This is a genomic window from Bacteroidota bacterium (assembly GCA_039821555.1).
Lineage (GTDB): Bacteria > Bacteroidota > Rhodothermia > Rhodothermales > Rubricoccaceae > JBCBEX01.
Window position 1 is genome coordinate 1 of record JBCBNX010000021.1, and the last position, 56019, is coordinate 56019.

The 56019-nt window shown below is 67.0% G+C and carries 46 protein-coding genes, 1 tRNA gene and 2 pseudogenes; 22 read left to right on the top strand and 27 right to left on the bottom strand.

Translation table 11 applies throughout. The annotated features are described in order from the left end of the window. The 10 genes from AAFU51_16385 to rpoC all read left to right on the top strand — a co-directional run. On the top strand, positions 1-78 hold a 78-nt coding region (locus AAFU51_16385), incomplete at its 5' end, for a hypothetical protein (GenBank protein ID MEO1572838.1). Positions 79-169: 91 nt separating this feature from the next. Continuing rightward, positions 170-242, top strand: a tRNA-Trp gene (locus AAFU51_16390). A 75-nt stretch (positions 243-317) separates the two neighbouring features. Continuing rightward, complete coding sequence (gene secE / locus AAFU51_16395) at positions 318-524, top strand: preprotein translocase subunit SecE (GenBank protein ID MEO1572839.1); 207 nt, start codon at positions 318-320, stop codon at positions 522-524. Between the two features lie 44 nt (positions 525-568). Further along, entirely contained in the window at positions 569-1120 is a 552-nt protein-coding gene (gene nusG, locus AAFU51_16400; protein MEO1572840.1) for a transcription termination/antitermination protein NusG, read from the top strand. A 228-nt stretch (positions 1121-1348) separates the two neighbouring features. Next, positions 1349-1783, top strand: a complete 435-nt coding sequence (gene rplK, locus AAFU51_16405) for a 50S ribosomal protein L11 (protein ID MEO1572841.1) — start codon at positions 1349-1351, stop codon at positions 1781-1783. A 105-nt stretch (positions 1784-1888) separates the two neighbouring features. Further along, on the top strand, positions 1889-2596 hold the full coding sequence (gene rplA, locus AAFU51_16410; GenBank protein MEO1572842.1) for a 50S ribosomal protein L1: 708 nt from the start codon (positions 1889-1891) through the stop codon (positions 2594-2596). A gap of 28 nt (positions 2597-2624) precedes the next feature. Beyond that, positions 2625-3155: a 50S ribosomal protein L10 gene (gene rplJ, locus AAFU51_16415; GenBank protein ID MEO1572843.1), complete on the top strand. Its 531-nt coding sequence runs from the start codon at positions 2625-2627 to the stop codon at positions 3153-3155. A 180-nt stretch (positions 3156-3335) separates the two neighbouring features. Continuing rightward, complete coding sequence (rplL, locus tag AAFU51_16420; protein ID MEO1572844.1) at positions 3336-3713, top strand: 50S ribosomal protein L7/L12; 378 nt, start codon at positions 3336-3338, stop codon at positions 3711-3713. A 409-nt stretch (positions 3714-4122) separates the two neighbouring features. Beyond that, positions 4123-7953: a DNA-directed RNA polymerase subunit beta gene (gene rpoB, locus AAFU51_16425; GenBank protein ID MEO1572845.1), complete on the top strand. Its 3831-nt coding sequence runs from the start codon at positions 4123-4125 to the stop codon at positions 7951-7953. 94 nt (positions 7954-8047) lie between these two features. Next, positions 8048-12409, top strand: coding sequence for a DNA-directed RNA polymerase subunit beta' (rpoC, locus tag AAFU51_16430; protein MEO1572846.1), 4362 nt, complete (start codon positions 8048-8050; stop codon positions 12407-12409). A 95-nt stretch (positions 12410-12504) separates the two neighbouring features. Here rpoC and AAFU51_16435 read toward each other — a convergent pair whose 3' ends face one another. The 13 genes and pseudogenes from AAFU51_16435 to AAFU51_16495 all read right to left on the bottom strand — a co-directional run bounded on the left by AAFU51_16435 (position 12505) and on the right by AAFU51_16495 (position 25383). After that, positions 12505-14289: a M28 family peptidase gene (locus AAFU51_16435; GenBank protein ID MEO1572847.1), complete on the bottom strand. Its 1785-nt coding sequence runs from the start codon at positions 14287-14289 to the stop codon at positions 12505-12507. A gap of 183 nt (positions 14290-14472) precedes the next feature. After that, the gene (locus AAFU51_16440) at positions 14473-15414 is read right to left on the bottom strand and encodes a DUF58 domain-containing protein (protein MEO1572848.1); all 942 of its coding nucleotides are present in this window, start codon (positions 15412-15414) and stop codon (positions 14473-14475) included. Between the two features lie 116 nt (positions 15415-15530). Continuing rightward, on the bottom strand, positions 15531-15713 hold the full coding sequence (locus AAFU51_16445) for a hypothetical protein (protein MEO1572849.1): 183 nt from the start codon (positions 15711-15713) through the stop codon (positions 15531-15533). Between the two features lie 472 nt (positions 15714-16185). Further along, positions 16186-17595 (bottom strand): fasciclin domain-containing protein, encoded by a 1410-nt coding sequence (locus tag AAFU51_16450; protein ID MEO1572850.1) that lies wholly within the window; start codon positions 17593-17595, stop codon positions 16186-16188. A gap of 229 nt (positions 17596-17824) precedes the next feature. After that, positions 17825-19015: a thiolase family protein gene (locus AAFU51_16455; GenBank protein ID MEO1572851.1), complete on the bottom strand. Its 1191-nt coding sequence runs from the start codon at positions 19013-19015 to the stop codon at positions 17825-17827. A gap of 115 nt (positions 19016-19130) precedes the next feature. Further along, positions 19131-19571 carry a hypothetical protein gene (locus tag AAFU51_16460; GenBank protein ID MEO1572852.1) on the bottom strand — a complete coding sequence of 147 codons (441 nt, stop codon included), beginning with the start codon at positions 19569-19571 and terminating at the stop codon, positions 19131-19133. Between the two features lie 121 nt (positions 19572-19692). Further along, entirely contained in the window at positions 19693-20406 is a 714-nt protein-coding gene (locus tag AAFU51_16465; protein ID MEO1572853.1) for an SDR family oxidoreductase, read from the bottom strand. A gap of 133 nt (positions 20407-20539) precedes the next feature. Continuing rightward, complete coding sequence (phaC, locus tag AAFU51_16470) at positions 20540-21613, bottom strand: class III poly(R)-hydroxyalkanoic acid synthase subunit PhaC (protein MEO1572854.1); 1074 nt, start codon at positions 21611-21613, stop codon at positions 20540-20542. Between the two features lie 168 nt (positions 21614-21781). After that, a pseudogene (locus tag AAFU51_16475) lies at positions 21782-21982 on the bottom strand (helix-hairpin-helix domain-containing protein). Between the two features lie 96 nt (positions 21983-22078). Next, positions 22079-23152: pseudogene (locus AAFU51_16480) on the bottom strand (poly(R)-hydroxyalkanoic acid synthase subunit PhaE). 56 nt (positions 23153-23208) lie between these two features. Beyond that, the gene (locus AAFU51_16485) at positions 23209-23682 is read right to left on the bottom strand and encodes a hypothetical protein (GenBank protein ID MEO1572855.1); all 474 of its coding nucleotides are present in this window, start codon (positions 23680-23682) and stop codon (positions 23209-23211) included. A gap of 305 nt (positions 23683-23987) precedes the next feature. Beyond that, positions 23988-24755 (bottom strand): 3-oxoacyl-ACP reductase FabG, encoded by a 768-nt coding sequence (gene fabG, locus AAFU51_16490; protein ID MEO1572856.1) that lies wholly within the window; start codon positions 24753-24755, stop codon positions 23988-23990. Positions 24756-24807: 52 nt separating this feature from the next. Next, positions 24808-25383 carry a winged helix DNA-binding protein gene (locus tag AAFU51_16495; protein ID MEO1572857.1) on the bottom strand — a complete coding sequence of 192 codons (576 nt, stop codon included), beginning with the start codon at positions 25381-25383 and terminating at the stop codon, positions 24808-24810. Between the two features lie 219 nt (positions 25384-25602). Here AAFU51_16495 and AAFU51_16500 point away from each other — a divergent pair, with 219 nt between their 5' ends. Then, positions 25603-28839, top strand: a complete 3237-nt coding sequence (locus AAFU51_16500) for a two-component regulator propeller domain-containing protein (protein MEO1572858.1) — start codon at positions 25603-25605, stop codon at positions 28837-28839. Positions 28840-28879: 40 nt separating this feature from the next. Here the strand turns inward: AAFU51_16500 and AAFU51_16505 are convergent, their stop codons facing one another. Together AAFU51_16505 and AAFU51_16510 are read right to left on the bottom strand one after the other, a co-directional pair. Then, positions 28880-29113, bottom strand: coding sequence for a hypothetical protein (locus AAFU51_16505; protein MEO1572859.1), 234 nt, complete (start codon positions 29111-29113; stop codon positions 28880-28882). 195 nt (positions 29114-29308) lie between these two features. After that, positions 29309-29449, bottom strand: a complete 141-nt coding sequence (locus tag AAFU51_16510; protein MEO1572860.1) for a hypothetical protein — start codon at positions 29447-29449, stop codon at positions 29309-29311. Positions 29450-29551: 102 nt separating this feature from the next. Here AAFU51_16510 and AAFU51_16515 point away from each other — a divergent pair, with 102 nt between their 5' ends. The 3 genes from AAFU51_16515 (at position 29552) to AAFU51_16525 (ending at position 34032) form a co-directional block, all read left to right on the top strand. Further along, positions 29552-30205, top strand: a complete 654-nt coding sequence (locus tag AAFU51_16515; GenBank protein MEO1572861.1) for a response regulator transcription factor — start codon at positions 29552-29554, stop codon at positions 30203-30205. Positions 30206-30662: 457 nt separating this feature from the next. Next, positions 30663-32195 carry a bifunctional metallophosphatase/5'-nucleotidase gene (locus AAFU51_16520; protein ID MEO1572862.1) on the top strand — a complete coding sequence of 511 codons (1533 nt, stop codon included), beginning with the start codon at positions 30663-30665 and terminating at the stop codon, positions 32193-32195. A 154-nt stretch (positions 32196-32349) separates the two neighbouring features. Further along, on the top strand, positions 32350-34032 hold the full coding sequence (locus AAFU51_16525) for a formate--tetrahydrofolate ligase (GenBank protein ID MEO1572863.1): 1683 nt from the start codon (positions 32350-32352) through the stop codon (positions 34030-34032). A 44-nt stretch (positions 34033-34076) separates the two neighbouring features. Here AAFU51_16525 and AAFU51_16530 read toward each other — a convergent pair whose 3' ends face one another. From AAFU51_16530 to AAFU51_16570, 9 genes are all read right to left on the bottom strand, one after another. Further along, positions 34077-34916 (bottom strand): DUF2262 domain-containing protein, encoded by an 840-nt coding sequence (locus AAFU51_16530; GenBank protein ID MEO1572864.1) that lies wholly within the window; start codon positions 34914-34916, stop codon positions 34077-34079. A 49-nt stretch (positions 34917-34965) separates the two neighbouring features. Beyond that, positions 34966-35724 carry a hypothetical protein gene (locus AAFU51_16535; GenBank protein ID MEO1572865.1) on the bottom strand — a complete coding sequence of 253 codons (759 nt, stop codon included), beginning with the start codon at positions 35722-35724 and terminating at the stop codon, positions 34966-34968. Between the two features lie 183 nt (positions 35725-35907). Beyond that, positions 35908-37374 carry a TolC family protein gene (locus AAFU51_16540; protein ID MEO1572866.1) on the bottom strand — a complete coding sequence of 489 codons (1467 nt, stop codon included), beginning with the start codon at positions 37372-37374 and terminating at the stop codon, positions 35908-35910. Between the two features lie 38 nt (positions 37375-37412). Beyond that, complete coding sequence (locus tag AAFU51_16545; GenBank protein ID MEO1572867.1) at positions 37413-38702, bottom strand: HlyD family efflux transporter periplasmic adaptor subunit; 1290 nt, start codon at positions 38700-38702, stop codon at positions 37413-37415. Positions 38703-38713: 11 nt separating this feature from the next. Beyond that, positions 38714-41017 (bottom strand): ATP-binding cassette domain-containing protein, encoded by a 2304-nt coding sequence (locus AAFU51_16550; protein MEO1572868.1) that lies wholly within the window; start codon positions 41015-41017, stop codon positions 38714-38716. Between the two features lie 237 nt (positions 41018-41254). Then, positions 41255-42313: a hypothetical protein gene (locus AAFU51_16555; protein ID MEO1572869.1), complete on the bottom strand. Its 1059-nt coding sequence runs from the start codon at positions 42311-42313 to the stop codon at positions 41255-41257. Next, positions 42306-42737, bottom strand: coding sequence for a thioesterase family protein (locus AAFU51_16560; GenBank protein MEO1572870.1), 432 nt, complete (start codon positions 42735-42737; stop codon positions 42306-42308). The genes AAFU51_16555 and AAFU51_16560 overlap by 8 nt, the downstream gene beginning before the upstream one ends. Positions 42738-42813: 76 nt before the next feature. After that, on the bottom strand, positions 42814-43608 hold the full coding sequence (locus AAFU51_16565; protein MEO1572871.1) for a tetratricopeptide repeat protein: 795 nt from the start codon (positions 43606-43608) through the stop codon (positions 42814-42816). A 73-nt stretch (positions 43609-43681) separates the two neighbouring features. After that, a complete protein-coding gene (locus AAFU51_16570; protein ID MEO1572872.1) occupies positions 43682-44347 on the bottom strand; it encodes a hypothetical protein in 666 nt (221 codons plus the stop codon). Between the two features lie 106 nt (positions 44348-44453). Here AAFU51_16570 and AAFU51_16575 point away from each other — a divergent pair, with 106 nt between their 5' ends. The 3 genes from AAFU51_16575 to AAFU51_16585 all read left to right on the top strand — a co-directional run bounded on the left by AAFU51_16575 (position 44454) and on the right by AAFU51_16585 (position 48335). Beyond that, the gene (locus AAFU51_16575; protein MEO1572873.1) at positions 44454-45611 is read left to right on the top strand and encodes an AraC family transcriptional regulator; all 1158 of its coding nucleotides are present in this window, start codon (positions 44454-44456) and stop codon (positions 45609-45611) included. Between the two features lie 93 nt (positions 45612-45704). Then, positions 45705-46397: a hypothetical protein gene (locus AAFU51_16580; protein ID MEO1572874.1), complete on the top strand. Its 693-nt coding sequence runs from the start codon at positions 45705-45707 to the stop codon at positions 46395-46397. Positions 46398-46529: 132 nt separating this feature from the next. Then, entirely contained in the window at positions 46530-48335 is a 1806-nt protein-coding gene (locus AAFU51_16585; protein MEO1572875.1) for a S41 family peptidase, read from the top strand. Between the two features lie 15 nt (positions 48336-48350). Here the strand turns inward: AAFU51_16585 and AAFU51_16590 are convergent, their stop codons facing one another. Together AAFU51_16590 and AAFU51_16595 are read right to left on the bottom strand one after the other, a co-directional pair. Then, positions 48351-50594, bottom strand: coding sequence for a TonB-dependent receptor (locus AAFU51_16590; GenBank protein MEO1572876.1), 2244 nt, complete (start codon positions 50592-50594; stop codon positions 48351-48353). Between the two features lie 157 nt (positions 50595-50751). Beyond that, a complete protein-coding gene (locus AAFU51_16595) occupies positions 50752-51249 on the bottom strand; it encodes a thioredoxin family protein (GenBank protein MEO1572877.1) in 498 nt (165 codons plus the stop codon). A gap of 87 nt (positions 51250-51336) precedes the next feature. Between AAFU51_16595 and AAFU51_16600 the strand changes: the two genes are divergently transcribed. From AAFU51_16600 to AAFU51_16610, 3 genes are read left to right on the top strand one after another with little or no spacing between them, the layout of a single operon-like run. After that, positions 51337-52008 carry a metal-dependent transcriptional regulator gene (locus AAFU51_16600; protein ID MEO1572878.1) on the top strand — a complete coding sequence of 224 codons (672 nt, stop codon included), beginning with the start codon at positions 51337-51339 and terminating at the stop codon, positions 52006-52008. Between the two features lie 32 nt (positions 52009-52040). After that, complete coding sequence (locus AAFU51_16605) at positions 52041-52997, top strand: zinc ABC transporter substrate-binding protein (protein MEO1572879.1); 957 nt, start codon at positions 52041-52043, stop codon at positions 52995-52997. Then, on the top strand, positions 52994-53779 hold the full coding sequence (locus AAFU51_16610) for a metal ABC transporter ATP-binding protein (protein ID MEO1572880.1): 786 nt from the start codon (positions 52994-52996) through the stop codon (positions 53777-53779). The genes AAFU51_16605 and AAFU51_16610 overlap by 4 nt, the downstream gene beginning before the upstream one ends. A gap of 172 nt (positions 53780-53951) precedes the next feature. Here AAFU51_16610 and AAFU51_16615 read toward each other — a convergent pair whose 3' ends face one another. Continuing rightward, entirely contained in the window at positions 53952-54209 is a 258-nt protein-coding gene (locus AAFU51_16615) for a GIY-YIG nuclease family protein (protein ID MEO1572881.1), read from the bottom strand. A gap of 239 nt (positions 54210-54448) precedes the next feature. Here AAFU51_16615 and AAFU51_16620 point away from each other — a divergent pair, with 239 nt between their 5' ends. Then, a complete protein-coding gene (locus tag AAFU51_16620; protein MEO1572882.1) occupies positions 54449-54736 on the top strand; it encodes a hypothetical protein in 288 nt (95 codons plus the stop codon). A 27-nt stretch (positions 54737-54763) separates the two neighbouring features. Next, entirely contained in the window at positions 54764-55891 is a 1128-nt protein-coding gene (locus AAFU51_16625; GenBank protein ID MEO1572883.1) for a metal ABC transporter permease, read from the top strand. Positions 55892-56019 lie beyond the last annotated feature (128 nt).

The window sequence follows — 56019 nt, forward strand, 5'->3', positions numbered from 1 at the left end:
GAGGAGGGGTTGCGGTTTGCGATCCGCGAGGGTGGCCGGACGGTGGGTGCGGGCGTCGTCGCCAAAATCCTCGACTAGAAAAGACAGTTGAAGGTGACATGTGCAAGGTTGAAGGTTTTAGCAACGCTGAACAACCTTCCACTTTGAACCTTCCACCTTCAACCTGTACACGGGCGTAGCTCAATTGGCAGAGCAGCGGTCTCCAAAACCGCAGGTTGCAGGTTCGAGTCCTGCCGCCCGTGCTTCCCACCCTCTACAGGGTGCTTCCTTCGGGGCCGTTCATCGGCCCTCTTTCGTGAACGGCCTACGACGAACCGATGGCGACCCAGACTCCTGAGAAAAAAACTGGCTACCTCACCGAGGTCCGCAAGGAGATGCGCAAGGTCTCCTGGCCAACCCGCCAGCAGGTGATCAGCAACACCGTACTCACGCTCGTATCGTCGCTGGCGCTGGCGCTCTTCACGTTCGGCTTCGATCAGGTGATCAGCCGGGTCCTGAAGGTCATCTACGCCCTCGGCGGCTGAACCCAGCCCCGTCGTCCTCCTCCACCCGCAACCCCGCCACCGCGATGGGCAGCCCGATCCGCAAGTGGTACGTCCTCCGCACCTTCTCCGGTCACGAGAAGAAGGTCAAGGAGTACCTCGAGAGCGAAGTCGAACGGCTTGGCTACGAAGACAAGCTCACCGACATCCTCATCCCGACTGAAACCGTCTTCGAGATGCGCGGCGGCAAGAAGCGCACACGTGAGAAGACGTTCTTCCCGGGCTACATGCTCATCAACGCGATCGTGGACCCCTACGTGAAGGAGGTCATCAGCGGCGCGCCGAGCACCATCGGCTTCCTCTCGACCGGCACCGACGGCGAGCCCACGCCGCTCCGCCCCGACGAAGTCAACCGCATCCTCGGCCGTATGGACGACGCTCGCGAGCAGGGCGAAGTCCCCGAGATGCCGTTCAAGGAAGGCGACCCGATCAAGGTGGTGGACGGCCCGTTCAACAACTTCACCGGCGTCGTCGAGGAGGTGCTGCCGGACAAGATGAAGGTCCGCGTCATGGTCTCCATCTTCGGCCGCAAGACGCCCCTCGAACTCGACTACCTCCAGGTGGAGCACGAGCAGTAAGAAGAGTGTGACCGCACGTACCGCCGCACCGCAAAACCGCCGCACTCTGCCAAGAGGCGATGAAGCGGGAACGCCCTTCGCCCTAGTACGTGCTCCCCGGCTCCGACGCGTATTTCTTTTCTAGAACCAACCCTACGGCGGGAGCAGCGATAGCCGACCATAGTCACGGCTGAACACGGGTCGTGACCGAACACGGCTTCCCTCGCTGCGCCAGTACCGCAGACGCGCATGGCTAAGAAAATCGACGGCTACATCAAGCTCCAGATCAAAGCCGGGCAGGCCAGCCCTGCTCCGCCTATCGGTCCCGCGCTGGGCCAGAAAGGCGTCAACATCATGGAGTTTTGCAAGCAGTTCAACGCAAAGACCCAGGACCGCATGGGCCTCGTGCTCCCGGTCGTGATCACGGTCTTTGCCGACAAGAGCTTCACCTTCATCATCAAGAGCCCCCCGGCGGCCGTTCTGCTGAAGCAGGCGGCGAAGATCCAGAAGGGGGCGGGCGACCCGCTGCGCGAGCGCGCTGGCAAGGTTACCTGGGACCAGTGCAAGGAGATCGCCCAGACCAAGATGGAGGACCTCAATGCGACCGACATCGACGCCGCCGCCCGCATGATCGCAGGCACCGCGCGCTCGATGGGCATCCGCGTCGAAGGCGTCCCGGCCTAGTGCCGACTCTGAACTCGAAGGATCGGGGACGTCGCGTCCCTGTGCTTTCTACCACAGCGGGAGCCGAGCCATCCTCGGCGCTTGCACCGCACAACCCTGAACGCAATGGCTAAGAAAGGCAAGCGCTACCGCCAGGCGCAGGAGCTGATCGCCGACGCCGGTGGCAGCATCTCGATCGCGGACGCCGCAGGCATCGTCAAGCAGATGGCCCGCGCCAAGTTCGACGAGTCCGTCGACATGGACATCCGTCTCGGCGTCGACCCGCGGCACGCCGAGCAGATGGTCCGCGGCTCGGTCGCGCTCCCCCATGGCACCGGCAAGACCGTCCGCGTGCTCGTGCTCACGCAGAACCAGCAGGCGGAAGCCCAGGAAGCAGGCGCTGACATGGTCGGCCTCGACGACTACGTCGAGAAGATCCAGAACGAAGGCTTCCTCGACTTCGACGTGCTCATCGCGAGCCCCGACGTGATGCCCAAGATCGGGCGCCTCGGTCGCGTGCTCGGGCCTCGCGGCCTCATGCCGAACCCCAAGAGCGGCACCGTCACGACCAACATCGCCGAGGCCGTCCAGGCTGTGAAGGCGGGTCGCATCGATTTCCGCGTCGACAAGTTTGGCAACGTGCACACGGCCATCGGCAAGGCGTCGTTCTCGGCCGAGCAGATTCAGGACAACGCCTCGGCGTTCCTGAAGGAGATCCTCCGCCTGCGCCCCGCCGCCGCCAAGGGTACCTATGTCAAGAGCATCACGCTCTCGACTACCATGGGCCCTGCCATCCCCGTCGACCGCAACGTCGCTGTCAGCGACGCGCGCTAACCCGCTCACCGTCTAACCGAACAGAATCATGGCTCTGACGAAACAGCAGAAGCAGGAGGCGGTCGCGGCGATTGCCGAACAACTCGGCGAAGTCAACACGGTCTACCTCACCGACCACGCCGGCCTTACCGTCGACGAAGTCAACCAGCTCCGCGCCTCGTTCCGCGAGGCGGGCGTCACCTACAAGGTGCTCAAGAACACGCTCGTCCGTCGCGCAATGGAGGACGCCGACGTCGACTACTCGGGCCTCTACGACGCTCTTCACGGCCCCACCGCCGTCGCCTTCACGACCGATCCCGCCAGCCCGGCGAAGGTGATCAAAAAGTTCCTCGACGGCAAGGAGAAGGAACTCCCGCGCTTCAAGGCCGCCTACGTCGACGGTGCCTTCTTCGCCGAAGGCCAGCTCGACACGCTCGCGGCGCTGAAGTCGAAGGACGAACTCATCGCCGACATCATCGGGCTACTCATGGCGCCGATCAACAACGTGGCCAGCGCACTCAACGCGCAGGGCGCGGGGCTGGCAAGCGTCATCCAGCAGATCTCCGAAAAGGAAGGCTAAACCGACTCGGCGCGACAGGGATCCGGAGAGTCCGCGCAAGCGCTCCCTGCCTCGCCCAGCGTCGTCCAGCGACGCACCACGACTCTCCACTTTGCATCCCCTTAATGGGCGGCGCAGCAGGCTCGGCAGATCGACTGCCGCACGGCCGCGCACAGACCGCCGCAGGAACCACACACTACCATGGCAGACGTAAAGGAACTGGCCGAATCCCTGGTCAACCTCACCATCAAAGAAGCGAACGAGCTCCTCGGCGTCCTCAAGGACGAATACGGCATCGAGCCTGCGGCTGCGGCTGCGGTTGTGGCTGGCCCGGCCGGCGACGGCGCGGCCGCTGAAGCCGAAGAGAAAACCGAGTTCGACGTGATGCTCAACAGCTTCGGCGGCAACAAGATCGCGGTCATCAAGGTCGTCCGCGCGGCGACGGGCCTCGGCCTCAAGGAAGCTAAGGACCTCGTCGAGAGCGCCCCGAGCGCGATCAAGGAAGCTGCGTCCAAGGACGAAGCCGAAGAGCTCAAGAGCAAGCTCGAAGAAGCCGGCGCCGACGTCGAGCTCAAGTGAGCTTGCGGTGGCCCTACGGGGCTGCCGATCTGACCGGAGCCGCATCGGCGGCGGGTACGCCCCGCGCTTGCCCGCCGTTGTATCGGCCCCGTGTTGCCGACCGACCGAACGGACGCCCAGTGTCCTGCCGGGGGTCGGCTTTCGCGGCTTTAACAGGCCGCACCTGTGGCTCTCACCGGGCCACTCTCCGCCCCGGCTTTTTTCGGGGCAAGGTCGGTGCTTCTAGGCACGGTCCTTTCGGCGCGAGGCGTAGCGCTCAAGTGGAACCCGCTGGGTGCCCTTGTGTTACACACCGCTGCCCAAAACATCGCACCCTCTCACGTCTCTACCCACGGGGTTTACGTTGAGCACTCAGAGCGTAGCCAAGTCCACGACCAACGGAACTGCAAACGGCGTGGCGACGGGCAACGTGGTGCCGGGCGAGGTCACCCGCATCTCGTTCTCCAGCATCGCGCCCGTCCTGGACTACCCAGACTTCCTGGACGTCCAACTCAAGTCCTTCGAGGAATTCCTGCAGGCGAACCTCGCGCCCGAAGAGCGCGACCCGTCGAGCGGCCTCGAATCGGTCTTCCACGAGCACTTCCCGATCACCGACACCCGCGAGCGCTACACGCTCGAGTTCCTGCACTACGAACTCGACGCGCCCAAGCACTCCATAGAGGAATGCCTCGCGCAAGGCCTCACCTTCGCCATCCCGCTCAAGGCCAAGCTGCGCCTGTCGAGCAAGGAAGACGAGGACGAGGATGAGCCCGAAGAGGCCATCCAGCAGGATGTCTACCTCGGCAACCTGCCGATGATGACCGAGAAGGGCACGTTCGTCGTGAACGGTGCCGAGCGCGTCGTCGTGAGCCAGCTGCACCGCTCGCCGGGCGTGTTTTTCGGCCAGAAGGTGCACCCGAATGGCACGATGCTCTACTCGGCGCGTGTGATCCCCTTCCGCGGCTCGTGGATCGAGTTCTCGACCGACGTGTCCGGCGTGATGTGGGCCTACATCGACCGCAAGAAGAAGCTGCCGGTCACCACGCTGCTCCGCGCGCTGGGCAACTCGACCAATGACGAGATCGTCAGCATGTTCGATCTCGCCGAGCGCTACGAGGTCGGCAAGAAGACTGCTTTCGTCAAGAGCGCCGTGGGCCGCGTGCTCGCCGTTGGCGTGACCGTCGAGCGCGTTGAGGAGATTGTGGACGAGGACACCGGCGAGGTGATCGAGACGCTGCGCGAGCGCGAGGTCGTCCTCCCGACCGACCACGAGCTCACCGAAGACGACTTCGGCATGCTCTCCGAGGCCAACGTCGAGCTGATCTTCCTCAAGAAGGAGGACGAGGACGAAGAGAACGCCCTCGACCGCACGAGCCTTCTCAACACGATCAAGAAGGACCCGACGCACTCGCAAGACGAGGCGCTGGAGTACCTCTACCAGACGCTGCGCGGCACCGAAGCACCGGACGTGGACACGGCGCGAAACATGCTGGAGCGCCTCTTTTTCTCGGAGAAACGCTACGACCTTGGCGACGTCGGCCGCTACCGCATCAACCAGCGCCTCGACCTCCCGCGTGACCGCGACGACCTCACGCTCACGCGCGACGACATCAACGCGATCATCCGTGAGCTCATCCAGCTCCAGAACGGGCGCTCGAACGTGGACGACATCGACCACCTCGGCAACCGCCGTGTGCGCACCGTCGGCGAGCAACTCCAGGCGCAGTTCTCGCTCGGCCTCGCCCGCATGGCGCGGACGATCAAGGAGCGCATGAATCTCCGCGACGCCGACAAGTTCACCCCGCAGGACCTCGTCAACGCGCGCACCGTGTCGAGCGTGATCAACACGTTCTTCGGCACGAACCAGCTGTCGCAGTTCATGGACCAGACAAACCCGCTGGCCGAACTGACGCATAAGCGCCGTATGTCGGCCCTCGGGCCGGGCGGTCTCACCCGCGAGCGCGCGGGCTTCGAGGTCCGCGACGTGCACTACACGCACTACGGTCGCCTCTGCCCGATCGAGACGCCGGAAGGCCCGAACATCGGCCTCATCTCGTCGCTCTGCGTGCACGGCGTCGTCAACCCGTTTGGCTTCATCGAGACGCCCTACCGCGTGGTGAAGGACGGCGTGGTGACGAAGGAGATCGAGTATCTCTCTGCTGAGGCCGAGGACCGCGCGATCATCGCCCAGGCCAACGCGCCACTCAACGACGACGGCACGTTCGAGAACGACCTCGTGCGCTGCCGCCAGTCGGGCGACTTCCCGATGATGGATCCGTCCGACATCGACTACATGGACATCGCGCCGAACCAGATCATCTCGCCCGCGGCGAGCATGATTCCGTTCCTGGAGCACGACGACGCCAACCGCGCCCTGATGGGCTCGAACATGCAGCGCCAAGCGGTACCGCTCCTGCGTCCGCAGGCCCCGATCGTGGGGACCGGCCTCGAAGGCCGCGCCGCCCGCGACAGCCGCGCCATCGTGGTCGCCGAGGCTGCTGGTGTGATCGAGTACGTCGACGCCAACCGCATCGTCGTGCGCTACGATGAGTCGAGCGAGCAGTCCGGCCTCGCCTTCGAGGAGCCGGTGCGCGTCTACGACCTCATCAAGTTCCGCCGCACCAACCAGGACACGGCGGTCAACCAGAAGCCGCTCGTCACCGTCGGCCAGCGCGTCAAGAAGGGCGACCTCCTTGCCGACGGCTGCTCGACCGACAAGGGCGAACTCGCGCTCGGCAAGAACGTGCTCGTCGCGTTTATGCCGTGGAAGGGCTACAACTTCGAGGACGCCATCGTCATCTCGGAGCGCGTTGTCTCGGAGGACGTCTACACCTCGGTCCACATCGAAGAGTTCACCCACGAAGTCCGGGACACCAAGCGTGGCGAGGAAGAACTCACGCGCGAGATCCCGAACGTCTCCGAGGAAGCCACGCGCGACCTCGACGAGCGCGGCATCGTCCGCATCGGCGCGGAGATCCACCCCGGCGACATCATCGTCGGCAAGATCACGCCGAAGGGCGAGACGGACCCGACGCCGGAAGAGAAGCTCCTCCGCGCGATCTTCGGCGACAAGGCTGGGGACGTGAAAGATGCCTCGCTGAAGGCCAAGCCAGGCATGAAGGGCGTCGTCATCGACACGCAGCTCTTCAGCCGCCGCAAGACTGACCCGATCACGAAGAAGGCCGAAGAGCGCCGCCTCACCGAGATCGACGCCGCGCTCGGCCGCGAGCTGTCGAGCCTCCGCGACTCGTTCTACGAGCGCTTCTTCAACATCGCGCAGGGCCAGGCGTCGGAAGGCGTCGAGCTCCGCGACGGCACCATCGTCGTGTCGGAGGGGGGCAAGATTACGAAGGCCTCGTTCAAGAACATCGAGCCCGCCGACCTCAAGATCCGGCAGGCGTTCACCCAGGACGAGGGCAAGAACGGACAGCTGCACACGCTGCTGTCCAACTACCAGCGCCGCTACGCCGAGATCGACGGCCAGGCCAAGCAGGAGAAGTACCGCATCCAGATGGGCGACGAACTGCCCCCTGGCATCGTGCAACTCGCGAAGGTCTACGTCGCTAAGAAGCGCAAGCTGCAGGTCGGCGACAAGATGGCTGGCCGCCACGGCAACAAGGGCGTCGTCGCGAAAGTCGTCCCGCAGGAAGACATGCCGTTCCTTGAGGACGGGACGCCGGTCGACATCTGCCTCAACCCGCTGGGCGTGCCCTCGCGCATGAACCTCGGCCAGATCTTCGAGACGCTCCTCGGCTGGGCAGGCTGGAAGCTGGGCGAGACCTATGGCACGATGCCGTTCGACGGCGCCAAGATGGAGGACATCACGGCGAAGATGAACGAGGCTGGCCTTCCCGAGGACGGCCGCATCCAGCTCTACGACGGGCAGACGGGCGAAGCCTTCGACCAGAAGACGACGGTCGGGCAGATCTACATGCTCAAGCTGTCGCACCTCGTCGACGACAAGCTCCACGCGCGCTCGATCGGGCCGTACTCGCTCATCACGCAGCAGCCGCTCGGCGGCAAGGCTCAGTTCGGCGGCCAGCGCTTCGGCGAGATGGAGGTGTGGGCGCTCTACGCCTACGGCGCCTCCAACGTGCTCCGCGAAGTCCTCACGGTCAAGTCGGACGACGTGCAGGGTCGCTCGAAGACCTACGAGGCCATCGTCAAGGGCGAGCCGCTCCCCGAGCCGAGCGTCCCCGAGAGCTTCAACGTCCTCGTGCGCGAGATGCAGGGCCTCGGCCTCGAAGTCAAGATCGATTGATGATTTGCGATGGCTGATTTTCGATTGGGTGCTCGCAGGAGACGCAGTCGCTAATCATAAATCGTAAATCCAAAATCAAAAATCCCCAATACCTATGGCCTACGGCACCCCCGACGTCGTCGAGAAGAAGCAGTACAACTCGATCACCGTCTCCCTCGCCTCGCCCGAGTCGATCCTGGAGCGGTCCTTCGGCGAGGTTCTCAAGCCGGAGACGATCAACTACCGGAGCTTCAAGCCGGAGAAGGACGGCCTTTTCTGCGAGAAGATCTTCGGGCCCGTCAAGGACTACGAGTGCCACTGCGGCAAGTACAAGCGCATCCGCTACAAGGGCATCATCTGCGACCGCTGCGGCGTCGAGGTGACCCAGAAGAAGGTGCGCCGCGAGCGCTTTGGGCACATCACGCTCTCGGTCCCGGTGGTCCACATCTGGTACTTCAAGAGCCTCCCGAACAAGATTGCCTCGCTCCTCGGCATCAAGTCGAAGGACCTCGAGAAGATCATCTACTACGAGCAGTACGTCGTCGTGCAGCCCGGTGCCGCTGGCGGCCTGGGCATCGAGGAGCGTCAACTGCTCACGGAGGATGAGTATTTCGACATCCTCTACCAGATCCCGGAGGACAACAACCGCCTCCCGGACGACGACCCTGAGAAGTTCATCGCCATGATCGGCGGCGAGTCCATCGAGGAGCTGCTCAAGCGCCTCGACCTTGACTCGCTGACGCAGGAGCTGCGCTTCCAGGCCAAGACCGAGACGAGCCAGGCCCGCAAGGCCGAAGCGCTCAAGCGCCTCGGCATCGTGGAAGGTTTCCGCGAGGCCAACAGTCGCATGGAGAATCGCCCCGAGTGGATGGTGATGCGCGTGATCCCGGTGATCCCGCCGGAGCTGCGCCCGCTTGTCCCGCTCGAAGGGGGGCGCTTCGCCACGTCGGACCTCAACGACCTCTACCGCCGCGTCATCATCCGCAACAACCGCCTCAAGCGCCTGATCGACATCAAGGCGCCTGAAGTCATTTTGCGGAACGAGAAGCGCATGCTCCAGGAGGCCGTCGATAGCCTCTTCGACAACAGCCGCAAGGCTAACGCTGTCCGCTCGGACTCGAACCGTGCGCTGAAGTCGCTCTCCGACATGCTCAAGGGCAAGCAGGGGCGCTTCCGCCAGAACTTGCTCGGCAAGCGCGTCGACTACTCGGGCCGTTCGGTGATCGTCGTCGGTCCTGAGCTCAAGATCCACGAGTGCGGCCTGCCGAAGGAGATGGCCGTCGAGCTCTTCAAGCCGTTCATCATCCGCAAGCTCATCGAGCGCGGCATCGTCAAAACCGTCAAGAGCGCCAAGAAGGTCGTCGATCGCCGCACCGCCGATGTGTTCGACATCCTAGAGAAGGTGATCCAGGGCCACCCGGTCCTGCTCAACCGCGCACCGACGCTCCACCGCCTCGGCATCCAGGCGTTCCAGCCGGTCCTCATCGAGGGCAAGGCGATCCGCCTCCACCCGCTCGCCTGCACCGCATTCAACGCGGACTTCGACGGCGACCAGATGGCCGTGCACGTCCCGCTCGGGCAGGCCGCCATCCTGGAGGCGCAGATCCTGATGCTTGCGAGTCACAACATCCTCAGCCCGGCGCACGGCGGCCCGATCGCGGTTCCGTCGCAGGACATGGTGCTCGGGATGTACTACCTCACCAAGAGCCGCAGCGGTCTCAAAGGCGAGGGCATGCGCTTCGGCTCGATCAACGAGGTCCAGCAGGCCTTCGACCGCGACATTATCGATCTGCACGCCAAGATCCAGCTGCGTCTCGACGAGGGCCCCTCGTTCGACGGCAAGCACGCGCAGGGCACGATGATCGAGACGACGGCCGGGCGCGCGCTCTTCAACGCGATCGTCCCGGACGGCGTCGGCTACATCAACGAAGTCCTCGGCAAGAAGAACCTCCGCCGCATCATCGGCGGCATCTTCGCGCGCACCGACTTCCCGCGCACGGCCGCCTTCCTCGACTCGATCAAGGACATGGGCTTCCGCCAGGCCATGCTCGGCGGGCTCTCGTTCAGCCTCGCCGACATCGTCATCCCGGACGCGAAGCACGAGCTGATCGACCAAGCCGACGAGAAAGTCGCCGAGATCCGCGGCAACTACGAGATGGGCTTCATCACGGAGTCCGAGCGCTACAACCAGGTCATCGACGTCTGGACGTCGACGAACAACAAGATCTCGGACGTCCTCTACGTCGCCCTGAAGGACGACGACGACGGCTTCAACGCCATCTACATGATGGCCGACTCCGGGGCGCGTGGTTCGCGTGAGCAGATCCGCCAGCTCGGCGGCATGCGCGGCCTCATGGCCAAGCCCCGCAAGAGCCTCGACAGCGGTTCGGGTGCGATCATCGAGAACCCGATCAAGTCCAACTTCAAGGAGGGCCTGACCGTCCTGGAGTACTTCATCTCGACGCACGGTGCCCGCAAGGGCCTCGCGGACACGGCGCTCAAGACCGCCGACGCGGGCTACCTCACGCGCCGCCTCGTGGACGTGAGCCAGGACGTGATCGTGACGGAGCCGGACTGCGGTACGCTGCGCGGCATCGTGACGGGCGCGCTCAAGGACAACGAAGACATCGTCCAGCCGCTCACCGAGCGCATCCTCGGGCGCGTGTCGGTGCACGACGTGAACGACCCGCTCACCGGCGAGCGCCTCGTCAACCGCAACGAACTCATCACGGAAGAGATCGCCGAGGCGATCGCGCAGACCTCCATCGAGGCCGTCGAGATCCGCTCGGTGCTCGCGTGCGAGGCCCCGCGCGGCGTGTGCGCGCTGTGTTACGGCCGCAACCTCGCGACGGGCCGCATGGTCGAAGCGGGTGAGGCCGTCGGCGTCATCGCGGCGCAGTCCATCGGCGAGCCGGGCACGCAGCTCACGCTCCGCACCTTCCACATCGGTGGTACGGCCAGCCGCATCGCGGCCGAGTCGACCATTCAGTCGAAGTTTGGCGGCACCATCGTCTACGACAACCTCCGCACGGTCGAGAACGACACGGACGACGAGCCGAAGACCATCGTGCTCGGCCGCTCCGGCGAAGTCCGCGTGATGGGCGACGACGGGCGCCAGCTCATCGCCTACACCGTGCCCTACGGCGCGGAACTGCTCGTCACGGAAGGCCAGGTCATCGAGAAAGGCGACGTGCTGGCCTCGTGGGACCCCTACAACTCGGTCATCATCTCCGAGGTCAAGGGCACCATTGGCTTCCAGGACATCATCGAGGGCACGACCTACCGCGAGGAGTCGGACGAACAGACCGGCTTCCGCGAGAAGGTGGTCGTCGAGACGCGCGAGCGCACGCTCACGCCGGCGGTCCTCGTGAAGACGAAGGAAGACACGAAGGAGTACCCGATGCCGGTGCGCGCTCGCCTTCAGGTGGACGCGGGCGACGAGGTGCAGGCCGGTACGGTGGTCGCCAAGATCCCGCGCCAGTCGGCCAAGACGCGCGACATCACGGGTGGTCTCCCCCGCGTGATCGAGCTCTTCGAGGCGCGCTCACCCACCGAGGCGGCCGTGGTCTCCGAGATCGACGGCGTGGTGAGCTTCGGCGGCCGTAAGCGCGGCTCGCAGGAAGTCATCGTCACCAGCCGCGACGGCTCGACGGAGAAGACCTACCTCGTCAAGCTCTCGAAGCACCTCCTCGTCCACGAGAACGACTACGTCAAGGCGGGCGAAGCCCTCTCCGACGGCCAGATCTCGCCGGACGACATCCTCGCCATCCTCGGGCCGACGGCCGTGCAAGAGTACCTCGTGAACGAAGTCCAGGAGGTCTACCGCCTCCAGGGCGTCGGCATCAACGACAAGCACATCGAGGTGATCGTTCGCCAGATGATGCAGAAGGTCCGCATCACCGACCCGGGCGACACGACGTTCCTTGAGAGCAACCTGGTCAATCGTTTCGATCTCGCGAGGGCCAACGACGACCTCTACGACGAGTTCGTGGTGACCGACCCGGGCAACTCGACGCTCAAGATCGGCCAGGTCGTCGGGCGGCGTCAGCTGCGCGAGGTCAACTCGGAGATGAAGCGCCAGGATCTCCAGCCCGTCGAGGTCCGTGAGGCCGAGCCTGCCGTCGCAGAGCCGGTGCTCCTCGGCATCACGCAGGCCGCGCTCGCGACGGACTCGTTCATCTCGGCAGCCTCCTTCCAGGAGACGACGAAGGTGCTCACCGAGGCTGCCATCGCGGCCAAGCAGGATGGCCTGCACGGGCTGAAGGAGAACGTGATCGTGGGGCACCTCGTCCCAGCGGGCACGGGCCTCCGGCAGTACACCGACATCGTCGTCGGCTCGAAGAAGGAGCTCGAAGCGCTCCAGGCGGCCACCGATGCCATCGACGCGGTCCTCGACGGCGAGACCGGTGGTGACGGTCTCACGGCTGCCGAGCAGGACGAAGCAGTCGCAGAGATCAGCCGTCGCCTCGGACTCTAAAGGCTGCGATCTCGCAAAACCAGAGCGCCCCGGCCACCATTGCGGCAGCCGGGGCGCTTTTCTGCTTGAGCGATCTGCTCACGGGGCGCCAGCGCTTAGTTGAACCCAGTGCCCGATACCGCCACGCGGTCGTCCTGGTTGGCGAGCTGCCACGCCGTCGCGAAGATGAGCTGTGCGCGGCGAGTCAGCTGCGGATAATCGATCTTCTGCGCCTCATCGCCGACCTGGTGGTAATCCTCGTGCGTCCCGTTGAAGTAGAAGATGAACGGGATGTTGTTCTTGCCGAAGTTCCAGTGGTCGGAACGGCGGTAGAACTGGTTGGGATCGTCGCGGGAGTTGAACCGCTCGTTGAGGTCCATGCCCAGGCCGGTAAGCACATTGGCTTGCTCGGTGATGGTCTGGATCTCTTCCGAGATGAGCTTGCCCCCGATGATGTAGACGTAGTTGTCGAGTTGTTCGCCGGGGTAGGTCGGGTCGGTGCGCCCGATCATGTCGATGTTGAGGTTGGCGACGGTGTTTTCCAGCGCGAAGATCGGCTCCGTGTCGGCGTAGTAGGCCGAGCCGAGGAGGCCCTTCTCCTCGCCCGAGACGGCCAGGAAGACGACCGTACGGCGAGGCCCATAGCCGGCCTCCTTGGCAAGCGCGAATGCCTCGGCCATCTCGACAAGCGCCATCGTGCCGGAGCCGTCGTCGTCCGCGCCGTTGTTGAGCGTGTCGCCCTCGCCCGCCGTCATGCCGATGTGGTCGTAGTGCGCGGTGAGGACGACGACCTCGTCCTTCAACACGGGGTCGCTACCCTCTACGACTGCCACGACGTTCTCCGTCATCACCGTCTCCGTCATGTAGGCCACGTCGGCACCGACGATTGCGCCGTCCACGGCGAAGACCTTTGGCGCGAGCGTCTCGTTGATCTGTCTCTGGATCTCGGCGATGGAGCGGTCGCCGAGGATGGCATCGGCGACGCCGGAGGAGATGCTGAAGATGGGCGGGAGGTTAAACGATTGGCCGCCGCCGCCGCCTTCGAGCGAGAGGCTGCCCACGGCGTTTAGGCGGCCCTGGGCGCGCGCGGCAATCGGCGTCGGGTTGCGGGGGTTGCGATCCGCAACGATGAGGAAGCCTGCCGGTTGGCCGACCCCCGCGCCGTATGCCGTCTGTAGCTTCGACCACCACTGCGTTGTGTAGTTGGTGAAGGTGCCGTCTTCGGAGACGAGGCTGGCAGTACCATCCTCGTTCATTGGCTCTGCGTCGAGCAGGAGGAGCCACTTGCCAGACACATCGATGCCCTGTTCGCTGAGCGCGGCGAAGTCGTCGTAGCGGTCGGTGGTAATGCCGTGGCCTACGAAGACGACGCCCGCGCCTGAGGGCGCCCCGTTGGCGCCGCCAAAGGCGAGGTAGCTCACGCCGTCCATGCCGTCACGGCTGAGCGTGCTGCTCATGCGCGTGGTGCTGCTGTCCGCGCCGTAGATCGTAAGCACGCTCCGGTCGAGCTTGCGGGCCTGGAGCGGGAACGGCTGGTAGTAGGCGGCAAGCGGGCCGCCATCCTCCACGGTCCCGGCTGGCAGCGCGCCCATCTCCATGAACTCCTTCGCAAGGAACGCGGCGGCCATCTTCTGGCCGCGCGCCGTCGTTTCGCGCCCCTCGAAATAGTCCGAGGCGAAGAAGTGCAGCAGCCCCTCCAACTCGCGCTCCGTGATCGTCTGTTGGAAGCGCTGGACGAGCGCTGGATCGTCGTAGAGCGTCGGTGTCGGGGGGGCTCCGTCGTCGGCGAGGGTACTGGGGCGGTCAGCCAAGTCGTCCGGCGTGATGCTGGCTGGTGCCTGGGCGAGTGCCAATGGGGGCGCAAGAAGCAGCGCGAGCGCCGCAAAGAGAAATCGGTACATGGGGAGTGAGGTCGCGTGAGAAAGGCAGGCGTCCAACGTGATAGGCAGAGCCAGGTTGCCCCGAGACAGGCCCAACTCAGCAAGATGGCGTCTGGCACATTGTCACATCCTGCGCACCGAGAGGGAGCGATCCATCGCTGGCCATCGACTTCCAGCGAAGCAGACCACGACTGCACTATAGCGCTAGAACAAACGGCGGCGCTTGTTGAGATAGGCCGTGAGCGCGGCGTCGTAAGGCTGCGCGGTGTCCAACTCGACGAAGTCGATGCGTTGCTCGCGGCAGCGGCGGCGGAAGCGCTCGGCGAAGGCAGCAACCGCCTCCGTATAGCTCGCGCGGAGCTGTGCAGGTTGCACCGTCATCGTCTCGCCCGTCTCCAGGTCGCGCATCACCAGGGGCACGTCAGGGAAGGCGAAGCGGCGCTCGGTGGCAGCGTCGAGGACGTGGAAGACGAGTACCTCGTGGCCGCGGTAGCGGAGGTGCTGGAGCGCCTTCAGGAGCGCGTCGTGTGCGGCGACGTTTTCGAAGAGGTCGGTGATGACCACCACGAGTGCGCGCCGTCCGATGCGCTCGGCGACCTCGTGGAGCGCAGCAGCTACGGCCGTCTTCGGCGTGGCCTCGCCCTTTGAGGGCGCGTCGTCGGTGAAGCCGTCGAGGGTGGCGAGGAGGCCGCGCACATGCCCCATCGTGGAGCGCGGCGGGAGCAGCGTGTGCACCGTCTCGTCGAAGCCGACGAGGCCCGTGGCGTCGCGCTGGCGGGCCATAAGGTAGTGCAGCCCCGCGGCGAGGTAGGCGCCGTAGTCCAGCTTTCGCAGCGCACTCTCGCCGCGGTAGCGCATCGACGCGCTCGTGTCGAGCACGACGTAGTGTCGCAGGTTCGTCTCCTCCTCGTACTGCTTGACGTAGTAACGGTCCGACTTCGCGTAGACTTTCCAGTCGATGTGCCGCGGCTCGTCGCCCGCGTTGTAGGGTCGGTGCTCGGCAAACTCGACCGAGAAGCCGTGATAGGGGCTCTTGTGCAGACCGGTGATAAAGCCCTCCACGATCAGCCGGGCGCGCAGCTCCATAGAGTCGAGCTGCGAGAGAACGTCGGGGCGGAGGTAGCGGGCGGCGTCCGAAGCGGGCACGGTCGGGGGCGTTGGAGAATGGTTGGATTCTCCGTAACGGGGCGACCGCCCCAGATAGTTTCCTGGGCGAGCAGCCCGTGCCACCGCTGGTAGCGACGTGGCAGAGCGAAGACGATTTAGGCCGCGAGCGAGACGGTTCCAGTGTCTCCGTCGCCCCCGATCATGTCGAGCCGGACAGGCTCGGGCAAGTCGTCTTCGGCGATGTCACCGAGGGACGGGATAGACGAGGTGGACGTTGAGTGGGTGACGTCGTGCGCGTCAGCGTCGTCGCTGGCGAGTAACAAGTAGAGATCGAACACGAGGAGGGAGCGTGTTGCTGAGGATGCGCGGGTGAGAGGGCGGGTAGGGTGGTACGCCTACCATGCGCATGGGCGACCCCGCAGGGATCACGGTGCTGGAAGAAACCGACAGGGAGGGCGCGTCGTCAACTGCCAACCTCGTATTTTTGTGTATCGTATTGCTACGGCAATACGGGCGCAGGGGCAGCGCGCTTGGCTGAAGGTGTGCACCCATGCAAGCAAGGGTGTCGCCGGTCTAAGGGCTATGCCCTATAGGAGGCTGTGGTGTCACGCAAACGTGACGGTTCGGCTGAAGAAAACGGCCGAAACCGAGGTCGCTGGGGTGCTCGGGACAGCTTGTCCCACTGCGACTCCTTGGGGGGAGGGCCTGGGTTGGGCGCACAATCGATCAGAAAGAAAGCGCGGTACCTCCTTCCGGAAGTACCGCGCCGAACGTCCGCAGTGACAGGCGGACTTGTTCGCGGTCCGTGACCTAGTTCGTCGGCGGGAGCAGTACCGCATCGATGACGTGGATCACACCGTTGGCGGCGTCTACGTCCACGGCCTGGATGTTGGCGTCCGCCATGCCGTTGCCGTCGGTGTCGATGCCGAAGCCGCTCGCGGCCTCCATCGACGTGACGACCGTGAAGGTGGCACCGTTCTCCGTGGTGAGCGTGAGTCCGTTCTCTAGAGCGCTCGAAAACGCTTCGATGTCCAGCACGTGGTAGAGGAGCACGCCACGCAGCGCTTCGCCACTAGGCACGGCGTCGAGATCCTCGAAGGCGCTGTTGACCGGCGCGAAGACCGTGAACGGACCGGGCCCGGCAAGCGTCTCGTCCAGGTTGACAGACCCGAGTGCGCTCACGAGCTCTTTGAAGTTGGCGTTCTTCGCCGCGATAGCGGTGATGGTTTGCGCCGACGACGGCAGGAGAACCTGATCGATCACGTGCACGACGCCGTTCGAGGCCGAGATGTCAGTCTGCACGATGTTGGCATCTGCATCCCCATCGCCATCGGTGTCGATGCCGAAGCCGCTGGGTGACTCGCTGGTCGCGACGACCGTCCACATGAGCATGTTGGCCGTCTCCAGGGCGAGGCCGTCGGAGAGGGCCGAGGCGCGCGCTTCAATGCCGAGCACGTGGTAGAACAGGACCGACCGGAGGGTCTCCTTGTTCTCGGGCTCGAGCAGACGGTCGAGCTCGCCGTCGGGAAGGTTGGCGAAAGCGCTGTTGGTGGGTGCGAAGACGGTGAAAGGGCCGTCCTCCTTGAGCGTGCCGACCAGGTCAGCAGCCCCGAGCGCGGTCACGAGCGTGGTGAGGTCGGCATTCCCCTGCGCGAGCTCAACGATGTCCGGAGTGGCATCCGGGGACGGCGGGAGCAGCACCGCGTCGATGAGGTGCACGACGCCGTTGTCCGCGCCGATGTCGACGGTCTGGATGTTGGCGTCGGCCATGCCGTCACCGTCGGTATCGATGCCGAAGCCGACGGAGGAGGCCGCACTGGCTACAACGGTGAACGTGGCACCGTTGAGGGTCGTGAGCTCGAGCCCGTCGGAGAGCGCCGAAGACATCGCCTCGATGTCGAGGACGTGGTAGAGCAGGAGGGCTTCAAGTTCGTCCTCGTTCTCGGGCTGCAGGAGGCGGTCGAGTTCGCCGTCGGGAAGGTTGGCGAAAGCGCTGTTGGTGGGCGCGAAGACGGTGAAGGGCCCGTCGGTCTTGAGCGTGCCTACAAGGCCAGCTTCGGAAAGCGCCGTGACGAGCGTAGTGAGGTCAGCGCTACCCTGGGCGACTTCGACGATATCCGGGTCGGCCTGGGGTGGGTCGTCGCTGTTGTCGGAGTCGCAGGCGCTGAACAGCACAGCCAGCGCAAGGACGAGCGCGTAGGGAAGACGGAGGAATGACATGGTCGGAAGGAAGTGAGTGGACAGAGGAAAGGCAGGATCAGAGGCAGCCTAGCTTGAGCCGCCTGACCCAGGTGAAGTGCACGTCCTTTACCCGCAGCAGCTTTCGCATACCCAAGACCGAGCAGGCTCTCCATCCGAACTCCATGCAGTCGCCCCCAAGCTGCTCAACGCAGCGCGGGCGGCAGACCGAAGTCTACCGCCCGCGCTGGACGTGGTTGGCAGGCAGTCGCTAGGCTAGCTCCAGCGTGAGCGCTGTGCCGCCGCCGGTGCCGTGGCAGATGCTCGCGAGACCGGCCTGGCCGTCATGCTGCCGCAGCGCGTGGATGAGCGTCACGATGATGCGCGCGCCCGAGCAGCCGATCGGGTGGCCGAGCGAGATCGCGCCGCCGTGGACGTTCAGCTTGTCGTACGAGACGCCGAGCTTGCGGTTGAAGAGCACCGAGTTGATCGCGAACGCCTCGTTGTTCTCGATGAGATCTACGTCGCCGATCTCCATGCCGGTCTTCTTGAGCACGTTCTTGACAGCCGGAACGGGGGCTTCGGGGAAACGCCACGGCTCACCCGCGGCCCACGCAAAGCCGGTGATCTTGGCGAGCGGCGTGAGGCCGTGCGCCTTCACGGCGTCCTCGCTGGCGAGCAGCAGCACCGCCGCGCCGTCGGAGATCTGCGACGAGTTGCCCGCTGTCAGCACACCGTCCTTGCGGAACGCCGTGCGCAGCCCGGCGAGCGACTCCATCGTCGTCTCGGCGCGGATACCCTCGTCGGCGGTGAGCGTCTTCGTGTCGCGGCGCACGCGGTAGTCCACGCCCACGATCTCGTCGGCGAAGTGGCCCGCCTCGGTGGCCTCGGCCGCGCGGCGGTTCGACATCTCGGCGACGGTGTCGAGTTCCTCGCGGGTGACGTCCTCGGCTGCGGCGAGCTGCTCGGTCTGCTCGCCCATCGGGTCGCCGGTCTCGGGGTCGGAGAGGCCGTCGCGGAACATCACGTCCTGGAACTGATTGCCGCCGCCCATGAGGAACTTGTAGCCCCAGCGCGCGCCCTGGTCGAGCACGTAGCCCGCGCTCGACATCGACTCGGTGCCGCCGGTGAGCACGATATCAGCGTCGCCCGCCTGGATCATGTAGGCGCCGTTCATGGCAGCCATCATGCCCGAGGAGCAGACCATGTCGACGGCCTGCGCGTCGACGGATTTCGGGATGCCGGCTTTGAAGGCGGCCTGGCGTGGGACGAGCTGGCCGTGCCCGGCGCGGAGTACGTTGCCCATCGAGATGAAGTCGAGCGCCTCGCCGTCGACGCCGGACTTGTCGAGCGCGGCTTTCATGACGGGGGCGGCGATGTCGGCGGGGCCCATGCCCTTGAATGCGCCGCCGAAGCGGCCAATGGCGGAGCGGACAGCGGCGACGATGTAGACAGATTTCATAGCGAGGTGTGGGGGATGGAGGTGTGAAAGTTTAGATGTATGAACGTGTGCACGTGGGCGACGCTGCTGTGTGCCGGTTCAAATCCAGACGACACGCAACACGCGATACGCAACACTACTCGTCGCCGGATTTGTCAGACTTGGGAGGCGAATCTGCTTTGTCAGGCGATGCGTCCTCCGGCGGCTCAAACGCTTTCATCCAGGCGGCCTGTGCCTGAAACGTCTCGCGCATCGCGTCCTGCCAGGAGGCCATCATCTCAGAGGCGACCTCCGTGGCTTCAGCGGTCGAGGCGTTTGATTCGTGGAGGCGTTCGAGGCGGGCCTCGGCTTCTTCGAGCTTGCGGCGGAGCTGCTCGGTGCGGTCGAGCAGGTCGAGATAGCGCTGGCGCGGGACCATGCCGATGGCGCGGTACCACTGCTCGGTGGCGGGCTCGTCCTCCTCGCCGCTGGGCAGCGCCGCGCCGCGCGCGATCTCGACCCACGCCTTCGCCGCCTCGCCCGCGCCCTCGGCGACGAGCCGCTGCCAAGCATCAAACGGGTTCGGAGCGTCGGACATGGGAGTGTGAGGGTTTGAGAGTATGGGGGTGGGGATGTGTGAGCGTACAGGATAGGCTTGGCGGTTCGGGTCGACGACTACCCGCACACACCCATACCCCCACGCTCCCGTACGCCCAAGCTCACGTGTGGTGGCCGCCGTTCACGGCGACGGTCTCGCCGGTGATGAAGCTACCCGCTTCGGGCGAGAGGAGGAACGCGCAGGCCCAGGCGATCTCCTCGGGCTTGCCGAAGCGCCGCATCGGGATCTGGCGGATGATCTTCTCCTGCACCTTCTCCGGGATCGGCTTGAGCATGTCCGTCTCGATGAAGCCCGGCGCGACCGTGTTGGCGCGGACGCCGTAGCGCGCGCCTTCGAGCGCGAGTGCCTTCGCCAGCGAGATCACCGCACCCTTCGAGGCGGCGTAGTTCGCCTGCCCGATGTTGCCGCGCTCGCCGACGATCGACGAGATGAAGACGAGGGCGCCTTCTTTGCGCTCGTACATCTTCGGGAGCACGGCCTTGACGGCGTTCCAGGAGCCAGTCAGGTTGATGTCAATGACCTGGTCCCAGTCGTCCTGCGTGAGGTTGGGCGCGAGGCCGTCGCGCGTGATGCCCGCGTTGCAGACGACGCCGTAGACCGGGCCGAGCTCGGCCTCGACCTGCTCCATCATGGCGGCCATCTCGTCGGGCTTGGTGACGTCGGCCTGGATGGGGAGCGTCCCGGCCTCGCCGGGGCTGCTGCGGTAGTTGTAGGCGACCTTCGCGCCGAGGTTTTCGAGGAGCGCGACGATGGCCGCGCCAATTCCACGGTTGCCGCCGGTGACGACGACGACTTTGTCTTCGAATCCGAGCATGGTCGGAGAGAGCGTTGGTGATGAGAGCAAGGGACCCGCGCCGACTCGCTGCCACGAGGCTCGGCTCAGGGGGCGAAAGGAGAGGAACGATGCTGCCACATCGCTGCGCGCTCGCCCCGGCGCGCGAAGTTGGTTAGCGCTCCTTCAGCCAGTCGGCGATGAGCGGCGGGAGCGTCTTCTGGACCTTCCCGCTGACGTACATCCCGATGTGGCCCACGGGGAAGTTCGCCTCGGTGTAGTCGTCCGTCCCGACGAGCCCGGCGAGCGCCTTCGACGACGCAGGTGGGACGAGGTGGTCGGCGTCGGCGTAGACGTTGAGGACCGGCATGGTGAGGTTGCCGAGGTCCACGGTCTGGTCGCCGACCTCGAAGTCGCCCGTCATGAGCTTGTTGTCGCGGTAGGCCTGCTTGATGAACGCGCGCCACGTCTCGCCGGCTTGGTCGGGGCTGTCGAAGATCCACTTCTCCATGCGGAGGAAGTTGAGCAGCTTGCGCTCGTCGTCGAGGACGTCGACCATCTCGACGTACTTCTGGAAGAAGAGCGTGAACGGCTTCAGCATCAGGTAGCCGAAGTTCATCAGGTCGCCGGGCACGTTGCCGAGCGCGTCCGCCATGAGGTCGGCGTCCATGTGGCGGCTCCACGCGTTGAGCAGCCCCGCCTCGGGCGTCGCCTCAATGTGGAAGTCGACGGGCGCGACCATCGTGACGAGGTTCTTGACCTTCTCGGGATGTAGCGACGCATAGCACATCGAGAAGACGCCGCCCTGGCAGATGCCGAGCACGTTGATGGCGTCCTGGCCGCTCGCCTCGCGGATGTGATCGACGGCGTCGTTGAGGTAGCCGTTGATGTGGTCGTCGAGTGTGTCGTAGCGGTCGGCGCGGGTTGGGTAGCCCCAATCGATGAGGTAGACGTCGAGGCCGAGCGCGAGGAGGCTACGCACGAGCGAGCGGTTCTCCTGGAGGTCGACCATGTACGGCCGGTTAACGAGCGCGTACGTGATGAGGAGCGGGACGGGGTGCGGGCTCTCGACCTGCGGGGTGTAGCGGTAGAGCACCACGCGACCGTCGTGCCAGACGGCCTCCTTGGGGGCGGTGCCGATCTGGATGTCGGCGGTGTCGATGCCCTGGAAGGCGCGCACGCCGGTGGCGAGCTTCTGGTTGAGGTCCGTCAGTTCGCGGACGGCGGCCGGGGCGAAGTCAGGTTGCATCGGTAGCGGGTCGAGGGTCAGGAATCGCAGGTCAGGAGGCGTGGCGGCTCCCCCCGTTTCGCTCTCCCTGAAGGGTCGCGAAACTGTCCCCCTCACGTGTGAGGGGGACAGCTTGACCGCCGTCCAGGCGTGTCAAGCGGGGGGAGCGTCGGTTGGCAGCGTCGTCAATCATGCCGCGAGCGCTTTGGCGTCGGCGATCACCTCGGCGAGGCGCTCGTCGTCGAAGAGACGGTTGCCGATCACGGGCGTGAGGGCGGCGGGCGTGGCGGCGGCGAGGTCGGCGAACGTGGCGAAGCCCGCTTGCTGGAGCTTTTTCGCGCGCACGGTGCCGATGCCGCTGATCGCGGTCAGGTCGTCGGGCTTCGGTGCGGCTTTGGGTATGGCTTTGGGCGCTGGTGCCGGCTTCGCGTCCGGGGCGTCGCCGAGCTGCTTCTTGAGCGCAGCGACCTCGCGGCGGAGCGCCTTGATCTCTTTGCGCGCGCCGTGGAGCAGCTTGAAGGCCTCGTCCACCTCCGAGCGGGTCGGCTGGTCGTTCATCTGTTGGAACAGCTCCGCGACAGCGCGGCGCTGCTTGCGGTAGCGCATCGTCGCGGCGACCAGCTCGTTCTGCTGCTCGATGTAGGCAGGCTCGCGGAAAGCGTCGGTGAAGACGGCGTCGGCCTCAGCGGTCCAAAGGCGCGTGAGGGCGCGGAGGCCGTCGACGGGCTCGCCGTCCTGCGCCTTCTTGCCGAGTGCTTGTGTGAAGCGCTCGACCGACTTCGTGAAGAGGCCGCCCATGAGCGTCTGGTAGCGCGCCTGCTCGCGGAGGTAGCCCTGGTAGGCCGCAATCGCCTGTGCGATCTCCTCGTTGAACTCGCGCGTGAGGCCGAGGCCCGGGCTGTTGAGTACGCGCCCGAACGAGCGGTCGAACGTGCCGACCATCTGCTCGAAGAGCGCCGCGATAGGCACGTCGCCTGTCTCACCCTCACGTCTGTTGGGGGCTTCCGCCTGTGCCCAGTCGCGGAGGCTGTCGAAGGGCATCGTCATGGCGGCCCACGGCGTGCCGGGCGCGGCGGCCTGCATCTCGCCAAAGAAGCGCTGCGCGACCGTCTGGAGGTCGTTCGCGGCCTCCATCGCGGCGGCCGTCACCGTCTCGATCTGCGCGCGGACCGACTCGTTGAAGCGCGTCGCGGCCTCAGCCGGGTCGGTGCCGGCGGTCAGGCTCTTCGCCATCGTCTGCCACGCCTGCGCGAAGCCGGTCGCGACACCTGCCATCGTCTTGGCGCGCTCGGCGGTCCGCTCGGCCGTCTGCTGGGCGATGGGCGCGGTCTGCTCGCCCCAGGCACTCATCATGCGCTCGGTGGCCTGCTTCCACTGCGCGTCGAGGGCGCCAAGCATGTCCGGGGAGACGTTCCCCGCCGCCTGCTGCCACTGCGCCGTTATCTGCGCTGTCATTTTTTCGGCGAGCTTCTTCTGCGCCTCGGTCGCGGCCTTGAACGCTGGGTGGTCGAAGAACGCGGCAGGGTTGAAGTCGGGCGGGGCTTGGCCGTTGGTCGCCATGTCGGGAGCGGGCGTGAGGAAAGAGAGGGGAGGTAGCAGGCGCGTCAGCCGGCGTGCTACTTGGTCTTGAACGCGGCGAGGGCGTCGTCCATCGCCTCCTGGCTCTGGGCGACCCACTGCTGCGTGACGTCTTGCCAGGTGGCGAAGGCCTTGCGGGCCTCCGTCTCGGCGTCGCCGGTGAAGGCGCGGAGGTCCATGCGGCGCATCGCGTCGAACCACTGGCTCCAGAGCTGCTGCTGCGTGGCGGTGAACTGCTCGTAGGCAGCCTTGCCCTGGCGCAACTGCTCATGCGCTGCTTCGGGCAGCCCGTCGAGGTCCGCCATCTGCGCGGTCCAGGCCTCGAAGAAGTCGGCCTGTGTCTCCATCGACTTGGTGACGGACGACTCCCACGCGGCGAGCGTCTGCTCGAAGGGTTTCGTCGCGGCGTTGGCGGTGAAGGGGGCCATCGCGTCCATCATCTGCTCGACGATGCGCTGCTGCGACTCGGCCCAGGAGCGCATGGTGTCTTGGGTGTGCGTGATCCAGTCCATAGCGAAGTCCGGTTTGGAGAACGAGGGCGGTGCGTGGGCGCAAGTAAAGCGTCCCAGATCAAGGGCGTGCGAAGGAAGGGCTTACACTCTAGCGAAATTTCGCTGAAGCAATGCGAGGGCAGTATCCCCCGCGCCCAGACTGCGCTGCGACAGCCATCCGCCCGATGCGCTGCCGGGGATCTCCCCACAGGGCTGGGTCGCAGGTCGAGCGCGGATCTAGCGATCCGCTGTCGCAGGTCGAACGTCCCCTCCGAAGCTGGTAAACGCTTCGACCTGAGGCCTTCGACCTACGACCCCAGACCGCGTTACAGCACCAGCCCGCCGTCCACGCTCAGCACCGTGCCGGTCACGAAGCCTGCCTCGTCGGAGGCGAGGAAGAGGTAGGCGTTCGCGATGTCGCCCGGCTGGCCGAGGCGCGCCATCGGCGTCTTGTCGACGAACATGTCGAGCACCTTGTCCGGCACGCTGCCGATCATGTCGGTCTGGATGAAGCCCGGCGCGACGGCGTTGACCGTGATGCCCTTGCGGCCGAGTTCGCGCGCCCACGTCTTCGTCATGCCGACGACGCCGGCTTTCGTGGCGGCGTAGTTGGTCTGGCCGAAGTTGCCGTAGAGCGCCACCACGGACGCCGCGTTGAGGATGCGCCCGTGGCCCTGCTCGATCATCGCCGGGATGACAGCCTGGGTGGCGTTGAAGACGCCCTTGAGGTTGACGTCGATCACGAAGTCGAAGGCCTCCTCGGACATCTTCTTGAGTGTGGCGTCGCGCGTGACCCCGGCGTTGTTGACGAGGATATCGATGCGGCCGTAGGCGTCGAGGGCAGCCTGCGCCATCGCCTGCGTCTGCTCGGGCTCGACGACGTTGGTCTGGACGAAGAGGGCGTCGTAGCCGAGGTCGCGGAGGGCTTGCGCGGAGGCCTCGCCCGTCTCGGCGTTGATGTCGGCGAGCACGAGCTGCGCGCCTTCCTGGCCGAAGCGGATCGCGGTGGCGTAGCCGATGCCACGGCTGCCGCCAGTGACTACGGCCACGCGGCCTTCGAGGCGGGAGCCCGTGCGGGCGTCAGGAGCTTGCATGAGGGTGGGGGATAGCGACGCGCTGCGCGTCGGGGTGATGGAGGAGGGAGATTTAGGCGTCGGGGCCGGGCACCGACGCGTCGGGAGCCGAAGCAGGCGGGGCCGCCGGGGTCACCTCGATGTCGGTCGCCGCGACGGCGTCAGGGCGCAGCGAGTCGCCACGCTCTTGCCACGTGGTCGTGAACTCGGCGAGGAAGCGCTCCATCAGCCCGTAGAACGTGGTCATCCGGCGGAGGTGCTCGGCGGCCCCGTCCACCAGGGCCGCGCTATCCTCGGTGGCAGCCGAGAGAAAGCGCTGCGCCACGGCGCGGCTCTCGCGCACCGTGGCCATGTTGAACGCGAAGGCGTTGAGGAAGAAGTCGCGGTGGACGGTGTAGTAGTCCTTGCGCGGCTCCGGCCCTTCAACCTTGCGGATGAGGTGCTTGTTGGCGAGGTCGCGCGCGGCGATGGAGACGGGTCCCTTGCTGCGCCCGAGCAGCTCGGCGATCTCGCCCAGCGAGCGGGCCTCGGCCTGGCTCATGAGCAGGCCCACGATGAGCGCCTGGAGCCGCCGGAGGCCAAACGACTCGTAGAGCGCGCTCACCTCTTCGATGAGGCGGCTTTCAGTGGGGCTGAGCTTGGGCGACATGGGCAACCACGGTAGACAGGTTCGCGAGAGTTGCAACATACATATCGTTTGAAATATTTCAAATTTAAATATAAAAACGCTTCCGGGCGACCTGCTCAGCTCGCGCGAACGGTCCGCTGAAGCGCCCCGCGCATCGAACCGGACGTATTGAACCCGCCTGCGTCTCCGTTTACTTTGCCGATGCCTCCACCACCCGGCTGCCGCGCCGTCGCCTTCCCCATGCCCGTTTTTTCCCCTCTCCGCATGCGAGCGCCCGGCTGGAGCGTCTGGGCGCTGGGTTTGCTGGTGCTCCTGAGCGGTCCCCGCAGTGAAGCGCAGCGCACGGGCGACGTAGTGGCCGCGTTGGAGTTCGCCCCGCCAGTCGCGCCGAAGACACTTGCCTCGCAGGCCCTCGACCGCCTCCGCTTCGAGCGCTCCGACGCCCTCGCCTTCGACCAGTCGAACTTCATCACCACGCACCTGCTCGACCGCCACGGCTTTGTGTGGATGGCAAGCGAGGGCAACCTGTTTCGCTTCGATGGCTACACGCTGCGCACCTACGGCCCGGACCCGGCCGACCCGAACTCGCTGCCGTCCGATGTGATCTATGGGCTCGCGGAGGCCCCAGACGGGCGCCTGTGGCTAGCCGCTGTGCCTGAGTCCCTGATCCGCTTCGACCCAGTGACGGAGAAGGCCGAGACGTTCGACACGCCGCTTGCCATACGGAACCGCCGTGTGGCGGTGGACTCGACCGGCTTGGTGTGGTTCATCAGCCAGCCTGTTGATGAGGCGGTACCTGGACACCGCCTCTACCGGCTCGACCCCGCGACGGGACACTCCGAGGTCGTGCCGCTCGACGCACCGGATGGGCTCCTCGTCAGCATTGTGGACATGGAGGCCAGCGCCGATGGGCACCTGTGGCTCGCCACCACCGAGTACGGAGCCATACGGTATGATGTCTACGCGCGCCAGGCGCACTTCTATGACGCGAGCCGGGGGCTCGACACGCCCATCGCGCGGGTGCGGGTGAGCGCAAGCGGAGCCGTGTGGGCGCAAGGCGACGGCAGTCTCTATGAGTACGATGCCACCGCCGACCGCTTCACACGGCGCCTGACGGGGCCGTTGCTCGACTGGCGTCCCAATCCGTTTCTGTCTGGCTGCTATGTGGACGCGCTCCGCGTGGCGTGGTGCTACCGCGTGGACGACGGCACGCTCGCCGTCCTCGACGTGGACACGGGCGCGGAGCGCGTCTTCACCTACGACCCCGCTGACCTGGACGGGATTCCCGGCATGGGCATCGGGCGCGTGTTCGAAGACCAGGCGGGCGTGCTCTGGATCGCAGGCCTCGGCGGTGTGCGGCGGGTGACGGGGCGCCAGGGCTATTTCACGCGCATCAACAACGCGCCGACGACGTTCCTGCGCGCGGGCACGGGCCGCGACGGAAGCCTGCTCGTCGCGGAGTTCTGTGGGGATGTCTTCAGGCTGGAGGGGACGCTGCTCGTCCCGCATCCGCTCGTCCCGCTCGGGCTCGGTCTGTGCGCGATGACCGTCACGGAGACCACGGATGGGGCCGTGTGGGTCGGCACCTGGCCGTGGCAGGCCGGACAGGGCGGTGTCTATCGCTTCGACCCGGACGGGACCTATCGCTACTTCGTCCACGACGACGAGGACCCGACTTCGATTGCCATGCGTGGCGTCCGGGCGATCCTCGAAGACCGGACGGGCCGGATCTGGATCGGCACATCGAGCACGCTCGACCTCTACGACCCCGCCACGCAGACCTTCTCACGCGCACCAACGGTTGGCGACGGGTTCGCCGGCGACGACGTGTGGGCGCTTGCCGAGGCCCCCGACGGCACGCTCTGGGTGAGCTACTACGCCGACGGCGTCGAGCACTACGACCCCGCCACCGGCCGCGTCCTCGCACGCTACCAGCACGACCGCACTGACCCGGCCACGCTGGGCGCGGACGTAGCGTCGTGGATCGAGCCCTCGCGACAGGACACCAACACGGTCTGGATCGCGACCTGGGGCGGCGGCCTCAACCGCCTCGACCTCAACAGTGGGCTCATGAAGCGGCTCACGCCGCGCAACGGCCTCCCCGACCTGCAGGTCAACCAGGTGCTCGAAGATGACCGGGGGCGCATCTGGGCGACAACGCCGCGCGGCCTGGTGCGCCACGACCCGGCCACGGGCGCGCTCCGCGTCTTCGGCCAAGCCGATGGCCTCCGCGCCTACGCCGGGCTCGCCGGGTTCAGCCGCCTCGGCGACGGCCGCTTTGCCCTCACCGATGGGCGCACCTTCGAGGGCAATGGCCAACTCTTCGTCTTCCACCCCGACTCCATCCGCGACGATGCAACGACCGCCCCGCTCGCGCTCACCGCGCTGGACGTGCAGGGGCAGGCCCGCCCGATCGCGCCGCAGCCCGATGAACTCCGCTTCGCCCCCGCCGACGAGGTGTTCGGCCTCGAGTTTGCCGCGCTCAACTATGCCGACGCTGAGCGCATCCGCTACCGTCACCGCCTGGACGGGTTCGACAGCGACTGGATCGAGGTCGGCACCCGGCGCTATGCGGCGTACACGAACCTGCCACCCGGCCGCTACACGTTCCGTCTGCAGGCCGACCTCGGCGCCGGGTGGGGCGGCACGTTTGCGGTGCCCGTGGTCGTGGAGCCGTACTGGTGGGAAACCGCCTGGGCACGCCTCTCGGCGCTGCTGAGTGCAGTGGCCCTGGGTGTGCTGCTCGTGCGCTACCTCGCCACGCGCCAACTCCGCGCGACGCTGCGGCGGCTGGAGGTCGAGCGGCGGCTCCAGGACGAGCGCGAGCGCATCAGCCAGGACCTCCACGACCACGTCGGCGCGCAGCTCTCGACCATCGTCTCCGGCATCGACCTCGCGCGGCTGGCCTCGGCCTCGCCCAACCAAGGCGACGGGGCACCTGCCAAGGCGGTGTCCTATCTCGACCGTCTCGAAGCGCATGCGCGCACCACAATGGCACAGCTCCGCGAGACGATCTGGGCGCTCCACCACGAGACGGTGACGCTCCAGGCCTTCCACGAGCGGCTCTGCACCTATGCCCGCACGCAGGCGGGCCTGCGCCCCAGTCCTCCCCGCATCGACTGCCGTCTCCACGCTGCCGACCCGGGATGGACGCTCACGCCGATGCAGGCGCTCAACCTCTACCGCATCGCGCAGGAGGCGGTAGAGAATGCGCTCAAGCACGCCGCTGCGCAGCACCTCACCATCGACGTGCAGGCGGCAACCGACGCGCTCATCCTCGTCGTGGAGGACGACGGCGCCTTCGCCGCGCCGCGGACCGTGGGTGCTACCGTGGCCGACGACCTACGCGGCTTTGGCCTCGATGGCATGCAGCGTCGTGCCGAGCGCCTCGGCGGCCGCTTCGCGATGGACACCGCCGCTGGCACGACGGTCCGCGTGGAAATACCATGGGCACATGAGGAGCCGATGAGAGGGTGAGCCCGCGTTCTCCGAAGAGCACGGGATGTCGTGCGGCATCCTACCGCTGCCGCAGTTTGCGTGCAGCGTAGCCGGCGCCGGCCAACGCCAGCAGCCCCAGCCCACCGTCGATGGGTACCTGCGGCGGATTGGGCGGCAGCGTAGGTACGGCCTCGGCAGGTGTTTCCTCAAACGCGGGCGGCGATGTGGACGGCGCAGCCCAGTCGGGGAGGCTCTGCGCGGCAGCAGGCAGGGCGAACAGGAGGGTGACAGCGAGAGCGGTCAGGCGAAGCATGGCGGTGTGCAGATCGAAGGGGACGAGCCAGGAGCGGCGGGAAAGGTAAACAGGGGGGCGCGGAGCAGCGTGCTTCACAACGAGCGTGCGGCCCACTTTGGCCTCGCGGCTCGCAGCCGTCGCCGACCCTACGCACCACATATACACGCCACGCGCGAGTGGCGCCGCGTCCACGCCGAGCGTGTGCCACCCCGCCTACTGGGCGCCGTCGTGCACCACGAGTACCCCGCGACCGAGCACGCCGCAGACCGCCACGCGCACCGTCGCAGCTTCAGGCAGGCCGCAGTGCAGCGTGGTCTCGTCGGCTACCGGGGTGCTCGGGAAGCGAGTCGCCAATCGTTTCCCCGCTTCCGGGGGTTGTTCGCGGACGCAGGATTTCGGAGTCTGTGTGCGCTTGCCCCCTCTCACACGCCCCGGCTGCGCTAGACCCCGATTGCCATGCCCGTTCGCCTCGCCCTCGTCGAAGACCGCGCCGACGTGCGCCGCCTGCTCACCGAACGCCTCGGCTTCTTCGACGATGTCGAACTGGTGCTCGTCGCGCCGAGCGCGGAGCTGTTCTTCGAGCACCTCGCCGAGCTGGACGCCACGGAGGGCGCGGCGCTACCTGAGGTCGTGCTCATGGACATCGAGCTGCCCGGCATCGACGGGATCACAGCCACCATGCGACTCAAGGGCGCGCACCCGGCCATCGAGGTGCTGATGCTGACCGTCTTCGAGGACGAGGAGCGCATCTTCGCGGCCGTGAAGGCTGGGGCTTCGGGCTACCTCCTCAAGGACGCGAGTGCAGGCCGCATCGTGGGCGCGGTGCTGGAGGTGGCCCACGGCGGCGCGCCCGTCTCGCCGCTCGTGGCGAAGAAGCTCCTCGGCTACGTGCGCGGCGACGACGCGGGCGAGGACCTCGGCCTCACCAACCGCGAGCGCGACGTGCTCGACCTCATCGTGGAGGGCCTCATCGAAGACGCCATCGCGGACCGCCTCTCGATCAGCCCACACACGGTCCGCTCGCACATCAAAAACCTGTACGAGAAGCTGCAGGTCCATAGCCGCGCCGAGGTGGTGCGCGTGGCCTACCAGCATCGCCTTATCCGCTGAGGTGACGCCCACCCGCCGTGCGCCTCTACATCCACCCGCAATATCCCCTATTGGGGGGATACCGCTGCGCCTGTCCACGATGCATCTTATGCCGTGCCGGTCCCGTGGGGAACAGGACCAGTCACCTGCGCTCGCCCCCTGACCTCGTGCTGGGCGACTGCTCCTCGCCGACTCCCGGCGAGGCGCGAGGTCGGACGACTGTGGTGGGCGTCCGGCCTCGCTTTGTGGTGGGGCAACGGCTCCCCCCGCTTGAAACGCCTGCAACGGCGGTCAAGCTGTCCCCCTCGGAATCGAGGGGGACAGTTCGGGTTGTCGTGGGAGCGTAGCGACCGTCAACCCGAACGGGGGGAGCCGTGCGGAGCGAAAGACCGGGTGGCTGTTTACGATGACCCGCTGACCGCATGGATCGCGCGTGCATCCATACCCCCTTTCTCTCTCACCGGACCACGCACGCGCCATGTTCCGCTTCCTCTCCCCCCTCGCGCTCGCCGCGCTCCTCGTCGCGCTCACCGCGTGCGGCACCGTTCAGCCTGTTCAGGACGTCGTCGAAGAAGACATCGAGATGGTCATAGAAGACGCCTCCGACGGGCGCGTCCACGTGACCATCCTCCAGGTGAGCGACGTGCAGGAGATCGTGCCCGCCGAGGGTGGCAAGACGGGCGGCCTGGCCCGCGTCGCCGGGCTGCTGCGCGAGCTCGAAGCCGCCAACCCCAACACGTTCGTCATGGTGCCGGGCGACTTCTACAGCCCGTCGGCCATCGGCACCTCGAAGGTGGACGGCGTCCGCCTCAACGGCCAGCAGATGGTCGCCGTCTTCAACGCGATCGGCGTCGACTATGTGACGTTCGGCAACCACGAGTTCGACCTCAGCCGCGACGACTTCTACCGCCGCCTCGACGAGACCGGCTACAACATCGTCTCCTCGAACGTCACCGACGAAGACGGCGCGCTCTTCCCGAAGACCGCCGCCCACGAACTCGTCACCGTCACCGACGAAGACGGCACCGTCACGCTCGGCGTCCTCGGCGCGACCATCGGCCTCAACGTCAAGGACTACGTCCGCTACATCCCAATCCTCGATGGCCTGCAGGCGCAGGTGGACGCCATCGGTGACCAGGCCGACGTGCTCATTGCGATCACGCACCTCTCGCAGCAGCAGGACGTCACCATCGCCGAGCTGATCCCCGAGATCGACATCATCCTCGGCGGCCACGAGCACATCAACATGGAACTCTACCGCGGCCCCGACTTCACGCCGCTCTTCAAGGTCGACGCCAACACGCGCTCGGTCTTCGTCCACCACCTCTACATCGACCCCGAGACGGGCGACATGGACCTGGACTCGGAGCTGGTCCCGGTCACGGACGCGCTGCCCGAGGACCCCCAGGTGGCGGCCGTCGTGGACGAGTGGGTCAACATCGGCTTCCAGGGCTTCCGCGACGCAGGCTTCGACCCCGACGCCGTCGTCGCCACGATCGACCAGCCGCTCGACGGGCGCGAGATCAGCGTCCGCTTCCGGCCCACCTCGCTCACCGACCTGATCGCCGAGGCCATGCTCGCCGAGGTCCCCGACGCCCAAGTCGCCGTCTTCAACGGCGGCTCGATCCGCATCGATGACATGCTCTCGCCGGGGCCGATCACGCAGTACGACATCATCCGCGTGCTCCCGTTCGGCGGCGAGATCCTCACCGTCGTGATGCAGGGCGAGTTCCTCGCGCGCGTCCTCGATCAGGGGATCGCCAACCGCGGAATCGGCGGCTTCCTTCAGACGGCGGGCGCACAACCCACGCCCAACGGCTGGCTCGTCGGCGGGGAACCGCTTGACCCCGATGACGCCTACCGCGTGGCCATCAACGACTTCCTGCTGAGCGGCCGCGAGGCCAACCTCGACTACCTCACGTTCGACCACCCCGGCGTGACGCTTGTCGCCGAGGGGGTCGACATCCGCATGGCCGTCATCGGCGAGATGCAGCGCCGCGCCGACGGGTGAGGTGAAGTTCGAAGTGAGAGGTCCGATGTGAGAAGTAGGTCAGAGCCCGGGCGCTGAGCCTGTGCCTGACGCCTCAGCGGGGGTTCCCCTCGCACAGACATTGAGTGATGCGAGGTAGGGTGGAGACGGTTCTCCCCCAAACCTGTCTCGTTCCATGGAAAGCAGCATTGAGCTCGCCCAGGCGGCGACGCTCCGCCCCATCCGCGAGATCCGCGACGGCCTCGGCCTCCACGAAGACGACTTCGACTTCTACGGCCGCCACGTTGGCAAAGTCCGGCTCTCGGCGCTCGACCGCCTCGCCGACCAGCCCGACGGCCGTCTGATCCTCGTCACGGCGATGACGCCGACACGCTTCGGCGAGGGCAAGACGCTCACGTCCGTCGGCCTCGGGCAGGCGCTCGGGCACCTGGGCAAGAAGGGCGTCGTGGCGCTGCGCGAGCCGTCGCTCGGGCCTGTCTTCGGCATCAAAGGCGGGGCGGCGGGCGGCGGCTACGCGCAGGTGCTGCCGATGGAGCAGATCAACCTCCACTTCACCGGCGACCTCCATGCCATCACCGCCGCGCACAACCTCCTCGCGGCGATGCTCGACAACCACGTCTTCAAGGGCAACGACCGCCGCCTCGACGTGACACAGCTGCTCTGGAACCGCGCGCTCGACGTGAACGACCGCGCGCTACGGCAGACCGTCGTGGGGCTGGGCGGGCGCGTCAACGGCGTCCCGCGCGAGTCGGGCTTCGTCATCACGGCCGCCTCGGAGGTGATGGCCATCCTCGCCCTCGCGCAGTCGCGCGCCGACCTCAAGCGGCGGCTCGGCAGCATCGTCGTCGGCTACACGCACGGCGGCGACATCGTCCGCGCCCGCGACCTCGACGCCGCCGGAGCCATGGCCGCGCTCCTCAACGATGCCATCGCGCCCAACCTCGTCCAGACGATGGAGGGCACGCCCGCGCTCGTCCACGCCGGGCCGTTTGCCAACATCGCGCACGGGACCAGCAGCGTCCTCGCCGCGCAGATCGCCCGCAAGACGGCCGACTACGTGATCACGGAGGCGGGCTTTGGGGCGGACCTCGGTGCGGAGAAGTTCTTCGACATCGTGTGCCGCCACGCCGACCTGTGGCCCTCAGCGGTGGTGCTCGTGGTGACGGGCCGCGCCATCAAGCGGCACGGCGGCGTGCCGACCAAGCCCAGCGACCTCCTCACGAGGCCGCAGCCGGAGGCGTTCCGCAAGGGCCTCGCCAACGTGGACCGCCACCTCGCCAACCTGCGTCGCTTCGGCGTGTCCGTGGTCGTGGCCATGAACCGCTTCCCGTGGGACACGCCCGACGAGATCGAGATGCTGCGGGCGTTCTGCGACGAGCGCGAGGTCGCCTTTGCCACCCACGAGGCGTTCGCTCAAGGGGGTGCGGGGGCCATCGACCTCGCTGAGACGGTGGTGGCGGTGGCCGACGCGAACCCCGCGCCAACGCCGCGCTTCCTCTACGACCTCGCTGCATCGCCCGAGGAGAAGATTGAGGCCATCGCGACGGAGATCTACGGTGCGAGCGGAATCTACTTCGAGAAGCGCGCGCGCAAGAAGCTGGAGCGGTTCGTAGACCTCGGCTTCGGCGGCCTACCCGTGTGCATGGCGAAGACGCAGAGCTCGCTCTCGGACAACGGGAGGCTCCTCGGCGCGCCGACCGGCTGGCAACTCACCGTCTCGGATGTCAACCTCTCGGCCGGGGCCGGCTTCCTCGTGGTCGTCTGCGGCGATATGCTGCTGATGCCGGGCCTTCCCAGAGTCCCCGCCGCTGCCGGGATCGACGTGGACGACGCGGGGCGCATCACTGGGCTCTTCTGAGCCAGGGTGGGATTCCGAGCACCGCATCGGTGCTTTCCGTTCGCTTACCCCGCCAGCGTAGTCTCGGTGGGGCCGTCGGCGAGGGTGCCGCGCACGAGGACGGCATGGCCTGCGAAGAGGTCGCCGTCGTCGTACCAGAACTCGAACGCGCCATCAGGGGCGCACGCGATGGCGTCGAGCGTCATCCGCGCAACGAAGGCCTCGGGCGTGTCCTCGGTGTCGTCGGGCTGCCGCCAGCCGCCGTCCCAAACGTCGAAGAGCGTGGCCGCGCAGGCCTCGACGCGCGCATTCCAGGCGGCTTCGTCCGTCCACAGTTGCTCGGCGGTGGCGAGCGCGGGCGCGAAGTCGTCCGCGTCGATATAGCCCCGCAGACCCAGGTTGAGCGTGAGGCGCACGGTCGTCTCGCTCCACGTCGCGGTGCTCTCCATCCAGCCGAGTTGCTGGTCCTCGGTGAGCATGCCGAAGCGGGCGGTCTCCATCGTCTGCGGCGCGCGAAGGCGCTCGGCGAGGTCGAGGAGGTCGTCGTCGGCGTGCTCGAAGCGGTCGCCCAGGCCGAGGTCGTCGAGGAAGACAGCGCGGGTTGCGTCGTCGGACAGGAGCAAGGTGATGCGCACCTGACCGCCCGGTGGCACGTCCGCGATCCACGGGTGGCCCGTGGGTACCGGCCGCAAGACGGTCAGCGCTCGCTCCACGAGTGGGCCGTCGACGCGCCGCCATGCGACGAGTGTAAACAGGTGGACGAGGTAGCCGTCGTGGACGCCCGCGCCCTGGCTTCGCATCGAGACGAGACCCTGCACGGTGGCCGGTTCCGCCGAGTAGGTCGCCCCCGACACGTCGACATCGGTGAGGTTGGCGAGGCCCGGCGGGTGGTAGGCGGCGCGCATAGCAGAGAACGGGTAGCGGGGGAGTCGGTGGGGCGAGAGGATACGGCGGTTACGCGGTCCGCACGAAGCGGACGATCTCGCGGAGGTGCTCTACGAAGCGCCGGTCCTCGGTGACGGTCGCCAGCGCGGCCCGATACTCCTGCTCTAGCCGCGCGTGTTCCTCCCTGTTCCCTACTCGCAGGCGCGTCACGTCGGACACCAACTCGGCGAGGTCATCGACTAGTGTCTGCACCCGCTCCTGCGTCGTGCTTGCCCAGGAGGTGTCTGCTTTCAGGTCGAGCGTCGCTTCGAGCGTGTCCACGCGGCGGCGCAACTCGACTACGTCCTCGCGGGGATGCGTCACCTCCTTGCGAAAGGTCCGCACCTGCTCTGCGAGGTAGGCATAGGCACGGGCGCCCGGCCGCACGAAGGTCAGCGCTGCCGCGAGCGCCGCGCCTGCATAGCCGACCGGGCTCCAGCCTGCCGCCGCGACCGTGTAGAGCCCGCCCGCCGTGAGCACGTGCAGCGCCAGCGCGACCCCGAGCGCTTGCCGCCCAACCGCCGCAATGCGCGCCTGCTTCGCCGCATCCACCTTGATGCCCCGTTCCGACGACACCGCCGCCTCGCGCACCGCCGCCCGCGCCGCGAAGTGCACGTTCCAGGGCACCGTCGTGACCAGCAGCAGCCACCACACGCTCACGATGCCAACCACCCAGTCCACGAGGTCGCCCGCGGGGATGTCGAGCAGGTTCAGAGTGACGAGGGCGACCACGACGAGGAGCGTGAGCACCACGGCGGCGAGGAGGTAACGAGTGAAGTCCCGGTACATGGATTCGGCAGACCAGTGATTGGAGTTGACATTGTCAACATACAATAAGATGTAGACGTTGTCAACAATAGTACTGCGCTCTCGCCGCCTCTCGAACTCAGCGGGACGCATCGAGTCCATCGATGCCTCCCACGTCTGCACTGCAACGCTGTGCGCGGCGTTAAACCACGAGACACGGCGGCCTCATCCATCGCCGATGGTCCCGGTAGCCCACCGGAAGGTGGCGTCGGCCTTCAAGACATCGATCCGGGCTGCGATGCGCTCCTCGCGCGCCTCGGCGAGTGCCTGCTCGCGCTGGTTGACGAGGAAGAGGGTGCTCTCACCCAGCTCGAAGCGTCGCTGCTCGGCCTCCTGGAGGCGCTCAGCCAGTTCCACGCGGCGCTCAGCGGCCGCCACGCGGCGCAGCGACTGACGCAGCGCCACGAGCATGGCGTCTACGTCCGCGCGGATCGCTCGCCGGGCGAGGTCCTGCTCGAAGCGCAGTGCTTGCACCTCGATCTCGGCCTGCGCCACCTCGCTCCGACCGCGGCGCAAGAAGAGCGGCTGGTTGATCTTAAAACCGAGCTTCACGTCGGTCACGCCGAGCGGATTGTCGTCGTACGACACGACCTGCGCCTCCAGCCGCAGGTCGGGGCGAAGCTGCTCGCGGGCGAGGCGCTGCTCCACCTGCATCTGCCGCTGCTCCAGCGCCACCTCGCGGAGTTCGGGCCGTTGGTCTAGCGCCGTCGCCACGGCGAGCGCCGAGTCTGGTTCGGCGGGGAGCCCCGGGAGCGCGGGCGCGGTGTAGCGCGAGGTCTCAGGGGTGCCGTCTTCGTTCCACAGGAAGACGGCCAGCTTGACGCTCGCTTGCTCGGCCTTGCGGCGAGCCTCGGCCACCTTGCCCTCGCGGCTGACCACGGCCAGCTCCGCCTCGACGCTGTCGACGGCGGCGGTCTCTCCGGCCCGCGCCTGTCGCACCACGAAGGCGCGCCGCTCGGCAGCCAGCGCCACCAGCTCGCGGTTGACCTGCAAGATCTGCTGCGCCTCGACCCACGACCAGAACGCGCGTGTGGCGTCCAGCAGCAGGAGGTTGCGCCCTCGGTCCTGGAAAGCCTCGGCGAGGCGCGGTGCGAGGCGGGCCTTTTCGAGTGCCGCGCGCCGCGTGTTGGTGCCAAACCCCTGCAGCGGCGAGAACGACAGGCCGAAGCGCGTCTCCCCAGCAGGCGACGTGCTCACCGACGGGTCGATGCTCGACCCTAGCCCGCGCCGGTAGTCGACCATCAGGCTCGGGCTCATCGGCAGGTCGAACGGGAGCGTCACGCCGCTGCGCAAGATGTTGAGCTTGTCTTTGTTCTCCTCGGTCTTGTACTCGTAGCCGGAGAGCAAGACGGGATCGAAGGCGCCGCGGGCGTCGAGCAGGTCGGCGCGGGCGCGGTCAGCCTCCAGGCGCAGCGCCCGCGCTGCCGGGTTGGTCCGCAGCACTTGGTCGAGGAAGGTGTCGAGCGTGAGCTCCGGGCAGTCGCGTCCGGGCTCGCAGCGCGCGTCGGCTCGCGCATCGTCCTGTGCCAGCGCTGCCGGAGCGACGAGCAGGCCGAGCGCGAGTACGAGGCAGGTCCACCGTCCCCACTCTCCACACCCTACGCCCCACAGGTGGCCCAGAGCGCTTCGCATCGACATCGTGCAGCGGTGACGTGGCATGGACCCGGCGCTCATTCGCGGACGGGGATCTCGGGCGGCAGGCCGTTCATGCGGCGCCAGATTTCGTAGCCGAGCGAGACATCGGACAGCATCACCCAGCCGGCGACCGACGAGCCCTGGCGGAGGTAGCTCTGGTCTGGCCACGCGGGCAGCGCGCCTGACGTGTCGGGCACCACGAGCAGACGGTAGCGCCCCATGCCGTCGTCCACGGGGTCGATGACGCGCACCGTGCCCGTGAAGATGCCGATGGAGACGCCGGGGAAGCCTGCGAACTGCAGCGCCGGGAAGCCTGCGAACTGCAGTTGCACCCGGCTCCCGGGCTCGACGATGGCGGCGTCCATGCTGCTCACGAACAGCTCGGCGGCCTGGTCGTCCGTCTCGGGCACGACGAGCGCGAGCTGGTCGCCCGCGGACACCGTCTGGCCCGGCCCGGCCTCGCGCACCCGAGCGATGGTGCCATTGATGGGGGCGCGCACGACGGACGCCGACTGCCGCTCCTGGGCATTGTCGAGCCGTAGGTCGAGTTCGGCCTGGCGGGCTTCGAGCGCGCTCGTCGCGCGGTCCACGTCGAGGCGGGCCGACTGCACCTCCTGCTCGGCGGCGGCTTGCTCGGCGGCGGCGGCGATGGAGTCGGCGCGGGTCTTCTGGAGGGCGAGTTGCTCGCTCTCGAACGACCGCAGCGAGGTCAGCCCGTCAGCGTAGAGCGCCTCGATCCGCTGAAGGCGCTCCCGCGCCGTAGCGGTTTCCAGCGTGACGTTCTCTAGGCGAGCCCGGGCGGCACGGAGCTGCTGCTCGGCCTGCGCGCGCGTCTGGCGCGCGCGCGCCGTCTCTAGCTGCAACACGCGCAGCTCGCTCACCCGCGACGCAGCGATGCGCTCCACGAAGCGGCTGTCCATGAACGACGTGCTGATGTCTTCGAGTATGGCGATGGTGTCCCCGGCCGCGACGGCGTCGCCCTCGTCCACGTACCACCGCTGGATGCGCGCGGAGATCTGCGCCTCGACCGGCTGCGGGCGCGCCTCGGGCGAGAACGCCGTGACGGCCCCCGAGCCTGAGACAGTCTGCTGCCACGGCGTCACCATCAGCGCGATGGCTAGCAGCGCGAGGGTCACGAACGAGCCGAGCATCACCCGGAGCGCCATCTTCGGTGTCTCGGCGGCCTGCAGCGCGCTCGAGTGCAAGCCGTAGGGCGACTCGTGCGGCGGAATATGCCCGGCCAGCCGCTCCGTGGGCGGGCGGGCCTCCCGCCAACTCCAGAGGGGCTGGCTGGCTCCGTCAGACGAGGTGGATGTGGACGACATGAGGCAGGGCGTCAGGCGGATGTGGGCTGGCTGGTGCGAAGCGACGCGACGAGCTGAGGAAAGTGCTCGCAGAGGAACGCGTCGGGCTCGTGGGCCAGCGCGCGGGGTCTCCCGCTCCACACGACCGAGCCGCGGTCGAGCACGATCACATGGTCGGCGCGCTCCACGGTCTCGGGGTCGTCGTCGGTGACGGTGATGAGCGTCCAGGCGCCGTGGGCGTAGATGCGGTCCATGAGCTTCTGCTTGACCGGCTCCTCGATGCCGTTGAACGCCTCGTCGAGAATGAGCACGCGCGGCTCCCCGATGATGGCGCGGGCGATCATGATGCGGCGCACGAAGCCCTGGGCGAACTCCAGGCCTGCCGAGGTGACGGCCGTAGAGAGACCGTCGCGCAGCCCCAGCACGTCGTCCTCCAGGTCGGCCATGTGGAGCGCCTGCTGCATCTCGGGGTAGGTGAAGTCGCGGCCCATCGTGATGTTGTCCTCCAGCGTGCCCTTGAACAGCTCGTCGGTGGAGAGCGCCATGCCGATGTCCCGACGGTAGGCCTTGAGGTCGAGGCGGCGGATGTCGTGCCCGTCGAACGTGATGCGGCCGCTCTCGGGCTTGTGGAGGCGCACCAGCGTGCGCGAGAGCGTCGACTTTCCGGCTCCGCCGACGCCCACGACGCTGACGTGCGTGCCAGCCTCGGCACGGAACGAGACGTCCCGGAGCGCAGGGCGGCTGCCGTAGCCGACGGTGACTCCGCGCAGTTCGAGCGTGGCGGGGCCGGTCCTGGCGGGCATCGGCTCGCCCCCGACCGCTTCGAGTGGCTTGTCCGTGATGTGCAGGATCTTGCTGATCGCCGTGAGCAGGTCGTACACCTGGTCGAAGAGCTTGACGAGGTTGAACCCGGCCCCCGTGAGCGACACGATGACGAGCTCGGCGGCCACGAACTGCCCAAGCGAGATGTCGCCGCGCGTGACGAGGTAGCCCCCGATGCCGAGCGCGATCCCCACCACGAGCGCCCGGAAGACGGCCGCGCTCGCCAGCTGCCGCCCGAAGATGCGGAAGTGGTCACCGCGGGTGCGGACATAGCGCGCCGCGAGGCGATCCGTGCGGGCGTGGACGTACGACGTGGCCCCGTTGAGCTTGAAGCTCTGGTGGCAGCGCGAGAGGTCCTCCAGCCAGTGCGCCATCGCGTACTTCGTGCTCGACTCCCGGAAGCTCGTGTCGAGCGCGTTGCGCCCCAGGCCCCAGATCAGCACCGGCGTGAAGAGAACCGCCAGCAGCCCGACGACGAGGAAGAAGGGGCTGTAGATCGCCAGCAGCACCAGGCTCACGAGCGCAACGAGTGAGTACGACAGCCCGTCGATCAGGAGCTTCGCGAGGCTCTTTTGCATCGTGATCACGTCGAAGAAGCGGTTCATCAGCGCGGGGCCGTACTCGCCCTCCAGCGCCGAGCGCTTCATCATCGGGATGCGGTAGGCGATCTCGAGCCCCGTGGCAGCGAAGAGGCGGCGCTGCAACACATCGACCGTGTAGTACTGCAGCATCGTAAAGATGCCGTAGAGCAGCAGCCCGACCGAGATCGCGGCGCAGAAGATGACAATCTGGTTCGTGAACGTCCCCATCGACACCGCGTCGATGATGCCCTGCGAGGCGAGCGGGATCGTGAGCGAGAAGAGCGCCACCATCACGGCGTACATCGTGACGGTGACGATGTCGCTGCGCTCGTCGCTCATCAGGCGGAGCAAGCTCTCGAACGTCTCCCGGGCGTTGTCGAGCCGGTCGTGCGGGTCGATGTCGGCGGCGTGGTCGCTGTAGAGCGGCGGCGCGTGCGTACCGTCGTCGAGGAAGCGCGGGGCCTGGCCCTGCAGGTGGAGCACCTGGATCTCGCCGGGGTAGGCGCGGGCGAGCTCGTCCACGTTGTGCCGCTCCTGGGCGCCCGGACCGAGGTTCTGCACCGTGATGCTGCGCGCGAACGTGTTGACCTCCATCACGAGGCCGATGTCACCCGCAGGCAGCAGGACGAGGTCGTCCACGAGCCCCCGATCCAGCAACTCGTCGGGCGCGATGTCCTGGTGGACCACCACAAGGCCCTGCGCCCGGGCAAACTCGGCCAGCAGCTCGAAGAGGGCGAACGACGAGATCGGACGCGACTGCAGGAACGAGCGCAGCCGTTCGGGAGCAATCACGCGGTCGGCGCGGCGCTGGAGGATGCCGAACGCCTCGATGGCCTGCTCGCGCAAGCCGCGATGGCCCGACGCGCTAGCCGTACCGGCTCCGTTCGACGGGCCTACGGTGGATGCGTCGCCGTTGTGCGGTGGCTGGGACATAAAGGTGGGCGTTGGGTGCCACACCGTCGCGGGAGCACGCAGCACGGGCCGAACGCGGGTGGCTTGCCGATGGGCTCGGCATTGAGCCCAAGAGGTGACGGGCTGCGCACAGGCCGCGGTTGGGCGAAGAGAGGAGAGTGCCGGCGACCCCGCGCACCAGACGGGCGCTGTTGTCGCGAAACACCACGCGTAGTAGGACGAGCGAGACACCGGGATGATCCGAGGCGTCCGCGCGCGCTACCAATCCGTGGTGGTCCAGGTGCCGTCCTGCCACGCCACGAGACAGCCGTGCTCTTCCTCCCAGATGGGATAGAAGACGAACCGGGCGAGGCGACCGTCGGCGCTGAGCAGGACCTCGCGGAAGCCAGCCTGCTCAAAGGCGGTAGCGGGCGTTGCGAGGTCGAACGGGTCGTCCATCGGGTTCTTGACGACGCCGTAGTCGGTCGCGTCCGCGCAGAGCCGATAGTGCTCGAAGAGCAGCGCCTCGATGCGCGTGCGCTCAGCCGTGCCCATCGCCACGAGGCCGTTGACGAGCGTCACGTGGCCGTCCGTCAGGCCGGACGCTGGGGTGTGCTCCGCTGGCTCGCCCTCGGCGTCTTCGTTGTCGAGGCGCAGCGCCGTGATGCCGTCGCCGAGCACGGGCAGCACGAGGTGGACGACAGGGAGATCGTAGTGCGAGTCGCCAGGCTGGACGAGGGGTTCGACCTCGGCGCGCGTGTAGCGCGACCGCTGCTGGGCAGGCGTTGGGACGGGCGGCGGAGGGGGCGGCTCGGCGGGCTTCAGCGGTGCGGTCTGCCGGAAGGAGGCGACGAGGCCCTCAACGAGCGGGTCGTAGGGCGCGCGGTCCGCGAAGGCGCAGCGGAAGGCGAACTCGTAGACGTGCCCCTGCGCCAGCACCCCGACCCAGCGCTGGTAGCGCTCGAACGATTGCTTTCCGTCCCAGCCGCGATCCAGCACGCGGTACGCAAAGTCGAGGGCGGGTTTGCCGTCGATCGTGCGCTCGGTGCGATGGAGGCGGGTGCAGTCGGCGCGGTAGACGGTCGTGTAGATGTCCGTCAGGCTGTCGAGCACGTCTTCCTCGAAGCGCACGCGCCAGTCCTCGGCGTTGCTACGCGGACGGTAGCTGTTGCGATGGTCGACGTCCAGCCAGGCGTGGAGGTCGTCGGGAGGCTTGACCTGGAGCGCCTCGGCGTAGCGAAACTGCTGGTGCTCGCTGAAGAGAGGCGGGACGCGCACCGCGAAGCTGCGCAGCGTGATCTCCGGCCACGCAGTCGGATCAGTCGGGGTGTCAGCCATCGGCCTGCGCTGCCAGCCGCTCCGCCAAGCGCTTCTCGATAGCCGCGCGCAGCACGTCCGGTATCGCCACGGGCCGCTCGGTCGTCCGGTCGACCCACACCATCGTCGACTCGCCGGTAGCAACGACCGTATCGGGGTCGCCGTCGAGCGTGAGCACGTAGCGATTCGTGAGCGACGTGCGCCCCGGCGGGTCGGCATCGACGTGGACGAGCACCGTGGCGGGTGCCTTGATGGGGCGCTTGAACTGGCAACTCGCCGCGACGAGGACGGGGCCGTATTCCTTCGTCACCCACGGCAGGTCCAGCTGCTCCATCGCCTCGATGCGGGCTTGTTCGAGGTAGGTAAAGTAGACCGCGTTGTTGACGTGCCCGAAGGCGTCCTGGTCGGCCCAACGGGCGGGGATGCGAGCAGTGTAGAGGGGCATGGAGCGTAGCGGTGTGGCGGTGCAGCGGTGAGGCAGTGGATGAGCACACCGCAACACAGCCGAGCCGCCACACTCATCAGTAGAGAGAGCGGTTGAAGACGGGGCGGTGCTGCTTCACAACGGGGTGGCCCTCGCCGAGCGTGGCGAAGATGGCGAGGCAGGCGCGGCGGGCGCCGTCGGCGTCGTAGCTGCGGTCCTGGACGAGCACCTGAATGAACCGAGCCAGCGCAGCATCGGCGTCGCTCTGCTGGAGCGCGGTGAGGGCCTCGGCGTAGAGCGGACGCGCCGGGGCCTCGGCCAGGGACGTGAGGTCGCGCTGGAGGAAGTCGGCGAGGGACCGGACGCCCTCGGCGGTCTGCGTGTGCTGGCCGTCCACGAGCGTGCGGGCGCGGCCGGGGGCGTCGAAGACGACGGCGCGGGCCAGGTGGACGCGGGCATCGGGGTTGGCCTCGTCTTCGGCGTAGGCAGCTTCCAGAAGCGGCAGGGCAGCGGTCCGGTCGCCTGCGTCGAGGAGGGCGGCAGCGTCGGCGAGGAGCGCCTTCTGGCGGCTCGGGAGGTGGTCGGCGAGCCAGCGGCGCAGCGCCGGCTCGGGGAGCGCGCCTGTGAACTCTGCCACGACCTCGCCGCCCGCAAAGAGCTTCACGGCGGGGATGCCGCGGATCTGGTAGCGTGCCGAGAGCGCCTGGTGCTGGTCGGTATTGACCTTCACGAGCGACCACGCGTCGCTCTCTGCGTCGAGTTTGTCGAGTGTCGGGCCGAGCACGCGGCAGGGGCCGCACCACGCGGCCCAGAAGTCGACGAGGACGGGGCGCTCGTGGCTGGCCGCGATCACGTCCTGCTCGAAGTCGAGGACGGCATCGGTCGGTTGCATAAACAGAGGGGCTGGCGCAGAGAAGGGAAGGTCTTCCCTGACGCGCAGCCCTGCGCGAGGTTCGCGCTGTCCGCTACGGCACGCCCCAGATCGAGAGGAAGCCGTCGTTCTCCAGGCCGATCAGGCAGGCTCCGGCCGTGCAGTCGCCCTCCTGATTGCTGCTGAAGAGCGTCGTGCCGCGTCCGCCCGTGACGGAGCCGTCGCCGATGCGGAGGTGGTCGGCCATCGGGCCTTGCCCGATCACCTCGGCCTGCTCATCGTTCACGGTGAGTTGCCGAGGCATGAGGAAGCGAAAGACGACCTCCGTCTCCTGCTCCATAAACTGCGAGCCTGAGTTTGCGCTGGTGGTGCCGAGGCCGCCATCGCTGGCAAAGGGGACGTGCATGATTTCGCCGATCAGGACGATGCACAGGGTGGTTTCGCTGCAGCCAGCGTGACGGTCCGTGCTGCCGTAGAGCGTGAGGCCCCGCGCGGCCGCGACGGTGTTGTCGCCGGTCGGCTGAAGGATCGCCGCGTAGGTGCGGTTCTCCTTGACGAGCGCCATCTGCTCGTCGCTGAGGACGGCCTCGCGGACCGGTTCGAAGTCCACGAGCCGACCGCTGCCGAGGTCGAGGGCGGACACCCCATCGACGCGTCCGCTGCCGAGGTCGCCGCCGGCGATAGGATGCTCCTGCGCAAAGGCGGGGCTTGCAAAGGCGGGGCTTGCAACCAGGAAGAGAAGGATAAAGAGAAGGCGCATCGTGTAAGGAGGGCTGAGGGAAACGGTCCGGTTGTTTCGGTACGCGCGGTCGCTCCGGCCGAGAGGTCACAGGCAACCTCGCCGCGATGTCGCCGTAGGGCGCAGCGTGACACTCGATCTCCCCATCCCTGACTTGCTGGCAGCCCTCTTTGGCGGGGGTGCGGTCGTGCTCGGGTTGGTCGTGGGCGTTGGGCTGCTCGTCCGGCCCGGTGCCCAACGCGTCGCGCGGTGGTGCCTAGGCGGCTTTCTTATCGCTGGAGCGCTTACCCTCGCCAACGAACTCATCGGCACGCTGCGTCTCCACCGGCTGAGCGACCACTTCTGGATCCTGCCGCTTGTCTACACCTATGCGCTCGGACCGCTGCTCTATCTCTTCGTTCGGCAACGCCTCCTGCCCGAACGCGGACCGCGCCGCCGTGACCTGGTTCATGCGGTCCTCCCGGCGTTTCAGGTGGTGCACCAGGTCGTCATCGGCTTCGCGTCCGTCGCGGTCAAGGAGGCCTACTGGCGTTCCTCATTCGGGCAGATCTACAGCCAACTCGACACCTTGATCTTTGTGGCGAGCTTTGGAGTCTACCTCGTAGCATGCTGGCGACTGACGCAGCAACGGGCGGGACCGCCAAGCCTGGTGCAGTGGCTGCGTCGGCTGATCACGGGAGCCGTCGTCATCCTTGTTGTGGCGTTCGTTATGGAAACGATGCTCGTGACAGCGCTCGTCGTGGAGGCGGTGCCTGCGAGTGTGCTGGCATGGCTCAATCTTGGGGCGATGCTGACCTATGCCGCGATGCTCTACTGGGTCACCTTCACCGGCTTCGTCTACAGCCTCGCACCGAGCGCGGTCGAGGAGCCGCCGGGCAAGCCCGTGCCGACACCAGAACGGCGCGAGCGGTACGGGATGACGCCGGACGACCTGGCTCGCCGTGCCGCTCGGCTCCGCGATCACATGGCGACCGCGCAGCCCTACCTCGACCCGACGCTTTCCCTCGGCACCCTCGCCGATGCGCTCCGCCTGAGCGAAAAAGAGCTCTCGCTTGTCCTCAACGAGGGCCTCGGCATGGGCTACACGGAGTATGTCAACGGGCTGCGCGTGGCCGAGGCGCAGCGGATCCTTGCCGATTCAGACCGCGCCACCACGTCGGTGCTCCAGATTGGGATGGAGGCAGGATTTGCCTCAAAGGCTACGTTCAACCGCGCCTTCAAACAGGTCACAGGATGCACGCCGACGCAATACCGTGCGGGTGCCGACTCGCTCCTGGCCTCCTGAAACGCCGATTTCGCGTCTCATCCGTTCCGTGAGGCGAAGGGCTTGGGAGACGTTGCCCAGTTTGGCAGCGTCTCATCAACCCCGTACTGGACTATGTCACGACTCTCCCCGCTCGTCCTTCTTCTCGGTGGCATTCTCGCCACCTCGGCTGCCAACACCCAGCCCATCACCCTCGCCATCGACCTCGGTACCCACGATCTCGGCGCGCATGATCTCGGCGCGCATGATCTTGGTGAGCGCAATCTCACCGACGCAATCGTCGGCGTTCACGGCGACACCGCTCCGCTTTCCTGGGAGCAGTCGCTCCCGCTCACAGACATGGAAGCGCCCGTCTCAGGCGATTCCGATAGGCCCCTCCCGTTCGAGGCGCTCGTCGGGGACTGGACAGGCACGCTCACCTACACCGACTACAGTGACGACACTAGACGGGCCACGCTGACCATCTCGGCCAACGGGCGCGCGCTGCGGCGCGGTGGCGTCCGGCTCGATCTGCGCTACGTGGAACCCGACGGCTCCTCCGGCGGCATGGGCACCACGACGCTCCGCGAGCGCCGTGGCCGGATCGAGTACGACGGCACCCCGTGGACCCAACTTGAGCGTGAGGTGCGCGTCGACGGCTTCCGCATCGTGTTGGAACGGGAGGGCGACGACAATCGTCGCCCGGCTACGATCCGTCACACCATCACCCTCGATGGCGAAGAGCTATCCGACCGCAAGGAGGTACGCTACGACGGCACCGACACCTTCTTTGAGCGCAACCTCTACCGCCTGACTCGTGCGGATTGACGCCCGTGCGGGAAGCGTGCGCTGGAGAGCATCGCCCAGATCGGACCACCCCATGTGTGGCTACGGCGGGTAACCTCACAGCAGCGTGCCCGCAACGTCAGAGTCTCACTTCTCCCCATCCCCTTCATTTCCATGTCTCGATTCTCGCTCGTCGCTCTTCTCGCGCTGCTCGCCGCGACGGTGCACGCCCAGCCCATCACCATCGCGCTCGACCTCGCGGACCGCGATCTCGACGGGATGACCGTTGGGGTGCGCGGCGACACGGCCCCGCTGTCGTGGGAGGCGTCGGTTTCGCTCACCGACCCCGATGGCGACGGCGTCTACACGGTCGACCTCGCCTTCTCCGACGGTACCGGGCGCGTGGCCTACAAGGCCGTCCTCGAACCCGAGGCGGGCGAAGTCGAGTGGGAGCCGGGGAGCAACCGCCTGCTCCTCCCCAGTGTGATGACGATGGACCGCCGCGGCTTCGGTGAGCCGCAGACCGACCTACCCGAACTCACCGTCACGCCCGCCGAACTCGCCGAGGACCTGGCGCTGCTCCGCGAGGCGATGGAGGCGCTGCATCCAGGCCTGCGGCTCCACAACACGGACGCTGACCTCGCCGTGGCAGCCGATCACCTCGCGGCTTCCGCCCGCGACCTCGCTGCGACGCACGGCGACGCGATTCCCGTGACGGTGGCCTACCTCCCCATCGCCCGGGCCGTGTCCGCGATCCGCGACGGTCATACGCAACTGAGCATGTACAATCAGACCAGCTACACCGAGGCGATCCTCTACGACCGCGCCGACCGCGTGCCGTTCACCTTCCGTCTCGTTGCCGACGATTTAGGTACGCGCATGCTCGTCACGGGCGACGCTACCACCGACCGTGTGCTGCCTGCTGGGACCGAGATTCTGACGCTCGACGGTCGCCCTGTCACGGAGGTCATCGACGCGCTGATGCCCTACGCCTCCGCGGACGGCAGCAACGATGCCAAGCGGATCGATCTCCTTCAGGTGCAGGACCTCCTCGCGCCCGCCGAGCGCTTCGATGTCGTCTACAGCCAGCACTTCGCGCCCGAGGGCGATCTCGCGCTCACCGTCCGCACGCCCGGCTCCTCTGGGACAAGCACCGAGCAGGCGCTCACCACCCCGCGCATGACCGCCGACGCGCGCCGCGACGTGCTCTGGGACCGCGACCCCGACCTGCCCCGCTCACGCGACGACCTGCTCCAGTACTCGTTCCTAGACGACGGGACCGCCTACCTCCGCATCGGCTCGTTCTCGACGTTCAACATGGACCTCGACTACGAAGCGTGGCTCACCGGTGCGTTCCAGGCGTTCCGCGAACGCGGGGCCGAGCGGCTCGTCGTGGACCTGCGCGGTAACGGGGGCGGTATGGACAACGCGGCGGCGCTGCTGCTCGCGCACCTACTGACCGAGCCCGTCGAGGTGACGCAGTGGCAGGGGCACACGGCCTACCAGACCATCCCCGAGGCCCTGCGCCCGCACGTCCGCTCATGGTCAAACGACTTCTACGACCTCGGCGATAGCGTCACGCCCAACGGCGACGGCACCTTTGCCCTCGCTCCGCGCTCGCCGGTGACCGTGTCCCCTGCTCCCGATGCCTTCGACGGGAAGGTCGCCGTGCTCATCGACGCGGGGCCGTCGTCGGCGACGTTCTATCTCGCCGACACGATCCAGCAGGCTGGCGCCGCGCCGCTCGTCGGGCAGACGACGGGCGGGAGCTTGAAGGGCCTCAACGGCGGCCAGATGGTCTTCCTCACCCTGCCGCATACCGGCTTTGCCGTGGACGTGCCGCTCTACGGCAGCCGCCCCGTCACGCCCGGCCCCGACCGCGGTGTCGCGCCCGACGTGCTCGTGGAGCCCAATGTCGATGCCATCGTCGCCAGGCGCGATCCTGAGTTGGAGGCGGCGCTGGCGTTGCTGTCGGAATAGCCGTGGGGGGCGTGGCTACGGCAGCGTCAGGCGCACGCCGAGGCCGACGCAGCCGCCATGCATGGGACCGTAGACGTAGGCCGTATCGAAGTTGGGCCCAAACGGATTCGCCGGGTCGATGAGCGGCGCGGGCTGCTGGTAGTTGAAAAGGTTCTCGCCCGCGAGGTAGACCTGCGCGAGTGTCCCGTCCGGGAGGTCGAAATCCTTCGTCACCTGCACGTTGTGCAGCGCGAACGTCGGCGAGGTGGTCGGGCGCTCGAACGGGGCCTCGTACTCCGGCAGAGCCATCGGGCCGGTGAGGTTCATCGTGTAGTCCACCGCGAAGCCGCGCGGCAGCATGTAGGTCGCGTTCACGACGCCCTGGAAGTCGGGCGCGAACTCCAGCGGGCGCGTCTCGCCGTCTTCATCGACGAACACGTCCATGAACGTCGCCCCGACGGTGTAGGTGAGCGGGATCGCGGTGAGGCTCTGCGAGAGCGTTAGCGAGACGCCCCGTGTGGTCGCGGAGCCGTCGAGGTTGGCGTAGACGATCCGCCCGGGCGTGTCGTAGTTCGGCTCGATCTTGTTGGTGAAGTAGGTGTAGAAGCCCTCCACGTCGATGGTGAGCGGGTTCGCACCGAACGGGACGATGTGCTGGAGGCTGACGGTGCCGTTGACGGAGCGCTCAGGCGCGAGGTCGTCGAGGAGGACGGTCGCGCGGGATCCGGTGTAGGCGGCGTGGTCCTCGGTGAAGAGGTTGACGATGCGAAAGCCGGTCCCGGCGTTGAGGCGCAGCGTCGTGTTGCGTCCCGGCGTCAGCTTGAGGCTCGCGCGCGGCGACGGAACGACGCCATAGTCCTCCTGATAATCCAGCCGGAGCCCGCCGAGGAGGCGCACCACGTCGGAGGCGACGTATTCGTGTTGCGCGAAGACGCCGGGGATAAGCCGGTCGTCCGGCGCGTTGTCGATCTCGGTGCCGTTGTCGTCGAAGACGCCGGTTGCCCCGGTGTTGTCGTCATAGCGCTGAGCACGGAGCGCGGCCCCGAAGAGCGTCGAGTGCTGCGACCCGAAGCGGACCGGCGCGATGAGCTGGGCGAACGCGGTCGTCTGGCGCGCCTGGTAGTCGGCGTCGCCGTAGAAGCTGTCCTGGTCGTGGTGGTTGAACGCGAGGTCGAGCTTCACGCCCCGGCGCGGCGCGAGGTGGACGCTGCCGACGGCCTCGATGCGGTGCGTGCGGATCGTCTCGCCGTAGATCTGGTCCGAGCCGCGCAACGCTTCGGAGAAGTTCTCGATGAAGGCCTCCGTGCCGCCGAGGCGGTCCTCGTAGTAGTAGCGCACCGAAAGGTCGGCCTGCTTGAAGCCGTCGCGCGTGGCGAGCGCGGCCTTGCCGAAAAGCGAGAACCGCGTGTTGAGCGGTGTATCGGCAAAGGCGTCGTTGTTGTCATCATGGAAGGTGTTGTTGTAGAACGCCGTCGCCGAAACCAATGTGGCGAACCGCCCGCGCGTGGGCACCACACCCACGTCGGCCGCGAACTCGCTGTGGGTCGTTCCGAACGTGTTCACGGCGAGGCGCGGGGCCGTCTGCGGGGTTTTCGTGATGATGTTGATCACGCCGCCCATCGCCTCGGAGCCATAGAGCGTCGACATCGGCCCCTTGATGACCTCGACCTGCTGGATGAGGCTCGGGCTGATGCCGTTGAGCCCGTAGACCGTCGCGAGGCTGCTCATGATCGGCATACCGTCGATGAGCACCGCCGTGTAGGGGCCATCCATGCCGTTGATACGGAGGTTGTTGGTCCTGCACACCGCGCAGTCGACCTGCTGGTAGAGCCCGTTGACGTTTTCGAGCACCTCCATGATGTTGGCGGTCGGGATCTTCTCCAAGTAGCGCGGCGACACCACGTCGACCTTCACGGGCGAGTCGCGCACGAACGTCTCTTGCATCGTGCCGGTCACAACGACCGTCTCGGTCTGGCTGACCGTTGCGGTGAGTTCGAAGGCCACGGTTGCACGCCCGCCGCTGGTCACGGTGACCGCCTGCGTTTGCGCTGCGAAGCCTACCGCCGAGGCCGTGAGGTCGACCGTCCCCGCAGGCACGCCGTCGATCTCGAAGCGCCCGTCGAGGTCGGCTGCCGCCCCGAGCGCGGTCCCGCGCACACCGATGGAGGCGAACGGCACGGCCTCGCCGTCGGCGTCGGTCACGCGGCCCTCGATGAGGCCCTGGGCGACGGCCGCCGGCGCGAGCAGGGTGAGGAGGAGCAGGAGCAGGGAGCGGGGCATGATGGTGATGGTTGTGATGTGCTCGGTGCGGCTCCCCCTGTTCAGATCGACAATCGCTGCGCGCTTGCGTCGATCTGAACTGTCCCCCTCGATTTCGAGGGGGACAGTTTGACCGCCGTTCAGGCGTGTCAAACAGGGGGAGCCGACCCGGCAGAAGTCACCCTCCTGGCGGCGTAGCCTGCGTTTGCTCGGCGTAGGAGGCGAAGTCGGTGTGTTGGTAGGCGTCGGTGGCGACGTAGGCAAGCAGCAGCGCGAAGGCGCCGGTGGTCTGTGCCCCTTGGACACGCGTGATGGGTGTGCCGTCTGGTTCGAGGAGGACGAAGGTGGGCGTGCCCGCCGCGCCGAAGTGCTGCGCCCAGGCGAAGGGCGAGCGCGTGTGGTCGCCGAGCGTGAGGCGCGACTCGTGGTCGGCGTAGTCGAGTTCGGCGTGGGCGAAACGGGCTAGGAGCGGCGCGACCTCCGGGAAGACGGCGGCTTCCATCTGGCGGCATGGCCCGCACCACGCCGCGTGGACGTAGATGAGCACGTGTTGCTCCGTCGCGGCAGCCTTGGCGAAGGCGTCCGGCAGCGACGCCCACGTCACGTCCTCCGCGACGCTCGCCGGACCGGGCGAGGCGTGCACGAGAAGCGCGAGTAGGAAGGCCGTGAAAAACATTTTTTGGTCAGCCTAAATTGACTTAGGTGAACCTAAAAAATATCTTGATCTCTGTCAAGCCTCCCCTGCTTCCTTCACCGCGCCGTCATGCAGACGCAAGCCATCGAGGACTACGCCAAGGCTATCTACGACCTCACCCGCGGCGCAGACGCCGTGGGCACCTCGGCCCTTGCCGAGCGGCTGAACGTTGCACCCGCGTCCGTGACGGGCATGCTCAAGAAGCTCGCGGCGATGAACCTCGTCGTCTACGAGCGCTACCACGGCGCGGCGCTCACCGAGGCCGGACGCAAGCTCGCCGTCGAGGTGATCCGCCACCACCGGCTCGTGGAGGCCTACCTCCACCAGGCGCTCGGCGTCCCGTGGGACCGCGTCCATGCCGAGGCTGAGCAATGGGAGCACGTCCTTTCCGAGGATCTCGAAGCCCGCATCGACGAGGCGCTCGGCCACCCGACGCACGACCCACACGGCGCGCCGATCCCAACGCCCGACCTCCGCCTCGTGGAGCCCGACTGGCCTGCCCTCGTCACGCTCGATGCTGGAGCCAGCGGCATCGTCGCCGAGGTGAGCGACCATGACGCGGAGCTACTGCGCTACGTTGGCAGCCTCGGCCTCTACCCCGAGACGCCCTTCGAGGTCGTCGCCGTGGCCCCATTCGATGGCCCGATCTCGGTGCGCCTCACTGCATCGGACGCGGCCTCCGACGTGCACCCGGTTGGCTTCGCCGCGGCTCAGCACATCTATGTAAAACCGGCGGCGTAGCTCCGTCTTGCCTCCTACTTGACCTCCCCATCATGCCTCGTTCCTTCGACAGAATACTGTTGGCCTTAGTCGTGCTGCTTGGACTAGGGCTTCCTGCGTGCGCGGACACCTCCAATGAGGTCCCGCTCGCCGAGCGCGAACTGCGCATCGTCGCGACGACGAGCATGCTGGCGGACCTCGCGCGCGAGGTGGGTGGCGAGCATGTGACCGTGACCGGGCTGATGGGGCCGGGCATCGACCCGCACCTCTACCGGCCCACCGAGGGCAACGTGCAGACGATGACCGAGGCCGACCTCGTGCTGCTCAACGGCCTCGACCTCGAAGGCAAGATGGGCGAGGTCTTCCAGCAACTCGACCGCCTTGGGATCCCGTCGGTTGCTGTCGCGGAGGAGGCGGTCCCCGAAGGGCGGCGCCTCAATGCTGAGGGCTATGCGGGGTCGTTCGACCCGCACGTCTGGATGGACGTGGCTCGCTGGCAGGACGCAGTGGCGCTCGTAGGCGCGACGCTCACCGAGGTGGACCCAGCGCACGCTGAGAGCTACCAAGCCAATGCCACGGCCTACCACGAAGCCCTGGCCCCGCTCGACGCCTACGTGCGTGAGCAGATCGCCACGATCCCCGAGGGCCAACGCGTCCTCATCACCGCGCACGACGCGTTCAGCTACTTCGGCGAGGCCTACGGGATTGCCGTGCGTGGCCTCCAGGGCCTCTCGACGGACGCCGAAGCCGGGACGGCCGACGTGCAGCGCCTCGCCGAGTTCGTCGCCGAACGCCGCATCCCGGCCATGTTCGTCGAGTCGTCCATCTCGCCGCGCTCCATCGAGGCCGTGCAGGCCGCCGTGCGCAGCCGCGGCTTCGACGTGGCTGTCGGCGGAACGCTCTACTCCGATGCCCTCGGTCCCGCAGACTCGGGCGCGGACACCTACGTTGGGATGATTCGTCACAACGTCGACACGATGGTGGGCGCGCTGGCGCAGGTGGAGGGATGAACCCTGACAGCCGCCAGCCGACAGCCAACAGCCACGCCGCCATCGACGTTGCTGACCTCACGGTGGCCTATCGCGATCAGCCGGTGCTGTGGGACATTGACCTCGCCGTGCCGGAGGGCGTGCTCATGGCGATCGTGGGGCCGAACGGGGCGGGCAAGACGACGCTCATCAAGGGCATTCTCGGTCTCGTACCGCTCGCGGCGGGGCGTGTGCTCGTGCTCGGCGAGGCCTACGAGCGGCAGCGCAAGCGAGTCGGCTACGTCCCTCAGCGCGGCTCCGTCGATTGGGACTTCCCGACCAACGTGCTCGACGTGGTGATGATGGGCCGCTACGGCGCGCTCGGCTGGCTGCGCCGCCCCGGCGACGCCGAGCGTGACCTCGCGATGGGCGCGCTCCGCAAGGTGGGCATGGAGGACTTCGCCGATCGCCAGATCGCACAGCTTTCGGGCGGCCAGCAGCAGCGCGTCTTTCTCGCCCGTGCCCTCGTCCAAGACGCCGACGTCTACCTCATGGACGAGCCCTTCCAGGGCGTCGACGCGACCACCGAGCGTGCCATCGTGCGGCTTCTGCAGGACCTCCGCTCGCGCGGCAAGACCGTGCTCGTCGTCCACCACGACCTCCAGACCGTGCCCGAATACTTCGACTGGGTGCTGCTCCTCAACGTCCGCCGCATCACCGCAGGACCCGTCGCCGAGGTGTTCACCGAGGAGAACCTCCGTCTGACCTACGGCGGCCGCGTCCCCTTCGCGGGTCACGTCGCCGGACGGCAAAGGCTTGGGTAGTCCTTCGTGTTTAGTCCCTAGTCATTTGTCCTTGAACCATCGAAGATCCGCACACCACTGTCTCATACTTGCTCGATCTCACCCCTTGTCATGCTGAACTCGTTTCAGCATCTCTTCGATGCCTTGGTATTCCTCAATAGTCAGAGATCCTGAAACAAGTTCAGGATGACATCTAGGTGAGCAAATGCCAACCTGGATCCTGGCTCAGGTCTCGCAGCCCGGGATTGCTCTCACGTATCAGATTCCATTTCCAGGCCCGCCGCCAGTTCTTCAACTGCTTCTCCCGAGTGATAGCATTGTGTACCTCTCCGAACGTCTCGAACCAAAGCAGGTCATGCACCCGATAGCGCTTCGTAAATCCCTCAACGGCTCCGCTCCGGTGTTCCGGAAGCCGTCGGGCGAGGTCGTTCGTTACGCCGCAATAGAGCACCGTGCGCGTACGGTTCTAGAGGAAGTAGACATGGTAGCGGTGACGATTCATCCAGCTAGACTTCCCCAGAATTGTCATGCTGAACTTGGTTCAGCATCTCAGCGATGCCACGAGGTGCTGCAATCGTCAGAGATCCTGAAACGAGTTCAGGATGACAAGAGAGGCGGTTCGGAAATGGCCCAAGGGGTGGAGCAATGGGTGTAGTTCGGTGCCAGCGTCATGGTAGACAGTCGGGAGTCATGTGCCGTAACCATATTGATCTGGCAATCAAAGAGCGAAGCTTGAAGGACGGCGTGGCCGAAGTGGTCATAGACCTGATGGACGATGGGGCTATTCCGATCTCTACGCTATTGTGTACGCAGTGCGCGAAGGTCTACGAAGTCCGAGATGGTCAGACCGTCGAGGGCGAGTGCCTGGAGATGTGGAAAGACCTCACGATCCAGTGCCCGGAATGCCTTGCGGAAGCGCAACTGGTACTGGCAGCAGAGCAAGCAGTGCGCGATAGCGACTCAGCCCGTGACCAATGATCAAGGACCAATGACCAACACCTAGCCGTGGACCTCTTCTTTGACTACACGCTGCGGACGGTCGCGCTGGGGGCGGCGACGCTGGGGCTCGTGAGCGGGTCGCTCGGGACGTTTGCCGTGCTGCGTGGGCAGAGCCTGCTCGGCGACGCGATCAGCCACGCGGCGCTCCCAGGTGTCGTGCTCGCCTTCCTACTCACGGGTAGCAAAGCCCCGCTCGTGCTCGTACTCGGCGCCGCGTTCGCTGGGTGGATCGGGACGCTCGCCATCCTACACGTCACCGATCACTCGCGCGTGCCGTTCGACGCGGCGCTGGGCTTGTTGCTCTCCGTGTTCTTCGGCGCCGGACTAGTGGGATTGACGTATCTCCAGGGCAGCGGCACAGGGGCGCAGGCGGGGCTCGATAAATTCCTCTTCGGGCAGGCCGCGGCGCTCGTCGGGCGCGACGTGGCGGTGATGGCGGCGCTCGGCGGCGGGGCGCTCCTGGTGATGCTCGCGTTCTGGAAGGAACTCAAGCTGCTCCTCTTCGACGAGGACTTCGGCGCGGCGCTCGGGCTACCAATGCAGCGGCTTGACGTGCTGCTGACGGGCCTCCTCGTGATTGCCATCGTGATTGGGTTGCAGACCGTAGGCGTGGTGCTGATGAGCGCGATGCTGATCGCCCCAGCGGCGGCAGCGCGGCAGTGGACCGACAAGCTCGGGCAGGTCGTCTTTCTGGCGGCCGTGTTCGGAGCGCTCGCTGGCGTGAGCGGGGCCCTGCTGAGCGCGACGGCCGCGCGGCTCCCGACGGGGCCGACCATCGTGTTGTGTGCCTCGCTCATGGTGGTGGTGAGCCTGCTCGTGGCACCGGGGCGGGGGCTCGTGGCGACGTGGCTGCGCACCCGAAAAAACCGCCGCGACCTCCGCGAGACGGGCGTCCTCGAAGACCTCTACACGCTGGCGCAGCGGCACGGCGACCCGCACTACCCGCACCCTATCGGCACGCTGCGCACGATGACGCACCGTCCTGAGAGCATCGGCCCGAGCCTGGAGCACCTACAGGCGCGCGGCTGGGTCGTCCCCACCGGCGACGCCTGGGCGCTCACTACGGCGGGCCTCGACGCCGCCGAACGCCTCAGCGGTCGACGTGCGAAGTCTGAAGTTGGAAGTGCGAAGTAGGAGGCGGCGCGTGGCACGTCGCCCAACAGCGCCTCCACGCTGAAGCGGGGCACCCTCGACCCTCGACCCTCGACCCTCGACCCTCGACCCTCGACCCTCGACCCTCGACCCTCGACCCTCGACCCTCG

Bases quoted from the DNA above. Each gene is read 5' to 3' on its own strand.
- secE (MEO1572839.1), top strand. From the start codon at position 318: ATGGCGACCCAGACTCCTGAGAAAAAAACTGGCTACCTCACCGAGGTC.
- nusG (MEO1572840.1), top strand. From the start codon at position 569: ATGGGCAGCCCGATCCGCAAGTGGTACGTCCTCCGCACCTTCTCCGGT.
- rplK (MEO1572841.1), top strand. From the start codon at position 1,349: ATGGCTAAGAAAATCGACGGCTACATCAAGCTCCAGATCAAAGCCGGG.
- rplA (MEO1572842.1), top strand. From the start codon at position 1,889: ATGGCTAAGAAAGGCAAGCGCTACCGCCAGGCGCAGGAGCTGATCGCC.
- rplJ (MEO1572843.1), top strand. From the start codon at position 2,625: ATGGCTCTGACGAAACAGCAGAAGCAGGAGGCGGTCGCGGCGATTGCC.
- rplL (MEO1572844.1), top strand. From the start codon at position 3,336: ATGGCAGACGTAAAGGAACTGGCCGAATCCCTGGTCAACCTCACCATC.
- rpoC (MEO1572846.1), top strand. From the start codon at position 8,048: ATGGCCTACGGCACCCCCGACGTCGTCGAGAAGAAGCAGTACAACTCG.
- AAFU51_16435 (MEO1572847.1), bottom strand. From the start codon at position 14,289: ATGTACCGATTTCTCTTTGCGGCGCTCGCGCTGCTTCTTGCGCCCCCA.
- AAFU51_16450 (MEO1572850.1), bottom strand. From the start codon at position 17,595: ATGTCATTCCTCCGTCTTCCCTACGCGCTCGTCCTTGCGCTGGCTGTG.
- AAFU51_16455 (MEO1572851.1), bottom strand. From the start codon at position 19,015: ATGAAATCTGTCTACATCGTCGCCGCTGTCCGCTCCGCCATTGGCCGC.
- AAFU51_16460 (MEO1572852.1), bottom strand. From the start codon at position 19,571: ATGTCCGACGCTCCGAACCCGTTTGATGCTTGGCAGCGGCTCGTCGCC.
- AAFU51_16465 (MEO1572853.1), bottom strand. From the start codon at position 20,406: ATGCTCGGATTCGAAGACAAAGTCGTCGTCGTCACCGGCGGCAACCGT.
- phaC (MEO1572854.1), bottom strand. From the start codon at position 21,613: ATGCAACCTGACTTCGCCCCGGCCGCCGTCCGCGAACTGACGGACCTC.
- AAFU51_16485 (MEO1572855.1), bottom strand. From the start codon at position 23,682: ATGGACTGGATCACGCACACCCAAGACACCATGCGCTCCTGGGCCGAG.
- fabG (MEO1572856.1), bottom strand. From the start codon at position 24,755: ATGCAAGCTCCTGACGCCCGCACGGGCTCCCGCCTCGAAGGCCGCGTG.
- AAFU51_16495 (MEO1572857.1), bottom strand. From the start codon at position 25,383: ATGTCGCCCAAGCTCAGCCCCACTGAAAGCCGCCTCATCGAAGAGGTG.
- AAFU51_16500 (MEO1572858.1), top strand. From the start codon at position 25,603: ATGCCCGTTTTTTCCCCTCTCCGCATGCGAGCGCCCGGCTGGAGCGTC.
- AAFU51_16505 (MEO1572859.1), bottom strand. From the start codon at position 29,113: ATGCTTCGCCTGACCGCTCTCGCTGTCACCCTCCTGTTCGCCCTGCCT.
- AAFU51_16515 (MEO1572861.1), top strand. From the start codon at position 29,552: ATGCCCGTTCGCCTCGCCCTCGTCGAAGACCGCGCCGACGTGCGCCGC.
- AAFU51_16520 (MEO1572862.1), top strand. From the start codon at position 30,663: ATGTTCCGCTTCCTCTCCCCCCTCGCGCTCGCCGCGCTCCTCGTCGCG.
- AAFU51_16525 (MEO1572863.1), top strand. From the start codon at position 32,350: ATGGAAAGCAGCATTGAGCTCGCCCAGGCGGCGACGCTCCGCCCCATC.
- AAFU51_16530 (MEO1572864.1), bottom strand. From the start codon at position 34,916: ATGCGCGCCGCCTACCACCCGCCGGGCCTCGCCAACCTCACCGATGTC.
- AAFU51_16535 (MEO1572865.1), bottom strand. From the start codon at position 35,724: ATGTACCGGGACTTCACTCGTTACCTCCTCGCCGCCGTGGTGCTCACG.
- AAFU51_16540 (MEO1572866.1), bottom strand. From the start codon at position 37,374: ATGCGAAGCGCTCTGGGCCACCTGTGGGGCGTAGGGTGTGGAGAGTGG.
- AAFU51_16545 (MEO1572867.1), bottom strand. From the start codon at position 38,702: ATGTCGTCCACATCCACCTCGTCTGACGGAGCCAGCCAGCCCCTCTGG.
- AAFU51_16550 (MEO1572868.1), bottom strand. From the start codon at position 41,017: ATGTCCCAGCCACCGCACAACGGCGACGCATCCACCGTAGGCCCGTCG.
- AAFU51_16555 (MEO1572869.1), bottom strand. From the start codon at position 42,313: ATGGCTGACACCCCGACTGATCCGACTGCGTGGCCGGAGATCACGCTG.
- AAFU51_16560 (MEO1572870.1), bottom strand. From the start codon at position 42,737: ATGCCCCTCTACACTGCTCGCATCCCCGCCCGTTGGGCCGACCAGGAC.
- AAFU51_16565 (MEO1572871.1), bottom strand. From the start codon at position 43,608: ATGCAACCGACCGATGCCGTCCTCGACTTCGAGCAGGACGTGATCGCG.
- AAFU51_16570 (MEO1572872.1), bottom strand. From the start codon at position 44,347: ATGCGCCTTCTCTTTATCCTTCTCTTCCTGGTTGCAAGCCCCGCCTTT.
- AAFU51_16580 (MEO1572874.1), top strand. From the start codon at position 45,705: ATGTCACGACTCTCCCCGCTCGTCCTTCTTCTCGGTGGCATTCTCGCC.
- AAFU51_16585 (MEO1572875.1), top strand. From the start codon at position 46,530: ATGTCTCGATTCTCGCTCGTCGCTCTTCTCGCGCTGCTCGCCGCGACG.
- AAFU51_16590 (MEO1572876.1), bottom strand. From the start codon at position 50,594: ATGCCCCGCTCCCTGCTCCTGCTCCTCCTCACCCTGCTCGCGCCGGCG.
- AAFU51_16595 (MEO1572877.1), bottom strand. From the start codon at position 51,249: ATGTTTTTCACGGCCTTCCTACTCGCGCTTCTCGTGCACGCCTCGCCC.
- AAFU51_16600 (MEO1572878.1), top strand. From the start codon at position 51,337: ATGCAGACGCAAGCCATCGAGGACTACGCCAAGGCTATCTACGACCTC.
- AAFU51_16605 (MEO1572879.1), top strand. From the start codon at position 52,041: ATGCCTCGTTCCTTCGACAGAATACTGTTGGCCTTAGTCGTGCTGCTT.
- AAFU51_16610 (MEO1572880.1), top strand. From the start codon at position 52,994: ATGAACCCTGACAGCCGCCAGCCGACAGCCAACAGCCACGCCGCCATC.
- AAFU51_16620 (MEO1572882.1), top strand. From the start codon at position 54,449: ATGTGCCGTAACCATATTGATCTGGCAATCAAAGAGCGAAGCTTGAAG.